Source organism: Leifsonia poae, from assembly GCF_050632195.1.
Lineage (GTDB): Bacteria > Actinomycetota > Actinomycetes > Actinomycetales > Microbacteriaceae > Leifsonia > Leifsonia poae_C.
Window position 1 is genome coordinate 2,257,203 of the sequence record NZ_CP192580.1, and the last position, 57,671, is coordinate 2,314,873.

At 66.8% G+C, this 57,671-nt stretch carries 47 protein-coding genes and 9 pseudogenes (2 of these 56 cut by a window edge); 14 read left to right on the forward strand and 42 right to left on the reverse strand.

From position 1 onward, the window contains the following. The 7 genes and pseudogenes from ACQ86A_RS11435 to dusB form a co-directional block, all read right to left on the reverse strand. Nucleotides 1-65 carry the 5' portion of an ABC transporter permease gene (locus ACQ86A_RS11435; protein ID WP_431277182.1) on the reverse strand. The gene continues 988 nt to the left of window position 1, outside the view, so only the first 65 of its 1,053 coding nucleotides appear in the window; its start codon is at nucleotides 63-65; the stop codon falls past the left edge of the window. Nucleotide 66: 1 nt separating this feature from the next. Next, a complete protein-coding gene (locus tag ACQ86A_RS11440) occupies nucleotides 67-1,164 on the reverse strand; it encodes an ABC transporter permease (RefSeq protein WP_431277183.1) in 1,098 nt (365 codons plus the stop codon). Between the two features lie 88 nt (nucleotides 1,165-1,252). Beyond that, a pseudogene (locus ACQ86A_RS11445) lies at nucleotides 1,253-2,883 on the reverse strand (ABC transporter substrate-binding protein). Nucleotides 2,884-3,083: 200 nt separating this feature from the next. Beyond that, the gene (dnaG, locus tag ACQ86A_RS11450) at nucleotides 3,084-4,952 is read right to left on the reverse strand and encodes a DNA primase (RefSeq protein WP_431277184.1); all 1,869 of its coding nucleotides are present in this window, start codon (nucleotides 4,950-4,952) and stop codon (nucleotides 3,084-3,086) included. A 20-nt stretch (nucleotides 4,953-4,972) separates the two neighbouring features. Next, nucleotides 4,973-6,097, reverse strand: a complete 1,125-nt coding sequence (locus tag ACQ86A_RS11455; protein ID WP_431277185.1) for a DUF4282 domain-containing protein — start codon at nucleotides 6,095-6,097, stop codon at nucleotides 4,973-4,975. A gap of 85 nt (nucleotides 6,098-6,182) precedes the next feature. Beyond that, nucleotides 6,183-7,442, reverse strand: a complete 1,260-nt coding sequence (locus tag ACQ86A_RS11460; RefSeq protein WP_431277186.1) for a deoxyguanosinetriphosphate triphosphohydrolase — start codon at nucleotides 7,440-7,442, stop codon at nucleotides 6,183-6,185. Continuing rightward, nucleotides 7,432-8,622: a tRNA dihydrouridine synthase DusB gene (gene dusB / locus ACQ86A_RS11465; RefSeq protein ID WP_431277187.1), complete on the reverse strand. Its 1,191-nt coding sequence runs from the start codon at nucleotides 8,620-8,622 to the stop codon at nucleotides 7,432-7,434. The genes ACQ86A_RS11460 and dusB overlap by 11 nt, the downstream gene beginning before the upstream one ends. Nucleotides 8,623-8,655: 33 nt before the next feature. Between dusB and ACQ86A_RS11470 the strand changes: the two genes are divergently transcribed. Further along, a complete protein-coding gene (locus tag ACQ86A_RS11470) occupies nucleotides 8,656-9,174 on the forward strand; it encodes an aminoacyl-tRNA deacylase (RefSeq protein WP_431277188.1) in 519 nt (172 codons plus the stop codon). Nucleotides 9,175-9,476: 302 nt separating this feature from the next. After that, nucleotides 9,477-10,283 carry a hypothetical protein gene (locus tag ACQ86A_RS11475; protein WP_431277189.1) on the forward strand — a complete coding sequence of 269 codons (807 nt, stop codon included), beginning with the start codon at nucleotides 9,477-9,479 and terminating at the stop codon, nucleotides 10,281-10,283. A gap of 30 nt (nucleotides 10,284-10,313) precedes the next feature. Here the strand turns inward: ACQ86A_RS11475 and ACQ86A_RS11480 are convergent, their stop codons facing one another. The 4 genes and pseudogenes from ACQ86A_RS11480 to recO form a co-directional block, all read right to left on the reverse strand. Then, nucleotides 10,314-10,526 (reverse strand): hypothetical protein, encoded by a 213-nt coding sequence (locus ACQ86A_RS11480; protein ID WP_431277190.1) that lies wholly within the window; start codon nucleotides 10,524-10,526, stop codon nucleotides 10,314-10,316. Beyond that, nucleotides 10,523-11,192, reverse strand: a pseudogene (locus ACQ86A_RS11485) (DsbA family oxidoreductase). The gene ACQ86A_RS11480 and the pseudogene ACQ86A_RS11485 overlap by 4 nt, the downstream one beginning before the upstream one ends. A gap of 21 nt (nucleotides 11,193-11,213) precedes the next feature. Beyond that, a complete protein-coding gene (locus ACQ86A_RS11490) occupies nucleotides 11,214-12,023 on the reverse strand; it encodes an isoprenyl transferase (protein WP_431277191.1) in 810 nt (269 codons plus the stop codon). Continuing rightward, the gene (gene recO / locus ACQ86A_RS11495; protein ID WP_431277192.1) at nucleotides 12,020-12,760 is read right to left on the reverse strand and encodes a DNA repair protein RecO; all 741 of its coding nucleotides are present in this window, start codon (nucleotides 12,758-12,760) and stop codon (nucleotides 12,020-12,022) included. Before recO ends, ACQ86A_RS11490 begins: the two co-directional genes overlap by 4 nt. A 60-nt stretch (nucleotides 12,761-12,820) precedes the next feature. Between recO and ACQ86A_RS11500 the strand changes: the two genes are divergently transcribed. Beyond that, nucleotides 12,821-13,561 (forward strand): trimeric intracellular cation channel family protein, encoded by a 741-nt coding sequence (locus tag ACQ86A_RS11500; protein ID WP_431277193.1) that lies wholly within the window; start codon nucleotides 12,821-12,823, stop codon nucleotides 13,559-13,561. 66 nt (nucleotides 13,562-13,627) lie between these two features. Here the strand turns inward: ACQ86A_RS11500 and leuA are convergent, their stop codons facing one another. From leuA to hrcA, 17 genes and pseudogenes are all read right to left on the reverse strand, one after another. Continuing rightward, on the reverse strand, nucleotides 13,628-15,424 hold the full coding sequence (leuA, locus tag ACQ86A_RS11505) for a 2-isopropylmalate synthase (RefSeq protein ID WP_431277194.1): 1,797 nt from the start codon (nucleotides 15,422-15,424) through the stop codon (nucleotides 13,628-13,630). Between the two features lie 156 nt (nucleotides 15,425-15,580). Further along, nucleotides 15,581-16,549: a bifunctional lysylphosphatidylglycerol flippase/synthetase MprF gene (locus tag ACQ86A_RS11510; protein WP_431277195.1), complete on the reverse strand. Its 969-nt coding sequence runs from the start codon at nucleotides 16,547-16,549 to the stop codon at nucleotides 15,581-15,583. A gap of 8 nt (nucleotides 16,550-16,557) precedes the next feature. Then, entirely contained in the window at nucleotides 16,558-18,063 is a 1,506-nt protein-coding gene (locus ACQ86A_RS11515) for a hypothetical protein (protein WP_431277196.1), read from the reverse strand. Next, a complete protein-coding gene (locus ACQ86A_RS11520; RefSeq protein WP_431277197.1) occupies nucleotides 18,060-19,337 on the reverse strand; it encodes an alpha/beta hydrolase-fold protein in 1,278 nt (425 codons plus the stop codon). Before ACQ86A_RS11520 ends, ACQ86A_RS11515 begins: the two co-directional genes overlap by 4 nt. A 152-nt stretch (nucleotides 19,338-19,489) precedes the next feature. Further along, nucleotides 19,490-20,428 (reverse strand): ABC transporter permease, encoded by a 939-nt coding sequence (locus ACQ86A_RS11525; RefSeq protein ID WP_431277198.1) that lies wholly within the window; start codon nucleotides 20,426-20,428, stop codon nucleotides 19,490-19,492. A gap of 14 nt (nucleotides 20,429-20,442) precedes the next feature. Next, nucleotides 20,443-20,934: pseudogene (locus tag ACQ86A_RS11530) on the reverse strand (FtsX-like permease family protein); the annotation flags it as partial. Continuing rightward, entirely contained in the window at nucleotides 20,931-21,728 is a 798-nt protein-coding gene (locus ACQ86A_RS11535) for an ABC transporter ATP-binding protein (protein ID WP_431277199.1), read from the reverse strand. The gene ACQ86A_RS11535 and the pseudogene ACQ86A_RS11530, both read right to left, overlap by 4 nt. Before the next feature lie 96 nt (nucleotides 21,729-21,824). After that, complete coding sequence (locus tag ACQ86A_RS11540) at nucleotides 21,825-22,514, reverse strand: response regulator (protein ID WP_431277200.1); 690 nt, start codon at nucleotides 22,512-22,514, stop codon at nucleotides 21,825-21,827. Then, on the reverse strand, nucleotides 22,511-24,346 hold the full coding sequence (locus ACQ86A_RS11545; RefSeq protein ID WP_431277201.1) for a sensor histidine kinase: 1,836 nt from the start codon (nucleotides 24,344-24,346) through the stop codon (nucleotides 22,511-22,513). The genes ACQ86A_RS11540 and ACQ86A_RS11545 overlap by 4 nt, the downstream gene beginning before the upstream one ends. A 131-nt stretch (nucleotides 24,347-24,477) precedes the next feature. Beyond that, nucleotides 24,478-25,371 (reverse strand): GTPase Era, encoded by an 894-nt coding sequence (era, locus tag ACQ86A_RS11550; RefSeq protein ID WP_431277202.1) that lies wholly within the window; start codon nucleotides 25,369-25,371, stop codon nucleotides 24,478-24,480. After that, nucleotides 25,368-26,666: a hemolysin family protein gene (locus tag ACQ86A_RS11555; protein ID WP_431277203.1), complete on the reverse strand. Its 1,299-nt coding sequence runs from the start codon at nucleotides 26,664-26,666 to the stop codon at nucleotides 25,368-25,370. Before ACQ86A_RS11555 ends, era begins: the two co-directional genes overlap by 4 nt. Nucleotides 26,667-26,675: 9 nt before the next feature. Then, the gene (gene ybeY / locus ACQ86A_RS11560) at nucleotides 26,676-27,137 is read right to left on the reverse strand and encodes an rRNA maturation RNase YbeY (protein ID WP_431277204.1); all 462 of its coding nucleotides are present in this window, start codon (nucleotides 27,135-27,137) and stop codon (nucleotides 26,676-26,678) included. Nucleotides 27,138-27,160: 23 nt separating this feature from the next. Next, a complete protein-coding gene (locus tag ACQ86A_RS11565) occupies nucleotides 27,161-28,171 on the reverse strand; it encodes a PhoH family protein (protein ID WP_431280432.1) in 1,011 nt (336 codons plus the stop codon). Nucleotides 28,172-28,235: 64 nt separating this feature from the next. Continuing rightward, a pseudogene (locus tag ACQ86A_RS11570) lies at nucleotides 28,236-28,603 on the reverse strand (histidine triad nucleotide-binding protein). A gap of 24 nt (nucleotides 28,604-28,627) precedes the next feature. Then, nucleotides 28,628-29,356 carry a 16S rRNA (uracil(1498)-N(3))-methyltransferase gene (locus ACQ86A_RS11575; RefSeq protein ID WP_431277205.1) on the reverse strand — a complete coding sequence of 243 codons (729 nt, stop codon included), beginning with the start codon at nucleotides 29,354-29,356 and terminating at the stop codon, nucleotides 28,628-28,630. Between the two features lie 7 nt (nucleotides 29,357-29,363). After that, nucleotides 29,364-30,470, reverse strand: a complete 1,107-nt coding sequence (dnaJ, locus tag ACQ86A_RS11580; protein WP_431277206.1) for a molecular chaperone DnaJ — start codon at nucleotides 30,468-30,470, stop codon at nucleotides 29,364-29,366. 27 nt (nucleotides 30,471-30,497) lie between these two features. Beyond that, complete coding sequence (hrcA, locus tag ACQ86A_RS11585; RefSeq protein WP_431280433.1) at nucleotides 30,498-31,517, reverse strand: heat-inducible transcriptional repressor HrcA; 1,020 nt, start codon at nucleotides 31,515-31,517, stop codon at nucleotides 30,498-30,500. A 231-nt stretch (nucleotides 31,518-31,748) separates the two neighbouring features. Between hrcA and ACQ86A_RS11590 the strand changes: the two genes are divergently transcribed. From ACQ86A_RS11590 to ACQ86A_RS11600, 3 genes are all read left to right on the forward strand, one after another. Then, nucleotides 31,749-32,300 (forward strand): DUF4870 domain-containing protein, encoded by a 552-nt coding sequence (locus ACQ86A_RS11590; protein WP_431277207.1) that lies wholly within the window; start codon nucleotides 31,749-31,751, stop codon nucleotides 32,298-32,300. Between the two features lie 101 nt (nucleotides 32,301-32,401). Further along, the gene (locus ACQ86A_RS11595; protein ID WP_431277208.1) at nucleotides 32,402-32,794 is read left to right on the forward strand and encodes a DUF4870 domain-containing protein; all 393 of its coding nucleotides are present in this window, start codon (nucleotides 32,402-32,404) and stop codon (nucleotides 32,792-32,794) included. 39 nt (nucleotides 32,795-32,833) lie between these two features. Then, entirely contained in the window at nucleotides 32,834-33,364 is a 531-nt protein-coding gene (locus ACQ86A_RS11600) for a dihydrofolate reductase family protein (RefSeq protein WP_431277209.1), read from the forward strand. On the opposite strand, the pseudogene hemW reads toward ACQ86A_RS11600, so the two are convergent. The 4 genes and pseudogenes from hemW to ACQ86A_RS11620 all read right to left on the reverse strand — a co-directional run bounded on the left by hemW (nucleotide 33,361) and on the right by ACQ86A_RS11620 (nucleotide 38,469). Further along, nucleotides 33,361-34,591: pseudogene (hemW, locus tag ACQ86A_RS11605) on the reverse strand (radical SAM family heme chaperone HemW). The gene ACQ86A_RS11600 and the pseudogene hemW sit on opposite strands and share 4 nt — an antisense overlap. Nucleotide 34,592: 1 nt before the next feature. Then, nucleotides 34,593-35,240, reverse strand: a complete 648-nt coding sequence (locus tag ACQ86A_RS11610) for a DUF1990 family protein (protein WP_431277210.1) — start codon at nucleotides 35,238-35,240, stop codon at nucleotides 34,593-34,595. A gap of 10 nt (nucleotides 35,241-35,250) precedes the next feature. Continuing rightward, nucleotides 35,251-37,100 (reverse strand): annotated as a pseudogene (gene lepA / locus ACQ86A_RS11615) (translation elongation factor 4). Nucleotides 37,101-37,242: 142 nt separating this feature from the next. After that, a complete protein-coding gene (locus tag ACQ86A_RS11620; protein ID WP_431277211.1) occupies nucleotides 37,243-38,469 on the reverse strand; it encodes an amidohydrolase in 1,227 nt (408 codons plus the stop codon). A gap of 163 nt (nucleotides 38,470-38,632) precedes the next feature. Here ACQ86A_RS11620 and ACQ86A_RS11625 point away from each other — a divergent pair, with 163 nt between their 5' ends. After that, nucleotides 38,633-39,433 carry an NAD-dependent epimerase/dehydratase family protein gene (locus tag ACQ86A_RS11625; protein WP_431277212.1) on the forward strand — a complete coding sequence of 267 codons (801 nt, stop codon included), beginning with the start codon at nucleotides 38,633-38,635 and terminating at the stop codon, nucleotides 39,431-39,433. A 140-nt stretch (nucleotides 39,434-39,573) separates the two neighbouring features. After that, entirely contained in the window at nucleotides 39,574-39,834 is a 261-nt protein-coding gene (rpsT, locus tag ACQ86A_RS11630; RefSeq protein WP_431277213.1) for a 30S ribosomal protein S20, read from the forward strand. Between the two features lie 99 nt (nucleotides 39,835-39,933). Here the strand turns inward: rpsT and holA are convergent. The 6 genes and pseudogenes from holA to ACQ86A_RS11660 form a co-directional block, all read right to left on the reverse strand. After that, nucleotides 39,934-40,973, reverse strand: a pseudogene (holA, locus tag ACQ86A_RS11635) (DNA polymerase III subunit delta). Nucleotides 40,974-41,662: 689 nt separating this feature from the next. After that, a pseudogene (locus ACQ86A_RS11640) lies at nucleotides 41,663-42,673 on the reverse strand (ComEC/Rec2 family competence protein); the annotation flags it as partial. 29 nt (nucleotides 42,674-42,702) lie between these two features. Further along, nucleotides 42,703-43,443, reverse strand: a complete 741-nt coding sequence (locus ACQ86A_RS11645) for a hypothetical protein (RefSeq protein ID WP_431277214.1) — start codon at nucleotides 43,441-43,443, stop codon at nucleotides 42,703-42,705. Then, nucleotides 43,440-43,889 (reverse strand): ComEA family DNA-binding protein, encoded by a 450-nt coding sequence (locus ACQ86A_RS11650; protein ID WP_431277215.1) that lies wholly within the window; start codon nucleotides 43,887-43,889, stop codon nucleotides 43,440-43,442. Before ACQ86A_RS11650 ends, ACQ86A_RS11645 begins: the two co-directional genes overlap by 4 nt. A 461-nt stretch (nucleotides 43,890-44,350) precedes the next feature. Further along, complete coding sequence (gene leuS / locus ACQ86A_RS11655; protein ID WP_431277216.1) at nucleotides 44,351-46,939, reverse strand: leucine--tRNA ligase; 2,589 nt, start codon at nucleotides 46,937-46,939, stop codon at nucleotides 44,351-44,353. 97 nt (nucleotides 46,940-47,036) lie between these two features. Then, on the reverse strand, nucleotides 47,037-48,521 hold the full coding sequence (locus ACQ86A_RS11660) for an anthranilate synthase component I family protein (RefSeq protein WP_431277217.1): 1,485 nt from the start codon (nucleotides 48,519-48,521) through the stop codon (nucleotides 47,037-47,039). A gap of 12 nt (nucleotides 48,522-48,533) precedes the next feature. On the opposite strand from ACQ86A_RS11660, the gene ACQ86A_RS11665 reads away from it, so the two are divergent. Continuing rightward, nucleotides 48,534-49,316 carry an aminotransferase class IV gene (locus ACQ86A_RS11665; protein WP_431277218.1) on the forward strand — a complete coding sequence of 261 codons (783 nt, stop codon included), beginning with the start codon at nucleotides 48,534-48,536 and terminating at the stop codon, nucleotides 49,314-49,316. 51 nt (nucleotides 49,317-49,367) lie between these two features. Here ACQ86A_RS11665 and cydC read toward each other — a convergent pair whose 3' ends face one another. The 4 genes and pseudogenes from cydC to ACQ86A_RS11685 all read right to left on the reverse strand — a co-directional run bounded on the left by cydC (nucleotide 49,368) and on the right by ACQ86A_RS11685 (nucleotide 55,137). After that, nucleotides 49,368-51,059 (reverse strand): thiol reductant ABC exporter subunit CydC, encoded by a 1,692-nt coding sequence (cydC, locus tag ACQ86A_RS11670; protein WP_431277219.1) that lies wholly within the window; start codon nucleotides 51,057-51,059, stop codon nucleotides 49,368-49,370. Continuing rightward, complete coding sequence (gene cydD, locus ACQ86A_RS11675) at nucleotides 51,049-52,695, reverse strand: thiol reductant ABC exporter subunit CydD (protein ID WP_431277220.1); 1,647 nt, start codon at nucleotides 52,693-52,695, stop codon at nucleotides 51,049-51,051. Before cydD ends, cydC begins: the two co-directional genes overlap by 11 nt. Nucleotide 52,696: 1 nt before the next feature. Continuing rightward, entirely contained in the window at nucleotides 52,697-53,716 is a 1,020-nt protein-coding gene (cydB, locus tag ACQ86A_RS11680) for a cytochrome d ubiquinol oxidase subunit II (protein WP_431277221.1), read from the reverse strand. 9 nt (nucleotides 53,717-53,725) lie between these two features. Continuing rightward, nucleotides 53,726-55,137: pseudogene (locus ACQ86A_RS11685) on the reverse strand (cytochrome ubiquinol oxidase subunit I). Nucleotides 55,138-55,231: 94 nt separating this feature from the next. Between ACQ86A_RS11685 and ACQ86A_RS11690 the strand changes: the two are divergent. The 5 genes from ACQ86A_RS11690 to ACQ86A_RS11710 form a co-directional block, all read left to right on the forward strand. Next, nucleotides 55,232-55,600 carry a BlaI/MecI/CopY family transcriptional regulator gene (locus ACQ86A_RS11690; protein ID WP_431277222.1) on the forward strand — a complete coding sequence of 123 codons (369 nt, stop codon included), beginning with the start codon at nucleotides 55,232-55,234 and terminating at the stop codon, nucleotides 55,598-55,600. Beyond that, nucleotides 55,601-55,900: a hypothetical protein gene (locus ACQ86A_RS11695; RefSeq protein WP_431277223.1), complete on the forward strand. Its 300-nt coding sequence runs from the start codon at nucleotides 55,601-55,603 to the stop codon at nucleotides 55,898-55,900. It abuts the gene before it with no gap. 20 nt (nucleotides 55,901-55,920) lie between these two features. After that, nucleotides 55,921-56,550: a M56 family metallopeptidase gene (locus tag ACQ86A_RS11700; protein WP_431277224.1), complete on the forward strand. Its 630-nt coding sequence runs from the start codon at nucleotides 55,921-55,923 to the stop codon at nucleotides 56,548-56,550. 66 nt (nucleotides 56,551-56,616) lie between these two features. Then, the gene (locus tag ACQ86A_RS11705) at nucleotides 56,617-57,201 is read left to right on the forward strand and encodes a TetR/AcrR family transcriptional regulator (RefSeq protein ID WP_431277225.1); all 585 of its coding nucleotides are present in this window, start codon (nucleotides 56,617-56,619) and stop codon (nucleotides 57,199-57,201) included. Continuing rightward, nucleotides 57,198-57,671, forward strand: the 5' portion of a protein-coding gene (locus ACQ86A_RS11710; protein ID WP_431277226.1) for a DedA family protein. 204 nt of this gene lie beyond the right edge of the window; only the first 474 of its 678 coding nucleotides appear in the window; it begins with the start codon at nucleotides 57,198-57,200; the stop codon falls past the right edge of the window. Before ACQ86A_RS11705 ends, ACQ86A_RS11710 begins: the two co-directional genes overlap by 4 nt.

Below are 57,671 nucleotides of genomic sequence, written 5' to 3' on the forward strand. Positions count from 1 at the left end.
CCGACGCTCTGCCGGAGCTGGTGGATGACCGGGAGACGGTCCCAGAGACTGCGTTTGGCGGCCATCTCAGTACCTCACTCTCGGGTCGATGATCGCCGCGATGATGTCGACGATGAAGTTGGTCAGGGCCACGACGACGGCGAGCAGGGCGACCATACCCTGCACGGCCACGAAGTCACGTGCCTGCAGATAGTGCGCCAGTTGGAACCCGAGGCCCTTCCACTCGAACGTCGTCTCTGTGAGCACAGCACCGCCGAGCAGCAAGGCGATCTGGAGGCCAATGACCGTGATGATCGGGATGAGGGCGGGACGGTACGCGTGCTTGCGAACCAACCTGTATTCGCTCACGCCTCGCGAGCGGGCGGAGTCGACATAGTCGGTGGAGAGCGTGCCGATCACGTTGGTGCGCACGAGACGCAAGAAGACACCGGCCGTCAGGAGCCCGAGAGCGATGGCCGGGAGGACGGCGTGCGCGAGCACATCCCAGACCACAGCGGGGTCGCCCGTCTGGAACGAGTCGATCAGATAGATACCCGTCTTGTTCGGAAGAAGTTCCATCTCCAATTCGGAGCTGGTGGATGCTCGACCCGCGACCGGGAGCCAGCCCAGCCAGATCGAGAACACGAGTTTCAAGAGCAGGCCGGCGAAGAAGACGGGTGTCGCGTAACAGAGGATCGCGAAGATGCGGAGGCTCGCATCCTGACCCTTGTCGCGGAAGTACGCCGCGATCAAGCCGAACGGGATACCGACGGCGAACGCCACGATCAGGGCGTAGAAGGCGAGCTCGAGGGTCGCAGCGCCGTAGTGCAGCAGCACCTGCGCGACGGGCTGGTTGTCGCTCAGCGTCGTGCCGAAGTTGCCCGTGAAGATCTGACCGAGGTACTCGAAGTACTGGACGATCAGCGGCCGGTCGAAACCTGCCTGGTGGATGCGCTCGGCGAGCTGGTCCGGCGTCAGCTTGCCGCCGAGTGCCGCCGAGATCGGGTCGCCCGTCGACCTCATGAGGAAGAAGACGAGGCTGACGAGGATGAAGATGGTCGGGATGATCAGGAGCGCGCGGATCAGGATGTAGCGACCGAGACCGCCCCCCGACCGTCGCTTCGTCCTGATCCGTTCTGGGCCGGGAGCCGCCGTGGCTTCCGGGCCCGTGACAGTTGCTGTCATGAGAGCCAATCGTGGTGTGGACCTGGTGCGGGGGCGCCCCGCCGAAGCGGGCCGCCCCCTGTGACTAGCGGACTAGCCGGTACTGTTCTCAGCCCTTCGCGAGCGCTCCGTAGCGGAACTTGAAGGAGCCGTCGAGCGTCTTGTCGGCGCCGGTCACCGTCTTGCCGGTGACCGCGACCTGAGCGCCCTGGAGCAGCGGCAGCGTCGGGACGTCCGCCGCGACCTTGGTCTGGATCTCCTCGATCAGCTTGGTACGCGCAGCGGGTCGGTCTCGCCGACCTGCTTCGTGATCAGGTCCTGTACCTCGGTGTTCTCGTAGTGGTTCACGAGGAAGTTGTCCTTCTGGAAGAACGGGGTGAGGTAGTTGTCGGCGTCCGAGTAGTCCGGGAACCAACCGAGCTGGTATGCCGGGTAGACGTCTGCGACGCGGTCCTTGTTGTACTGCACGTACTCGGTCGACTGCAGGGTCACCTTGAAGAGGCCGCCGTTCTCGAGCTGCTCCTTCACCTGGGCGTACTCGTCAGCCGACGAGGGTCCGTAGTGGTCGGTGTTGTACTGCAGGTTCAGCGCGATCGGCGTCGAGACGCCGGCTGCCTGAAGCGCGGCCTTGGCCTTCTCGAGGCTGGGCCCGCCGTTCCCGTCGCCGTACATGTCCTTGAACGGCGTGATAGCGCCGGTCAGGCCGTCCGGAACGAACGAGTAGAGCGGGGTGTACGTGTCCTTGTAGACCTGCTTCGCGATGGTCGCACGGTCGATGAGGTCGGCAGCGGCCTGGCGAACGGCGAGCGACTTGGCAGCGTCTGCATCCGGCGTGGTGGCACCGTACGGCATCGTGTTGAAGTTGAAGACGATGTAGCGGATCTCACCGCCGGGGCCGTCGACGACCTTGACGTTCTTGTCCTTGCGCAGGCTGTCGATGTCCGTGGGCGACAGGGACCGGAAGGCCACGTCGATCGAGCCCTTCTGGATGTCGAGCTTCATGTTCGACGCGTCGGCGTAGTACTTGACGTTGACCTTGTCGGTTGCCGGCTTGCCGAGGACACCCTGGTAGTCGGGGTTGGCCTTGTAGGCGACGAGGTTGTTGAAGTCGTAGCTCGTGATCGAGTACTGACCCGCCCACGGCTTGCCCTTGACGATGTCCGCGTCAGAGGTGACCTTGGTCGGCGAGAAGACCTGCTCGTCGACGATCGGACCGGCCGGGCTGGAGAGCACCTGCGCGAAGGTCTGGTCGTTGGCGGTCTTCAGCTTGAAGACGACCGTCGTCTTGTCGGGCGTCGAGATGCTGTCGAGGTTCGCCAGCAGGTACGAGGGGCCCTTCGGGTCGGCGATCTTCACCTGGCGGTCGAACGTGAACTTCACGTCGGAGGAGGTGAGGTCGTGTCCGTTCGCGAACTTCAGACCCGACTTGAGCTTGACCGTGTACTCGGTCGGCGAGGTGAACTCAGCGGACGTCGCGATGTCGGGCTTGACGTCGGCGGTGCCGTACGGCGAGTTCATCAAGAACGGGTAGACCTGGTTCATCACGGCGAACGAACCGTTATCGTACGAGCCGGCCGGGTCGATCGACGTGATCTTGTCGGTCGTTCCGACGGTCAGGGCGCCACCGCCGCTGCCGGAGCCGCTGTTGCTGCCGGAGCACCCGGCGAGCACCAAGGCCGTCGCCGCGAGTGCGGCGGACACGGCCAGCAGGCGCCTGCCGCTGATGTGTGCGGATTTCATATCCGAATACCTCTTCCTGGTGTGGGGTCACGTAGTCGGCGAGCACACGGTGCCGCAGTGCCGAATCGTGTAGCCATAGTCCTAACACGAAATGCAGGCGATGCATGAATCCGGATCGACTTTGTAGCGAGATCTTAACGTTCCACGCAATTTTTCGGCGCAGAAGGCCCGTCTGACGTCGCCGGGACGGACCAAAACGACTATTCTTCGCGCAGGGTTCGCCGTTCGCTCTCGATCTGCATCATCGCCCTGCCGAGGGTCCTCACCGTTTCGGGATCGTCAGCACGGCGCAGCCTGAGTTGCAGTTCGGCCTTCTCCCGCAGCAGATCCCGCTCGATCAGGGCACCTGCCACCGCTCTCGCGTAGCCGGTGAGGTTGCCGGACTCCGCTTGGGGAACGGATGCGACGCTCAACTCGTTCACGAGCGGCGCGAACGGAGCGGGCACCTCTGCGGTGATGCGGTCGACCCATCCGGGCTCGGTGAGGCTCGACAGTTGGCTGGCGATCGCATCCTTCACCACTCCGAGCGACGGATTCGCGAACGGCACCTGAACCACGCGCGCCGCTCGCTCCGCTCCGACCTCGACGGGGAGTTGGAGCAGCACCATCAAGGTCTCCCTCTCCGTGCGGGACACCGGGTCGTTGGGGATCTCCGCGAGGCCAGCGGCGGCGCGGACCTCGGGCTGAGGCGATTGCTGTCGCCCCTGCTGCGATTGCTGCCCGGGCCCGCTCTGGCTCGAGGAGCGCTCGCCACGGCGCGAGGCTTGAACCGCGCGCAACGTGTCCTGCAGGTCAGCTCCCGACAGGCGGGCCAGTTCGCGGGCGTAACCGTTCTGCGATGCGGGATCGCGGATGGTCGCGACGATCGGCGCTCCCCCGCGCATCGCCGCCGTTCGTCCCTCGACCGTGTCGAGGTCGTAGCGGTCGACCACCTGACGGATCATGAACTCGAACATCGGTTTTTTCGCGTCGATCATGCGGCGAACTGCGTCGTCGCCCTTCTGCAGGCGCAGATCACACGGATCCAGCCCATCCGGGCCGACAGCGACGTAAGTCTGCGCTGAGAAGCGCTGCTCCTCGCCGAACGCGCGAGCCGCGGCCTTCTGGCCCGCCGCATCCGGATCGAACGTGAAGATGACCGAGCCGGTGCTGTTGTCGTCGCCCATCACACGCCGGATCACCTTGATGTGGTCGATGCCGAAGGCCGTGCCACACGTCGCGACCGCGGTGGTGATGCCCGCCAGGTGGCAGGCCATCACGTCGGTGTAGCCCTCGACCACGACCACTTGGTCGAGGCGCGAGACGTCGCGCTTCGCGAGATCGAGCCCGTAGAGCACCTGCGCCTTCTTATAGACCGGAGTCTCGGGGGTGTTGAGGTACTTCGGGCCCTTGTCGTCGTCGAGCAGCCGTCGGGCGCCGAAACCGATCGTCTGACCGGTGAGGTCCCGGATCGGCCAGATGAGCCGGCCGCGGAAACGGTCGTAGACCCCGCGATCGCCCTGGGAGACGAGTCCGGCGGTCGACAGCTCTTCGACTGTGAATCCCTTGGCGCGCAGGTGGTTGGTGAGCTCATCCCAACTCTTCGGGGCGAACCCGACACCGAATTGGGCCGCGGCGTGCGAGTCAAACCCGCGCTCGCCGAGGAAGCGACGTCCGATCTCGGCTTCAGGCGAGCTGAGCTTGGAGCGGAAGAACTCCTCGGCGGCGCCGTTGGCGGCCAGGATGCGCGCACGATTGCCGTGCTCGGAGGGGCCGCCGCCGCCGTCTTCGTAGTGCAGCGTGAATCCCAGCCGCGCGGCGAGCCGCTCGACGGCCTCGGTGAAGGAGACGTGGTCGAGCTTCTGCAGGAACTCGTAGACGTCGCCGCCTTCGCCGCAACCGAAGCAGTGGTAGCGGCCGACACCGGGACGCACCTGGAAGCTCGGGCTCTTCTCGTCGTGGAAGGGGCACAGGCCCTTGAGCGCACCGACGCCGGCCGACTTGAGGCTGACGTAGTCGCCGACGATGTCGGCGATGTTGGTGCGAGCCTTGACCTCTTCGATGTCGTTCTGTCGAATCCGGCCGGCCATGCTTCGATTCTAGTGGCTGGCTAGCGACGCTCTTTCTTGCGTCCTCTGGTGTTCTGGGCGATCTCGATGATGGCGACAAAGACCTCGATCCCGACGCGCAGCAGCAGGACGGACAGAATCGCGCCGACGAGCGTGATGATCACACCGAACAAGAACACGAACGCTCCGAGGAACGAGTGCGTGCCGATCGCCAGCGTGAGGCTGTAGATGATCGAGAGAAGGGTACTGAGTCCGATCAGGACCAAGCCGACCACGTAGACCGGTCCGGCGAGCTTGCGTGTGACGTAGTTCGTGAAGGTGAAGTCGAAGAGCGACGAGAAGAACCGGGTGTCATCGAGCCGATCGGCGAAGTCGGTCACGCTGCGGTAGCCCGCGGGCGGCACGGTTCCGTCGGGTGCGGCGGTCGCTGACGGAGCCTCGGACTGCGGGATGGCGCCCTCTTGAGTCTGTGCGGCGTCCTCTGCAGTCTGTGCGGCATCCTCTGCCGCGACCGGTTCCGTGGGTGCTGTGGGCTCGGGAGTCTCCGGAGCCAATACCGCTGTCGCGTCGGGCGCTGGAACCGTCTCGGGAACACCCACCGGAATGACGGCCGGCGTTGTCGCTCCATCGTCCGTGGGCGGGGTCGCAACGGTCATGTCCGCTACTGCGGCAGCTTGGGCCTTTGTGGCGTCGGGTGCCGCCACGGGCTCGGCCGGACTGCTCTCGACGGCGTCCACGCTCGCGCGCACCGAGGCATTGTGTCCGGCGAGGGCCGTCTCGAGGATGCTGGGCACATCCCCCTGCTCATCGGGCTTCGGCGTCGCCGCAGGCTTCGTCGTGGTGGTTCGTCGCGTCGCGGGCTTGGTGGTCGCGGGCTTAGTAGTGGCTGGCTTCGCGTTGGCGGGGTTGGCGGTTGCTGGCTTCGCGGTGGCTGGCTTCGCGGTTGCGGGTTTGGCGGTTGCGGGCTTGGCGGCCGTCGCTTTTGCGCTCGCAGCAGCCACAGGCTTGTCGCCGGCTGCGGGGGTCGGAGCCTTGCGCACCCCTGTGACGGGCTTGCGCGCCGCTGACGGAGTCGATCGGCTGGGCGCGCGCTTCGCCGGTGCGGGCGTCGTGCCCTCTGCCGGCGTCTGATCGTCGCCGTTCACCGGTGGTTGTGGGGTGCTCATTGTTTCCTCTCGTGGACGCGACTCCCAGCGCCGCGTATCCCAGCATTCAGCTTCTGGTCCAGGGTTTCAAGCCCACTCGGTCAACTCAGTGCTGGACCAGACGTTCATACCAGCTGAGGGCGGACTGATCCGTCAGGCTGGCGACCTGGTCGACGATGACTCGCTTGCGCTCTGCGTCGGAGCTCGCATCGGCCCAATCCTCCGCGAATCCCGCATCCAGTTCGTCGGGACCTTTGGTGTGCAGGATGTCCGCGAGAGTTGTCAGGATCTGTCGCTGCTGCGCGTAGATCGGCTGCCGGGTGTTCTTCGACATCACGAAGGTCGCGACGATGCCCTTCAGCACGGCGATCTCGGCCTGGATGGTCGCAGGCACGACGACGTCGGCCCCGAAGCGAGCGAGGTGCTCTCCCGGTGCCGCCTCTCTGGTCGCCCGGATCGCAGCGCCCGCGAACCGACCGATCAGCTGGCTGGTCAGGTTCTTGAGCCTGGCCTGCGAGCGGCGGCTCCCGTCCCAGCCGTCCAGCCAGATGTCGAGGTTGTCGAGCCTGTCGAATGCGGCAATGAGCTCATCGTGGCTGAACTCCCCGCCGATCCATTCGTACATCGAGCGGACGAGATCGTCGTGGTCGACCCGGCTGCCGAGCGCCGCGACGTCGATGTAGCCGTTCACGACCGCATCCTCGAAGTCGTGCACGGAGTACGCGATGTCGTCGGACAGGTCCATCACCTGCGCCTCGATGCAGCGCACGCGCTCGGGCGCACCGGCGCGCATCCACTGGAACACGGGCGTGTCATCGGCGTAGAAGCCGAACTTCGCCCGCCCGCTCGGGTCTTCGACCGAAGACGTCGCCGGCCACGGATACTTGCAGCTCGCGTCGAGACTGGCGCGGGTCAGATTGAGTCCGTACGCCCGTCCATCCGGACCGAACACCTTGGGCTCGAGTCGGGCGAGAAGGCGGAGGGTCTGTGCGTTGCCTTCGAAGCCGCCGATGTCATCGGCCCAGCTGTTGAGCGCGCGCTCGCCGTTGTGCCCGAACGGAGGATGCCCGATGTCGTGCGCAAGGCACGCGGTATCGACGATGTCGGGGTCGAGGCCGAGGCTGGTCGCGAGTTCGCGCCCGACCTGGGCGACCTCGAGCGAGTGGGTGAGGCGGTTGCGGGCGAAGTCGAGGCCGGCCGTCGGGCTGAGCACCTGGGTCTTCGCCGCGAGCCGCCGCAGCGCGCTCGAGTGCAGGAGCCGGGCGCGGTCGCGCGCGAAGTCGCTTCGGCGACGGTTCGAGTGCTGCTCGGGAAGCCACCGCTCCCGGTCGTAGTCGCTGTACCCGCCCGCGCCGCTATCCGCCACTGTTGTGAACCTCCGCGTCGGCGATTTCGGAGCGCTGGTACCCGTCGAGGTCCCGGCTTGCGAGCCATCCGTCCGGTAACGCCGGCCGCTTGGGCGTTCCGGCCCGGCCGCGCTGACCTTCGGCCGCCTCGCCGGGATACTCCTGACTCCAGTCGAGCGTTGCGAGCAGGTCGTCGAGGTGGGCGAGCGTGTCGACGGTGGCGAGGCTCGCGCGGAGGTCGCCACCGACCGGGTAGCCCTTGAAGTACCAAGCGACGTGCTTGCGGATGTCACGGCAGCCGCGCTCCTCGCTGTCGAAGAACTCGACCAGCAGCTCTGCGTGGCGCCGGAACGTCGCGGCCACCTGCCCGAGCGACGGGTGCGCTTGCGCGAGTGCGGCATCCTGAGTGCTGATCTCGCCCGACCGGGCGCGGAATGCCGCCGCCAGGTCGCCGAACAGCCACGGCCGGCCCAGGCAGCCTCGACCGACGACGACCCCGTCGCAGCCGGTCTCGTCGACCATGCGGATTGCGTCGGCGGCCGACCAGATGTCGCCGTTGCCGAGCACCGGCGTGCCCGTGATCGTCTCTTTGAGCTTCGCGATGGCCGACCAGTCGGCGTGCCCCGAGTAGAACTCGGCGGCCGTGCGAGCGTGGAGAGCGATGGATGCGACGCCGGCGCCTTCCGCAGCCTTGGCGGCCTCGAGGTAGGTGAGGTGGTCGCTGTCGATGCCCTTGCGCATCTTGACCGTGAGCGGGATATCGCCCGCCGCCTGCACCGCGCCCTCGACGATCTCGCGGAAGAGGCCGAGCTTCCAGGGCAATGCCGCTCCGCCGCCCTTGCGTGTGACCTTGGGCACGGGGCAGCCGAAGTTGAGGTCGATGTGGTCGGCACGATCTTCAGCGACGAGCATCGTGACAGCCTCGGAGACGGTCTTGGGATCGACGCCATAGAGCTGAATCGAGCGCGGCGTCTCGGATTCGTGATGTGTGATGAGTCTGAGTGACTCCGGGGTGCGTTCCACGAGAGCGCGGGATGTGATCATCTCGCTCACGTAGAGGCCGGCACCGAACTCACGACAGAGTCGCCGGAACGCGGTGTTCGTGATCCCGGCCATCGGCGCCAGCACGACGGGTACGTCGAGTGCCAGCGGACCGATGGTCAGCTGGGGTGCGTGGCTTATCGTTGCTGTAGTAGACATCTCCCTCGATTCTCCCAGAAAGCGCGGTAGACCATGACCGAGAACCCGGATGCTGTGGAGACTCCGAGCAATAGCGAGGCTGTAGAGGAGGGTCGCGCCCGTGCGGAAGCCGACGCAGCAGCCCGCGGAGTGAGCATCCGGATCGCTGCACGACCCGCCGCGCGGAGCCTCGAGGAGGCTGCGTCGCTACTCGGAATCGAGCCCTCGGCCATCGTGAAGACCCTTGTCGTGAAGCGCAGCGACGGTACTTTCGTCTTCGCCCTGGTACCCGGTGGTCGCAAGATCTCGTGGCCGAAACTGCGCGCCGTGCTCTCCGTCAACAAGCTCCAGCTTCCGGATGCGCAGGTCGCGTTCGACGCGACCGGTTACGTTCGCGGCACCATCACCCCCTTCGGCAGCACGACGGCGTGGCCCGTGGTGGCGGACTCCACCATCGTCGGCCGCACGATCGCGCTGGGCGCGGGCGCACCCGGCTACTCCCTCTTCGCCGAGGCCGACGACGTCATCGCCGCCTTCACCGCCACTGTCGCCGACATCACCGACGCCGAGTAGCGGTACGCCGGTAGCGCGGCCGCTCATCACTCGCGCCGGCTCGCTCTCCAGCCCCGCCCACACTCGAGGGGTCACAACACGCCGTGTCGCGGCGCCCTCAGACGGCGTGTCGCGCCACCTCTTTGCGCGCCTGTGGATAACTTCTGCGCGGCCTCCACGCTTCGTGGCAGGGTGTCCCGATGCGAGCCGCACCACTCCCTGATGCCCTAGCCAACGGTGCGTTCACGACGTCGGATGCGCAGCGGGCCGGAGTATCCAGGTCGCGTCTGCGACGTGACGACTTGATTGCGCATTTTCGTGGTGTGCGTGTGGAGTGCTCGACGAACGGTGAGCCCACGATCATCGAGCGATGCCAGTCGTTCCGGCCGCTCATGGACGATGGCCACTTCTTCAGCCATGTCACCGCCGCGATCATCTACGGACTCCCCGTACCGCCCGAACACGAGGCGTCCAGACTCATCCACGTCTCGGTGATGATTCCGCGGAGGGCACCGCGTGGCGACGGCATCATCGGGCACAAGCTCCGAGTCGATCCGGACACTCTGAGGCTCTGGAACGGTTTGCGCGTGCCCCCTCCGATCGAGGTCTGGTGCGAGCTTGCGTCGATGATGTCGATAGACGACTTGATCGTCGCCGGCGATGCGATCGTCAGGAGAAGAGATCCGCTTGGCTCGACCGCCGACCTCGCGAGTGCGGCGGCTGACGCAGTCAACAGACCCGGCGTCAAACGTCTGCGTTCCGCGCTCGAGTCCATCCGAGCGCGCACAGACTCACCTATGGAGACCAGACTTCGGCTCGCGATCGCAAGAGCCGGACTACCCGAACCTGAGGTGAACTGGGCGGTCCTGGGCACGGACGGATCCTTCAAGGGCTTCGCAGATCTGGCCTTTCCGCAGTACCGGGTGATCGTCGAATACGACGGTGACCAGCACCGCTCCGATCCCGACCAATACTTCTCAGACGTGGATCGACTGTGGACGTTTCAAACCCTCGAATGGCGCATAGTCAGGGTGAACAAGTCACACACAGCAAACGGATGCGCGGAAGCCATTGACCGCATCCGCACCGCTCTCGCACAACAAAGGGTCGCAACACGCCGTCGAAGCTAATGCCGAGACGGCGTGTTGCGACCCTCGTTGTCAGGAAGCGGAGTCGACGGGCGTGGTGCCCGGGATGAGGCAGGCGTCGCCTTCGCAGGCGGCCGCGTCGGCGGAGCCGAAGGGGATCAGCGCGACAGGCGACGCGGTCCCACCGGCGGGACCAGCGGCACCAGCAACAGCGGCACCGGCCCCGCCAGCGGCACCGGCCCCACCGGCGGCACCAGCGGCGCCGGACTGCGTCGCACCACTCACGCGGTCACCTCGGCGCGCTCGGTCCAGACCTGCTCGAGCACCTGGGCGAACGTGGTCGGGTCCTGCGCGCCGGAGACACCGTAGCGGCCGTCGATCACGAAGAAGGGCACGCCCTGGATGCCGTACTCCTGCGCGAGGCTCTGGTCTGCCCGCACATCCGACAGGAACTCCTCCGAAGAGAGACGCGACCACGGCAGCCCTGTCCAGGCCGACCTCCGCTGCAAGGTCCGCGAGGTCCTCGACGCGACCGATGTGGCGCCCCTCCGTGAAGTAGGCCTTGAAGAGGCGCTCCGCCATCTCAAGCTGCTTGCCCTGCGCCTTCGCGAAGTGCATGAGCTCGTGCGCCTGGATGGTGTTGGTGTGCTTCAGGATGTCGTAGTCGTAATCGAGGCCGACCGACGAGGCGATCCCGGTGACGCGCTCCAGCATCGGACCGACCTGTTCGGGCGAGATGCCCTTGTGCCCGGCGAGGAAGTCGACCTCGCTCCCGTCGAAGTCGACCGGAGTGTCGGGCGACAGCTCGAACGAGTGGTACTCCACCTCGACGGCCCGCTCATCCCCGGCCTCGGAGAAGAGGCCGCTGCCCGTCTCGAACTTGCGCTTTCCGATGTAGCACCAGGGGCACGCGACGTCGGACCAAATGTCGATCTTGATAGGTTCACTCACGCAAAAATGCAACGGCGGAACTCAGCCGGGCATTCCCGGAGCGTCGATCGCCCCACCGAATCGACGGTTTCGGGATGCGTAGAGTTCGACCGCCTGCCACAGATCGGTCCGCGAGAAGTCGGGCCAGAGCGTGTCGAGAAAGACCATTTCGGCGTACGCGCTCTGCCAAAGCATGAAGTTGCTGGTGCGCTGCTCCCCCGAGCTGCGGACGAAGAGATCGACGTCTGGCAGGTCGGGCGTATAGAGGTGTCGCTGGATCGTCTTCTCGCTCACGGCGGACGGCTTGATGCGGCCCGCGGCGACCTCCTCGGCGATCGTGCGTACAGCATCCGCCACCTCGGTGCGACCGCCGTAGTTGACGCACATCGTGAGCGTGAGGGTGTCGTTCCCGGCGGTCAGTTTCTCGGCATACTGCAGTTCTTTGATCACCGATGACCAGAGCCGGGGCTTGCGTCCCGCCCAACGCACGCGCACGCCCCACTCGTTGAGTTGGTCGCGGCGGCGGTGCAGCACGTCGCGGTTGAAGCCCATCAGAAACCGCACCTCTTCGGGTGAGCGCTTCCAGTTCTCGGTCGAGAACGCGTAGACGCTCAGATGCTTCACCCCGATCTGGATGGCGCCCGCCACGACATCCAGCAATGCAGCTTCGCCCGCGCGGTGCCCTTCGATCCGCGTGAGCCCGCGCTTGTTCGCCCACCGACCGTTCCCGTCCATGACGACCGCCACATGATCCGGCACGACGGATGCGGGCAGCTGCGGCGGATACAGCCCTGTCCAGTCGAGGGGTCGGAACTCGACCGCATCCTTGTGCGTGTACGGCTTGGGACTCATGCCTCTGCTTTCCGGTCGTGCTGAACGTGCTGGAGCGAACGCAGGCCTCGCTCGAGGTGCCACTGGGTGTAGGCCGCGACCACGCCGCTCGCCTTCGATCGTGTCGCGTCGTTCGCCGCTTCCGCCGCATCCCAATCGCCGGTGAGCAGAGATGCGAGCAGCCCGATGGTCGCCGCGTCCAGCTTGGGTGCCCCCTGAGGCGCGCAGTCATCGCAGACCACACCGCCGAGCTGCACGACGAGCGACAGATGCGGACCGGGTGCGCCGCAGCGTGAGCAGTCGAGAAAGCTCGGCGCCCATCCTGCGAGAGACAGGGCCCTCAGCAGATACGAGTCGAGTGTGAGCATCGGGCCGTGTTCGTGCCGCGAAAGCGAACGCAGGGCGCCGACGAGCAGTAGATACTGCTGCAGCGACGACTCGGACTCGGTCAAACGGTCGGCCGTCTCGACCATGGCGTTCGCCGCTGTGTATGCCGCGTAATCGCCCGCGATCTCTGCCCCGTATGAGCCGAGCGATTCTGCCTGGGTGACGACGTCGAGGCTTCGCCCCTCGTAGAGCTGCACGTCGGCGACCATGAACGGTTCGAGCCGCGAGCCGAACTTGGAGGCGGTGCGTCGAACCCCTTTCGCGACGGCTCGCACTTTGCCGTGCTGGCGGGTGAGCAGCGTGACGATCCGGTCGGCCTCACCCAGCTTGTGGGTGCGCAGCACGACGGCTTCATCACGGTAAACGGGCACAGTCCAGTATCCCGCGTCGCGCCTAGAGTGCGGGTCAGCCGCGCATGGTACAAGTGACCTATGAGCACGACGGCCTTCACCATTCCCCTGTGGGCCGACCTCGTAGCCGTCGGCGTCGGAAGCCTGCAGGGCGCCATGTTCGCCTCCGGTTTTCGCGACCGTCGCCTCGACTGGCTCGGCGTGGCGATCATCGGTGTCGCCACCGGAGTGGGAGGTGGTCTCCTCCGCGATCTGCTGCTGGTGACGCAACCGGTCGCACTGCAATCGAACTGGTACCTGCCGATCACCGTCGTCGCGGCCCTGATCGGCATGCTGCTCGTGCGTCTGTTCCGCCGCCTCGACCCGATCATCACGTTTCTGGATGCGCTCACGATCGGTCTCTTCGGCGCGATCGGAACGACGAAGGCCCTCTCGCTCGGCCTGCCGGAGGTACCAGCGGTCTTCGTCGGCGTGGTCTCCGCCGTGGGAGGGTCGATCCTCCGTGACATCCTGCTCACCCTTCCCATCGCCGTGATGCACGTCGGATCGTTCTACGCGGTGGCGGCGGGTGCCGGAACGGTCGTGCTCGTCGTGCTTGTGGATCTCGGCGTGCCGCCGACGATCGGTGCGATCGTCTGCGTCGTCGTGACCCTCATCCTGCGCCTGCTGGCGGTGCAGTTCGGGTGGAGCCTCCCCGAGCAGCGGGAACTCAGTCTGAGCAGCTTCCGCCCTCGCTGGCCGCGCATCGCACGCAGACCCGCCGCGACCGAGCGCACCGACACGGGGGCGCTCCCCCGCTACAAGATCGACAAGCCCGAGTAGAGCGGCCCTGGACAGCGAAGCGCCCCCGACCGATTCGGCCGGGGGCGCTCATGTACTTCTGCGGAACTACGCCGAGACGAGCGACCCCGACTCGGTCGAGCTCGCCTGCGACTCGGCAGTCGACTCGGACGCACGCACTGCGCGGTTCACCGCGGAGACGACCGCCTTGAAGGATGCGGTGGTCGTGTCCGCATCGATCCCGACGCCCCACAACCGCTGACCTTCGACATCGAGTTCGACATAGGCCGCAGCCAATGCCGACTCGCTCGCCGCCAGAGTGTGCTGCGAGTAGTCGTACAGGTGCACGCTGATCCCGCGGTGGTTCAGGATGTCCAGGAACGCTGCGATCGGACCGTTGCCTCGTCCGGTGGCCTTCGCCACCGAGTCGCCGTCGCGCAGAGTCACGGTGAGCTCGACCTCGCCGCCGGTCTCGTTCGAGGTGCTGGTGCTGCCGAGTTCGAAGCGGCCCCATTTGCTGTCGGTCTCATCGGCGGGCGCCGGCAGGTACTCATCCTGGAAGATAGCCCAGATGTCATCGCTCGAGACCTCGCCGCCTTCTGCATCCGTCTTCGCCTGAACGACGCCCGAAAACTCGATCTGCAGTTTGCGCGGCAGGTCGATGGCGTGGTCGGTCTTCAGCAGATACGCAACGCCGCCCTTGCCCGACTGCGAGTTGACTCGGATGACGGCCTCGTAGCTGCGGCCCAGGTCCTTCGGGTCCACCGGCAGGTACGGCACGGCCCAGACCAGGTCGTCGACGCTCTTGCCCTGAGCGGCGGCGTCGGCGGCCATGGCCTCGAAGCCCTTCTTGATCGCATCCTGGTGCGAGCCGCTGAAGGCCGTGAAGACCAGGTCGCCGCCCCACGGACTGCGCTCGTGCACGGGCAGCTGGTTGCAGTGCTCGACGGTGCGCTTGATGGAGTCGACGTCGCTGAAGTCGATCTGCGGGTCGATGCCCTGAGTGAACAGGTTGATGCCGAGGGTCACCAGGTCGACGTTTCCGGTGCGCTCGCCGTTACCGAACAGGCAGCCTTCGATGCGGTCCGCGCCGGCCATGTACCCGAGCTCAGCGGCCGCGACGGCGGTGCCACGGTCGTTGTGGGGGTGCAGCGACAGGATGATGTTCTCGCGGTGGGCGAGGCGTCGCGACATCCACTCGATCGAGTCGGCGTAGACGTTCGGCGTCGCCATCTCGACGGTGGCGGGCAGGTTGATGATGACCTTGCGTTCGGGCGTCGGCTCGAAGACCTCGATCACCTGGTTGCAGATGTCGACGGCGAACTCGAGCTCCGTGCCGGTGTAGCTCTCGGGCGAGTACTCGTAGTAGATCGTGGTCCCCGGAACCATCGACTCCATCTGGCGACACAGCCGCGCACCGCTCAGGGCGATGTCGATGATGCCCTGCTTGTCGGTGCGGAACACGACGTCCCGCTGCAGCACGCTGGTCGAGTTGTAGAGGTGCACGATCGCCTGCTTGGCGCCGATCAGCGACTCGTAGGTGCGCTTGATGAGGTGTTCGCGCGCCTGCGTCAGCACCTGGATGGTGACGTCGTCAGGGATTGCATCCTCTTCGATCAGGCTGCGGACGAAGTCGAAGTCGGTCTGGCTCGCGCTCGGGAAGCCGACCTCGATCTCCTTGTAGCCCATCCGCACGAGCAGATCGAACATGATCCGCTTGCGCTCGGGGCTCATCGGGTCGATGAGCGCCTGGTTGCCGTCGCGCAGGTCGACCGCGCACCAGCGCGGTGCCTCGGTGATGCGCTTCGACGGCCAGGTGCGGTCGGGCAGGTCGACTCGGAACTGCTCGTGGAACGGCCGGTATTTATGAATCGGCATGGCGCTCGGCGCCTGGGTGTTCTTCATGGTCTGAAATCTCCTCGTGCGGTGTGGTGGAGAGCCGACGACGAACTCCGCGACGAGGGAGGCCCAGAACTAGGACTCGTCGCGGCAGCTAAGAAGGAGCAGACCGAACACAGAAACAAGCCTAACACGCGGCTCTGAAACGGTCACCCGCGCGGTTCAGCTTCTGCCGCGCGCAAGGGTCGCTGCCTGCCTCACGGAGAGTTGCGGCAGGTAGGCCCGCACCAGCGCGATCCCGATGGCGGGCAGCTGCACGGGGTCGGGATACGCCATGAGCAGTGGATGCAGTTCCGGCTGGAACTTGCGCTTGAACTTGAGCAGGGAGCGGAAGCCGTACACCGGCTCGAGCGACGCGCTAAGGAACCCCAGGATGCGGTCCATGCCCGTGAGGTCGCCTTCGCCAGACCCTGCGGTGTGGGCCAACGGAGCCGCGGACAGGCTCATGAACTCGATGCCGTCGTCGCGCATCCGGGTGGCCGATTCGGCGATCAGGAACTCCATGACTCCGTTGATGCTGTCGGGTCGGCGCCGCATGAAGTCGAGAGTCCAGCCGATCACGACACCGTCTCGGAAGCTCGGCAGCCAGCTCGTGACGCCCTCGACGCGACCGTTCTCGTCGACGGCGAGCATCAGCCTCACCGCGGGGTCGCGCAGTTCGTCGAGGCCGCCGAGCGTGAATCCCATCTCGGGCAGGTCTTTGTCGGCCACCCATTCCTCGGAGATGTCGGAGAGTTGCACACCGGTCGACAGCGGGAGGGCGGCGAAACTGGTCCATTGGGCTCTGATGCCCGCACGCTCGGCCCGGTTGATGGAGGTGCGCACGTCCTGCCACTTCTTCCCTGTCGTCGCCCACTGTTGGGGGCGGATCACGGTCTCCTCCGCGACGACGGTGGTCGACCATCCCATCTCGGCGAACAGGGGTTGGAGGGATCCGTCGACGCTGTAGAAGACGGGCACCCAGCCGTTGTCGTCGCAGAAGCGGGCGAACCGTTCGATCGAGCGGTCGTGCGGCGGAGGCGCCCCGAACGGTCCGCCGGTGGTGAGCGCGACACGTCCGACGACGCGGTAGGCGATTGCACGCCCATCCACCGGGTCGAACCAGTAGTCGTTTCCGGGCCAGGTCGCCATGAACGAGATCAGGTCTCCCCGCCACGCTGCAGAAGAGTCCTCACCCGAAGAGCGTCGGTGGCGCCGCTCCAGGATGCGCCTCCGCGCATGACGGGGATTGCCGCGAGTATCGCGACAAGCCAGAACACCGTACCGACGTTGTGATAGACGATCGTTCCCAGAGGATCGGTCGGCAGATAGTCGACGGGCTCACGACGAAGGAAGTTAACGGGGATGAATCGCTCGAGAACGTCGCCGAGCAGGTCCCACACGTTGACCACGCGGGTGAATCCTGTCTCGCGAAGCGCATATCCGACCGCGACGTAGACGGCCGCCAGCACGATCCCGGCGACCAGGACGGTGATCAGATAGCGCCGAACCGCTCGGGCACGAGGCCGTACGGGAAAGTGCCGACGCAGCGCGATCAGCGCGATGGCGATGACGAGCGGGAGCAGGGCGGAGAGCGTCAGCACGACCGTCACCTCCCAGTAGTGCGCCGAGAGATGCGGAGTGGACGTCAGACCCGCGAGAGGCAGCAGCCCGAAATAGAGGCCGGATAGCAGCGCGAGCAGCAGGTTCACCGAAACGGCGAGCCATACCGCGAAGCGGCTCCCCCGCAACAGTCCGTACGCAGCCACGAGGAGCACCAGCAGCGGCAGCACGGAGAGAAGGATCGGACCGAGACCGTTGATCCGCTCGATCGTGAGGTCCCGCACGCACTGCCTGGTCACCGCGAACGCCTGACAGCGGGCGAGCAGCGCGCCCTTCTCGGGCACCTCGTTTGTGAAGAGCAGTTTGATCGGTGACAGCAGCCCATTGCGCGATTGCGTCACGAGTCCGATCACCGGACCGATCGCCGTGATCGTGAGCGCGGACGCGAGGAGCACCCGGATCTCGTGATGCGAGCTGCGCACCCAGCTCGCGAGCTTCGCCGAAGGCCTGAGAAGAACGCCGAGCCCGAGCCCTGCCAGCACCGCCAAGAGCCGATAGAGGTCGCCCGGCAGCCCCGAGTAGAGCACCAGCACGACGGCGACGAGCGCGGTCAGCAGACGGATCCGGCGTCGCCACAGTGCGCCGGCGAACGCGCTCGCCGTCATGATCGCGCCGCCGACGGCGGTGAAGACGTCGAGCACGATGAGGGCGCGCACGTTCCGCGCCCACATCTCACCGCTTCCGGATGCGACGAGCTGAATGCCGACGCCGGCCAGGATCCCGACAGCGGAGGTCATGAAGTATGCGAGTGCTGTTCGCCAGGTGCCCATGAGGTGCTCGGCGACTCCGACGAGCACCACAGTCAGGATGAGCGCCAGAACCAGCTCGCCGAGGCTGTCGCAGAAGAGCACGGACGTGACGGGCGACCACCAGTGCCCCGCGCTGACCGGACCCGGCCCGGTGCTCAGCCAGACGTGGAGAGGGCGGCGCGGCCCGTGGATCGGACCGGTCACCAACGCCAGGATCAGAATCGTCAGCGTCAGCGCCGCAGTGAACGGATGCCCGGCGACAACGCCGACGAGCCGCCGGCCGACCCCCTTCACGAGCCGAGACCCATGTGAGCGGCGATAAGGGGGAATCCGACAGCGAGGGTGTGCTGCACTGTGTGCCAGTCGTGGGCAGTACCGGGTGAGCTGAACAAGTGCGTGGTGATCCCGGCCCGGGACGCATCTACGTAGAGCGCTTGGGCGAACGCGGTGTACTTGGCGTCGTTCTGGCCCACCCCCAGGATCAGAAGCGAGTCCTTGTACGGAGCGTGTGCGGCCATGAGGGCCGACGGCTGAGCGGCACGATAGGCGGCCGCAGAACCGCCGAATCCCTTCGCGATCGTGGTCTTCTCGCCGCCGAGCGTCGGACCGAGCTCACTGGAGGACGCCAAGGCCGACCCGAAGATTCCGGGGTGACCGGAAGCAAATTGCACAGCGCAGGTCGCACCCTGCGAGTAGCCGAAGACACCCCACGCGGCGGGATCGCTGCTCACACGGAAATGCGCCTTGATCCAGTTCGGAACGTCCGACAGGAGGTATGTGGCGGATCTGCCGAGCGCGGAATCGACGCACATGGGGTTGCGGTTCGGACCGCCCAGCTGGTCCGCAGCGACCACGATCGGGGCCAGCCCCTTGTGCTTTGCGGCGAACTCGTCCATCACCGCACCGATCCGGCCGGCGGTGAAGACGTCGGAGGGCGCGCCCGGCTGCCCGGAGAATGCGTACAGGATCGGGAGTACCGGTGGATTGGACGTGAGCGCCGCAGGTGGCAGGTAGACCACCGTGGTCCGCGCCGCGAATCCTGAAGCCGTCGCAGGGATGTGTACGGTGCCGATCTCGCCCTTCGCCGGTAAAGAAGAGGGAGCACGCCACGTCGCGGCGTCATCGATGCCGCTGTCGGCAACCTCGCCATGCTCGCTGTGGAGGTCGAGCGCGCCGAAAGGCACGACGCCGAGCGCGTCGTTCAGGTTGCGGTACTCGCCGAAGTCGACGTTGATCCCGGCGCCGGCGGCGATCAGGAACACCGGGATGCTCACGACGGCTACCAGCTTTCGCCACCACCGCGAGCCGAACAGGTTGACGATCGCCAGGGCGACTCCTGCCGATCCGATCGCCACCCACATCCGGCTCACCGGAGTCAGAGTCACGCCGAACACGTCGAGCACATCGCCGAGAAGCCAGGTCAGAAACAGCCCGATGAGACCACCGGCGACGAGTGCGCCGAACCCGACCAGGGTGCGCCGAAGAGTCGGGCGCACCAGGAGGTAGAGTCCGAGAACCGCGATCAGAACGTCCACCGTGATGAGGAAGGGCGGCTTATCGATCCTCACGGTCGTGATCCAGTTCAGCGTGGAGTCCTTTCAGAGCAGAGCAGGGCAGAGCCGTCGCCCATTATTCGACGCTCAGCCCGTGGAAAGCTGGGGTAATGCCAGCATTCAGACAACTCGTAGCCTCGGGCCCCTCTGCCTGAGAATTTCGCGGGCTATTCCACAGCTAAAGCGGCGACTGGGGCGACCGATGTCGCCCGCCTCGTCGGTGCGATCGACGCGACCACGGCCAGGAAACCAGCGGCGAGAACCACTAGTCCGAGGAAAGGCCACGGCAGCGTGGGCACCAGCAGTCCGCCTCCCGTGATGCCGCCGAGGAGAGCCTGCGCTCCGATCCAGCCGTACGCCGTGCCCAGCACGAGTCCGGTGACGATCGCGGCGATCGTCAACTGCGCGCTCTCAGCCAATATCATCCGGCGCACCTGCTTCGCACTGAAGCCGAGCGCTCTGAGAAGCCCGAGCTCGCGGCGGCGCTGAAGCACGCTGAGCGAGAGGCTGTTGACGACTCCCACTGCTGCGATGATCGCGGAGAAGCCGATCAATACGGTGAAGACCATCATGGTGACCGTGAGCACACTGTCGACCCCGGCGTACAGCTCGGGCTCGTTCTTCTGCGCCTCTTGGATCATCTGGAGATACGACTGCGACGCGACGACGAACATGGTGATGAGAGTGACCCCGATGACGAGTCCGATGGTCGTGCGGGAGCTCCGCTCGGGATTGCGCACCGCGTTCGCGGCAGCGAGCTTCGTCGCGGTTCCGCGCCCGAAGATGAGGCCGACGCCGCGCAGAATCGGTGGCATGAAGAGCGGCGCGGCCAGGATGATCCCGGTGAAGGAGAGCACGCCGCCCGGCAACGCGGTGAGCACACCGTAAGGCGTGAACGAGCCGATCGCGGTGGCGCGGAAGACGCCGAGGCCGAGGAGCAGACCGCCGACGAGCAGCGCAACGCCGAACAAGATGAGCGCGAACGCGACGATGTTGCGTGCGCGACTCCCCGGATCGCCGTGGCCGGGCGTTCCTCGGCCGCGCCGAGAGCCTGCACCGGAGTGACGGTCAGCACCCGGCGACTGCCGATCCAGGAGGCCAGCCACGTGGTCAGGACGACGATGATGAGCGGCGCGAGCAGCACCGGCGTTAGCACCGGATACGTCACATCCGGAAGGACGTTCGTGCTGACGAACACCCGCACGGCAACCAGAGCGAGCGTGGCTGCCACCGCGCCGCCGATCAGGGACCCGATGAGACCGACGGCGAGTCCTTCGCCCGCGACGGATCTGCGCTGCGCCCGCGCACTCGAACCGATCAGGCGCAGCAGCGCGATCGTGCGAGTGCGGCCGGCGATGATCGTCGCGAAGGTGTTCGTGGTGACGATCGCGCCGACATATACAGCGATGATGAAGAAGATGGCGGCGACCACGTTCAGGGCCACCAGGATGGAGCCGTGCTGGGCGGCGATGTCGTCGCCCGCGATGTAGGCCGCCAGCACACCGGTCGACGACAGCAACGCGACTCCGAATGCGGCGCTGAGAGCGGCGACGAGGATGCTCGCCCGGTGCTCTCTGGCGTTTGCCCGGAAGGCGGAGAAGGGCCGGCTCATGCGTGCCGCTCCATCGCGAGCATGTAGCTCGAGATCTCCTCGGGAGTCGACCGGTCGCGCTCGTCGACCACCGCGCCGTCGGCGAGGAAGACGATGCGGTCGGCGAAGCTCGCGGCGATCGGATCGTGCGTCACCATGGCGATGCTCTGCCCGTAGGTACGGCTCGCCTCGGCCAGCAGCGTCAGCACCTCCCGCCCTGTGCGCGAGTCGAGGTTGCCCGTCGGCTCGTCGGCGAAGATCAGGTCGGGCCGCGTGGCCAGTGCCCGCGCGATCGCGACGCGCTGCTGCTGGCCCCCGGAGAGTTCGTGCGGACGGTGCGTCAGCCGGTCCGTCAGGCCCAGCGAACCGACCAGGTGGTCGATCCACTCGCTCTGCGTGCGGGTCGGGCGGCGACCGTCCAATTCGAAGGGCAGACGGATGTTCGCAGCGACGTCGAGCGTCGGCACGAGGTTGAAGGACTGGAACACGAAGCCGACGCGACGACGGCGGAGGACCGTGAGTTCGGCATCCTGAAGCCGCGTGATCTCGGTGTCGCCGAGCCAGACCTCACCGCTCGTCACTGTGTCGAGGCCTGCCATCACGTGCATCAGGGTCGACTTGCCCGAGCCGCTCGGCCCCATGATCGCGGTGAACTGCCCGGCGGGGATACCGAGTGACGCGCCTTCGAGCGCGTTCACCCGGTTGGCCCCGGCTCCATACGACTTGGTGGCGTTCACCACCCGCGCTACGAGCTTGTCTGTGGGCTGCAGGATGGGAGCGGCGGTCGTGACCGTCGCATTGGTGACGTTGTCCATGCCATCAACGCTATGGATGCGCTGTGAAACACGAATCGGGCCAGCGGGCTATCCGGCATCAGCCCTGAGGATGATTCGCCCTGGCCGCAGCACGCGCTACTCGACCGCCGTCAGCCCGTGCTCGAATGCGTAGACGACCATCTGCACGCGGTCGCGCAGGCCGAGCTTGCTAAGGATGCGGCTGATGTGGGTCTTCACCGTCGCCTCGCTGAGGAACTCGGTCGAGGCAATCTCGGAGTTGCTGAGCCCGCGTGCCGCGAGCACGAAGATCTCACGTTCACGGGCGGTGAGGGTCTCGAACTCCGGAGGTTGCGGCTTGACGGGGTCGCCTGCCGAGAAGTACTGAAACAGCTCGCGCGTCGCCCCTGCGGCGATCACGGCGCTGCCGGCGTGCACCGTGCGGATGGCAGCGAGGAGGAACTCGGGTTCGGCGTCTTTGAGCACGAAGCCGCTGGCCCCACCGCGAATCGCGCGTGCCGCGGCCTCGTCGAGGTCGAAGGTCGTGAGCACGACGATCTTCGGCGCGTCTCTGCCCTCGCGTGCGGCGCTCTCGACGATCTCGGTCGTCGCCGCGATCCCGTCCATGACGGGCATTCGGATGTCCATGAGCACGACATCCGGTGAGGTCTCGCGGGCGAGGCGCACACCTTCCGCGCCGTTGGCGGCTTCTCCGGCGAACTCGAGATCCGCTTGCGAGCTGACGAGCATCCGGACCCCGGCACGGAACAGCGCCTGATCGTCGACCAGCAGCACGCGGATACGCGTCGAGGACTCGCCGCCGCTCATGCGGTGGCTCCCGCCGGGAGGAACGCCTTCACGACGAACCAGTCGCCGGTCGGCCCTGCGCTGAGCGAGCCTCCGGCCAACGTGGCGCGCTCGCGCATCCCGGGCAGGCCGTGCCCGATGCGGGGCAGCGCTCCCGTTCCGCCTGCGGGAGTGTCGATCGAGAGGGGCTTCATGGTGTTCCTCACAGTGATGGTGACGCCGGGGCCGGCGTTCTCGTCGGACGTTTCGGCGAGCACGACGGACGCCGAGGTGGCCGTGTCTCCGTGTCGGAGCGCGTTGGTCAGCGCCTCCTGAACGATGCGGTACGCGGCGATCTGCTGGGCGGACCCGAGCAGGCTGAGATCCCCGACGCGCTCGAACGAGACATCGAGGCCGGCGGCGCGGATCTGATCGATGGTGCGGTCCAGGTCCTCGAGCGACGGCTGCGGCCCCTCTGGCTGAGCGTGCCGGAGCTCCGCGAGCAGGACCCGCACATCCCCGAGCGCGGAGCGTGCCGTCGACGCGATGATCTTGAGAGCTTCATCCACAGAGCCGGGATCCGTGTGCCGCGCATAGCGCGCCCCGTCCGCCTGAGCGATGACGACGGCCAGCGAGTGCGCGACGACATCGTGCATGTCGCGGGCGATGCGCGTGCGCTCCTGCTCGACGACCACGTCCTCGACCGCTCGTGCGCGGTCGAGCTCTGCCTCGGCCTGGGCGCGACGCGACAGCCTGGCGGTGCGCCAGGTGCGCATGAGCAGGCCGAGGACCCAGGACAGCCCGAGCACGGTGATGCTGACGACGAAGAGGAAGGCGAACTGGAGCGCGAGCTGAGCGATGGCGCTCGACAGCACGTTGAGGTAGTTCTGGCTGAGGGCGGCCGTGAGCGTGAGGTAAAGCGCAGCGACGAAGGCACCGACCCCAGCCGAGATCAGGCCCGACCAGCGCACGATGCGATCGCCGTACGCGGCGGTCGCATAGAGCACGATCAGCACACCGATATCGCTGAACTGGATGCTGTGGCCGGTCGTCATCTGCAGGATCGCCGCGAGCCAGGCCAGCGCAAGAGCGACCGCCGGCGACACGCGCCGCACCGCGATCGCCAGAGCGAACGCGATCATCACGAGGAAGCCCGATCGCGGCCCGCCGTCGCTGCCGAAGCCGAAGATGCTGACCGCGTCGAGGATAAGACAGCTGAATGCGAAGGCGACAGCACCGGCCACATCGAACGCCAATTCGGTTCGTGTGAGCCGGCGCACCAGCCCGACGCTCTCGACCTCGGGATCGGTGACCCGGGTACCGCCGGACGACGCCAGCCAGACGAGCACCGAGCTGCCCTCCATCGACCCGGTCGCGCGCTGCCGCGCGACGAGGAATCCGACGAACCAGCAGGCCACGAAAGCGACCACCAGCAACAGGCTCATCAGCAGCAGCCCGACACCCTGCGATGTGTAGTACCCGCCGATCACCGGCCCGAAGAGCGGGAACTTGAGCTGCCCGCGCACGGTGAAGAGGTAGGCGACGGCCGGACCGAGCAGAATCGCCGCGACGAAGTCGAGCCAGCGCACGACCTTGCCCGAGTGCGCTGCCACGCCGAAGACTGTTATCAGAACCGCGACAAGCCCGATGAGCCGGAACGGCGTCTCGAGCGTGCTGGAACTCGCGACATCCAGGAGGACCGCCGCACTGATGAGCCCGAGCGCCACGCCTGGAAGCACCCGCGACAGGGAGACGGCCGCGCAGTAGAAGAGCAGAGTCAGCGCGGTCTCGATATCGAGAGCCAGTCCGGAGATCAGCCACACGCAGAACAGGATCAGTCCGAGGGCAGGCTCCAGTACCCAGCGGAACGGCACGAGCCGGTCCAGGGCACGGGTGGGGGCTGCATACTTCTACGGTACGGGGCGACGGGCGCCCACAAGCGCCGCTCCGGCGGATTTCATCCGCTGGATGTACGAGCGCGGAAGCGCCTGCGGCCCGAAGAGATCTAGAAGCCGAGGCGCCCGAGCTGCTTCGGGTCGCGCTGCCAATCCTTCGCGACCTTCACACGGATCGACAGGAACACCTGCTTGCCGATCAGTGCCTCGATCGGCACTCGAGCAGCGGCACCCACATCCCGGATGCGGCTCCCGCCCTTGCCGATGACGATCGCCTTCTGGCTGTCCCGCTCGACGAACAGGTTCGCATAGACCTCCACGAGATCCTTGTCGTCGCGCTCCACGATGTCGTCGATCGTGACCGCGAGCGAGTGGGGCAGCTCGTCCTCGACGCCCTCGAGCACCGCCTCCCGGATGTACTCCGCGATCCGATCTTCGAGACCCTCGTCGGTGACCGCGTCCGCCGGGTAAAGCGGAGCCGGCGACGTGGGCAGCAGGCGCATCAGCTCGGATGTCAGAGTGTCGAGCTGGATGTGGCTGGTCGCCGACAGCGGAACGATCGCCTCCCACTCGCGCAGTTCGGAGACGGCCAGCAGCTGCTCGGCGACGGCGGCCTTGCTCGCGACGTCGATCTTCGTGACGATCGCGACCTTCTTCGCACGGGGATACGCATCCAGCTGCTCGTTGATGAAGCGGTCGCCCGGGCCGATCTTCTCGTCCGCGGGCACGCAGAAGCCGATCACGTCGACGTCGCCGAGCGTCGACTGCACCAACGAGTTCAGTCGTTCGCCGAGCAACGTGCGCGGGCGGTGGATGCCAGGGGTGTCGACCAGGATCAGCTGGCCGTTCTTCTGGTGCACGATCCCCCGGATCGCGCGGCGGGTCGTCTGCGGCTTCGAGCTCGTGATGGCCACCTTCTCGCCGACGAGCGCGTTGGTGAGCGTCGACTTGCCGACGTTCGGCCGGCCGACGAACGAGACGAATCCGGCGTGGAAATCGGTCACGAGTGGTTCTCCTCAACCGACGCCTCGGGCGCCGAGATCAATGCGGTGTCGCGCTCGACGAGCACGGTGGTGACGTGTTTGCGGCGACCCTCAGTGCGGTCGACGGTGAAGAGCAGGCCGTACGCGGAGACGGTCGAACCGGTCTCCGGCAGCCTGCCGAGGAGCTTGGAGACGAGACCGCCGACGGTATCGACATCGTCGTCGTCCAACTCGAGCCCGAAGATCTCGCCGAGTTCGTCGATCGGCAACCGGGTGCTCACGCGGTAGCGACCTTCGCCGATCTCCTGCACGAGCTCGACCTCATGGTCGTACTCGTCGGAGATGTCGCCGACGAGCTCCTCGATCAAGTCCTCCATCGTGACCAGTCCAGCGATGCCGCCGTACTCGTCCACGACCATGGCGAGGTGGTTCGACTCGAGCTGCATCTGCCTCAGCAGTGCGTCCGCCTTCTGCGATTCCGGCACGAACAGCGCCGGGCGGGCGAGCTCGCCCATTGTCACTTCTTCGGCGCCGAGCGGCTTCTCGAAGCTCAGCTTGGCCACATCGCGCAGATACAGGATGCCCACGACGTTGTCGGGGTCACCGTCGATCACGGGCATCCGGGACACGCCCTTGCTGAGGAAGAGCCCCATGGCTGTGCCGAGGCCCGCGCTGCGATCGATCGTCACCATGTCGGTGCGGGGCAGCATGACCTCGCGTACCACGGTGTCGTTGAACTCGAAGATCGAGTGGATCAGCTCGCGATCGTCCTCTTCCAGCACGTCGAACTCGGTCGCCTCGTCGACGATGCTGAGGAGTTGCTCCTCGCTCGCGACCGGAGCGGACCGCGAGATCGAGGGTGTCACGCGATTACCGAGTGCCACCAGACCGTCAGCGATCGGCCCGAGCAGTACGCGGACGAAACGCACGAGCGGCGCCGTCTGCTGCAGCAGGAACGTCGAGTGCGCCCGTCCGACGCTTCGCGGACTCGCCCCCACCAGCACGAAAGAGACCCCGGTCATGATGAGTGCGGACAGAAGTAGTGAGAGCCACCACTGTTCGAAGATCATCTCGAACGCGAGCGTGACCAGCACCGCAGCGGTCGTCTCAGCCGTGATGCGGATGAAGTTGATGGCGTTGAAGTGCGCGCCAGGATCGGCAGCGATCGCGAGCAAAGACTTCTTCGCCCGTGACGTCTCGGCCAGCTCGCCGATGTCCGCGCGCGACTGAACCGAGATGGCGGAGTCGACAGCGGCCATCAGACCGCCGAAGGCGACGAGCAGGAAGGCGACGACGAAGAAGACCGTGACCAGCATCCGCGCTCCCTATCGCTGTCGGTCGTAGCGCGAGAATCCGATCAGGATGTCGCGCTGGATGCCGAACATCTCCCGCTCCTCGGCGGGCTCGGCGTGATCGAACCCGAGCAGGTGCAGGATGCCGTGCGTGGTGAGCAGCAGCAGCTCCTCCATCAAGCTGTGCCCGGCGGTCTCCGCCTGGGCCTGGGCGACCTGCGGGCAGAGTACGACATCGCCGAGCAGGCCGGCTGGCGACGGCTCGTCCTCGGTGCCCGGACGCAGCTCGTCCATGGGGAAGCTGAGCACGTCGGTGGGGCCGGGCTCGTCCATCCACTGCACGTGCAGCTGCTCCATCGCCGCTTCATCCACCAGGACGATCGCGAGCTCGGCATCCGGATGCACGTGCATGATGTCGAACGCATAGGTCGCGAGACGCTGCAGCGCCGCCTCGTCGACCGGGATGGCTGACTCGTTGTTGACTTCAATACTCACTGGTCAGCCCTATCGTTCTGTGCTCATCGTCGTTTCGGAAGGCGGTCGCGCGGGATCGACGAACGGCGCTCGGCGCGGTTGGCGAACTCGGCCGCCTGCTCGCGCTCGTAGTGCAGCGCCTGCTTCTGCGCGTCGTACTCGGTGTACGCATCCACGATGCGACCGACGAGGGTGTGACGCACGACGTCGTCGCTCGTCAGGCGCGCGAAGTAGATGTCGTCGACGTCCTTCAGCACGCGGGTCACGAGGCGCAGCCCACTCGCCGCGTTCGGGAGGTCGATCTGCGTGATGTCGCCGGTGACGACCATCCGGGAGCCGAAGCCCAGACGCGTCAGGAACATCTTCATCTGCTCGGGCGTGGTGTTCTGGGCCTCGTCGAGCACGATGAACGAGTCGTTGAGGGTACGACCGCGCATGTACGCGAGCGGCGCGACCTCGATCGTGCCCGCTGCGAGCAGCTTGGGGACGATCTCGGGGTCCATCATCTCGTTGAGCGCGTCGTACAGCGGGCGCAGATACGGGTCGATCTTGTCGGTGAGCGTGCCCGGCAGGTAGCCGAGACGTTCGCCGGCCTCCACCGCAGGGCGGGTCAGGATGATGCGGGTCACCTCTTTGCGCTGCAGCGCCTGCACGGCCTTCGCCATCGCGAGATACGTCTTACCGGTACCGGCGGGGCCGATGCCGAAAGTGATCGTGTTCTCGTCGATCGCGTCGATGTACTGCTTCTGGCCGAGCGTCTTGGCACGGATGCTCTTGCCCCGCACGGTCAGGATGGCCTGGCTCAGCACATCCGACGGGCTCAGGTTGAGACCCGTGTCGAGGATGCGAGCCGAACTCGTGACCTCGGTCGGGCTGAGCTCCTGGCCGTTGCGGACCATCTGCAGCAGTTCCTCGATCAGTCGCCGGGCGGCCTCGACCTGCGTCGCGTCGCCCGTGAGGGAGATCTCGTTTCCGCGCACGTGCACGTCGACTAGCGGATACTGCCTCTCCAGCGTGGTGAGCAACCTGTCCTGCGGCCCGAGCAGTCGCACCATCGCGACGCCGTCGACATCGAAACGGGCTTCTGCCTGCCCCTCGGTGTTCGGGGGCGTGAAATCGCTAGTCGGCAAGGCTTCCTTCCTCGAGGCTGGTTCCCTCTGAATTGGCGCTCAGGATGTGGGCGTGAACGTGGAACACGGTCTGGCCCGCCCCGGCACCGGTGTTGAAGATCAAGCGGAAATCTCCGTCGGAATATTCCTTGGCGAGGCGGTCGGCCGTGGCGACCAGTTCGGCGAGCAGCCCGGGGTCGCCCGCGGCCAGCTCGACGACGTCGCGGTACTGCTCCGTCTTCGGCACCACGAGCAGGTGCACCGGCGCCTTCGGCGCGATGTCGCGGAACGCGATGATGCGCCCGTCGTCGTAGACGATGTCTGCGGGGATCTCCCCGCGATGATGCGGGAGAAGATCGATCGCTGGTCGGTTTCCATAGTCCCCATCTTAAGGCCGGCACCTCACCAGCGGCCGAGGATTCCGTTGAGCACGGCCAGGGCAGCAGGGCCGGCGGTGGATGTGCGCAGCACGGTGTCGCCGAGCCGTACGAGTTCCGCACCGGCGGCAGAGAAGGCTGCGAGCTCTTCGGAGGCTATCCCGCCTTCCGGACCGACCACCAGAACGATCGGGCGACCATCGGGAACGATGGACGAGAGCGGCACCGTCGCATCCGGTTCGAGCACGAACACGCGGTTCTCACCCGCCAGCGCGGCGATCGATCTGGTGCTCGAGAGCTCGCCCACCTCGGGAACCCACGCGCGGATCGACTGCTTGGCCGCCTCCCGCACGATGGTCGCCCAACGGTCGCGCCCCTTCGCGACCTTCGGACCCTCCCACCGGGAGACCGAGCGAGCCGCCGACCACGGCACGACTGCATCCACACCCAGCTCAGTGGATGCCTGGATCGCGAGCTCGTCTCGGTCGCCCTTGGCGAGCGCCTGCACGAGTGTCAGGCTCGGTCTCGCGGGCTCGACGTGCTCGACCGCCTCGACATCGATCGTGAGTTCCGACGATGTCGACTCGATCACTTCGCCGGACACGACCAGGCCACGACCGTTGCCGATCATGACCGACTGGCCCGGCCTTGTCCGGTTGACCGTGGCCGCGTGCTTGGCCTCGGCGCCGACCAGAGACACCCGCGCACCGACTTCGGCGGTCACGAGGTCCTCCCGGAAGTAGAGCGAGCTCATGGTCGTCTCATACGTTGAGGAACCGGTCGCGCAGCTTCGCGAACAGCCCCTGCTGGAATCGGGCCAGCGAGGGCTCCTGCTGCTTGTGGCTCGCCGCGAACTGCTTGATCAGCTCGCGCTCTTTGTGGTCGAGCTTCACGGGAGTGACCACCTGGATGCCGACGCGCAGATCGCCGCGTCCGCTCCCCCGCAGGTGGGTGATGCCACGATCCTTGATCGTCATGATGTCGGCGCTCTGCACGCCGGGCTTCAGCTCCAGCTTGATGTCGCCATCGAGGGCGTTGACGGTGGCGGTCGTGCCGAGGATCGCATCCGTCATTGAGACCTCGAGGGTGCACAGGAGGTCGTCGCCGTCACGGCTGAACACGTCGTGGTGCTTGACCTTGATCTCGAGGTACAGGTCTCCGTTCGGGCCGCCAGCGGGGCCTGCCTCGCCGCTGCCCGGCATCTGCAGGCGCAGGCCGGTGTCGACGCCGGCGGGGATGTCGACGGGAACGGTGCGGCGCGCACGCACGCGACCCTGTCCCTGGCAGGTGACGCACGGCGTTGCGATGACCGTTCCGTATCCACGGCAGGTGCCGCAAGGGCTGGAGGTCATGACGTTGCCGAGGAGCGAGCGCACCGAGCGCTGGATGCTCCCCGTTCCGTGGCAGATGTCGCAGGTGACGGGTGCGGTACCGGGTTGGCAGCAGGACCCGTTGCAGGTCTCGCAGACGATGGCCGTGTCGACCTCGAGGTCGCGGTGCGTCCCGAAGATGACCTCGTCGAGATCCACCTCGACACGTAGCAGCGCGTCTTGGCCCCGTTCGCGCCGGGACTTCGGCCCGCGGCTGGTGCCGCCACCGCCGAAGAACGTCTCGAAGATGTCGCCGAACCCGCCGAAGTCGGCTCCGCCGCCGCCGAAACCGGGCTGCGGTCCGATGTCGTATTGCTGACGCTGCTGCGGGTCGCTCAACACGTCGTATGCGTGGGTGACCAGCTTGAACCGTTCGGCCGCGTCGGCACTCGGGTTCACATCCGGGTGCAGCTCACGTGCCAGGCGTCGGTACGCCTTCTTGATCTCGTCGGGGGTGGCGGTGCGGTCAACACCGAGGACTTCGTAATGGTCGGCCACGTACGGCTTTTCCTTCTCGTTCGGTTCTTATTCGCCCAGCAGGCGGGAGAGGTAGCGGGCCACCGCGCGAACGGCGGCCATGTTGTTGGAGTAGTCCATTCGCAGGGGGCCGAGCACGCCCAGCCGGGCGACGTCGGATCCTGAGGCGGAGTATCCGCTCGACAACACGGAGGTCTCGGCCAGACCGAAGGCGGCGTTCTCACGCCCGATGCTCACGGCGACACCGTGCTGATCGGTCGCCATCTCGCCGAACAGCTTCAGCAGAGTCACCTGCTCCTCGATGGCCTCGAGCACCGGGTAGATGCTGCCCGTGAAGTCGTGCTCGGTGCGCACCAGGTTCGCGGTGCCCGCCATCACCAGCTTCTCCTGCCGATTGGCGGCGATCTGATCGATGAGGGCGTTCGCGACGGGAGCCACATGAGTGCGGGTACGTTCGGTGAGTGCGTCGGGCAGATCGCGGAGGCGCGCGGTCGCATCGAACAGGGAGAGCCCTGCGGCCGCCCCGTTGATGACGCCGCGGATCTCGGCCACCTCTTCATCGGTGGGGTCTGCGCTCAGCTCGACGACTCGCTGCTCGACGGCGCCGGTGTCGGTGATGAGCACGCAGAGCAGTCGCCCGGGCGAGAGAGTGACGAGCTCGATGTGACGGATGCGCGACCGCGACACAGACGGGTACTGCACGAGTGCCACCTGGTTGGTCAACTGCGAGAGCAGACGCACTGTGCGAGCGAGCACATCGTCGAGGTCGACCGACTGGCCGAGGAAGGTCTCGATCGCCTGGCGCTGGGCAGAAGTCAGCGGGCGCACGTCCGACAGGTGGTCGACGAACAACCGGTACCCCTTGTCGGTCGGCACGCGGCCTGACGACGTGTGCGGCGCGACGATCAACTCTTCCTCTTCGAGGGCGGCCATGTCGTTCCGGATGGTCGCGGCCGAGACGCCGAAAGCGTGGCGCTCGACGATGCTCTTCGATCCCACGGGCTCACGCGAGGCGACGTAGTCCTGAACGATGACTCGCAATACCTCGAGGCTCCGGTCGGACACCATCCGTCTCGCCTCCTGACTGCGTTCGCCCATCGTGCCATCCGGCTGGATTAGCACTCACTCATCCTGAGTGCTAATCATATCGTGTCGACACGCGACTCATTGATTGCACCCGCTTGAATGCTGGCATTACCTTATGTGTGCGGTCTCACAAAAGGGTGAGTTGCACTGATCGGCAGGTTCCGGCTTTGCCGAGAGTTTCGTTTCCCCGGATCCGAACGAAAGGCCCCGATCATGACCGACCCGAATCAGCCTCCGGCAGACCCGAACGGTGGCGTGCCGCCCCAGCAGCCGCAGCAGCCTTACGGCGGCGTGCCGCCCCAGCAGCCGCAGCAGCCTTACGGAAGCGTTCCGCCGCAGCAACCCCAGCAGCCTTACGGAAACGTTCCGCCGCAGCAACCCCAGCAGCCTTACGGCGGTCAGGCAGCTCCCCTCGACCAGGCCCAGGACAAGCAGTGGGCCTCGTTCGCGCACCTCGGCGGCATCCTGTGGTTCCTGCCGTCGCTCATCATCTTCCTGGTCTTCAAAGATCGCGGCGCACTGACAGCTCAGGAGTCGAAGGAAGCCCTCAACTGGCAGATCACGTGGATTCTGACCTGGATCGCCTCGCAAATCATCGGGGGCATCCTGGGCGGCGTCGGCGTTCCCGCCGCGTGGCTCATCTTCGGACTGCTCATCCCCTGGGCGCTCTATGTGCTGAACCTGGTGTTCTCGATCCTCGGATTCGTCAGGGTCAACGGAGGCGGCGCCTATCGATACCCGTACAACTTCCGCTTCATCAAGTAACCGAAACCTCTCGGCTACTTCCCAGTTTCGAGCCGCTTGCCATAGGGTTGGGGCGACAATCCCCCAACCCGCCCGACCGGGCGGCAGCCTAGGAGAACATCATGTCCGCAACACCTCCTCCGCCTCCCCCGCCCCCGCCCGGTGCGCCGTACGGCGGCGGTTCGCAGCAGCTCAGCCCGGCCGACGAGAAGCTCTGGGCGACGCTCATCCACGTCGGCGGAATCCTCTTCGGATTCCTCCCGTCGCTGATCGGCTACCTCGTGCTCAAGGATCGCGGTCCGTTCGTGCGCCAGCACACGGCGACGGCCCTGAACTTCCAGATCACGCTCGCGATCGCCTACGTCGTCGGCTGGATCCTGACCATCGTGCTGGTGGGCTTCATCATCCTCGCCGCCGTCTGGGCCGTGAACATAATCTTCAGCATCATCGCTGCGGTGAAGGCGAACCAGGGCCAGTACTACACGTACCCGCTCGCCATCAAGTTCGTCAGCTAGGCAGTCCGGCCTCCCCGCCGCCCCATCAGAATCTGCGACATGCGACCGCTCCGCTACTCCATCAACATCACGGTGGACGGCTGTTGCGATCATCGCGCGATGTCGGCGGATGAGGAACTGCATCGCCGCGCGGCCGAGACCCTCGCCCGCGCCGATGCCCTCATCTTCGGCAGAGTGACGTACGAGATGATGGAGGCGGCGTGGCGGGCGCCGACGGATCCCACCGATCCGTTCGCCCGCGCGGTCGGGCCGGCCAAGAAGTACGTCGTGTCCAGCAGCCTCGATAGCGTCGACTGGAACGCAGAGCTGCTGCGCGGCGATCTGGAGCAGGCGATCCGGCAGCTCAAGAGCGAGGCCGGGAAGGGGCTCTACGTCGGAGGCGTGCAGCTCCCGCTGGCCCTCGCCGCGATGGGGCTGATCGACGAGTACGAGTTCGTCGTGCATCCCCGTGTCGCCGGCCACGGGCCCACCCTGTTCGCGGGGCTTCCCGACTGCCTCGACCTGAAGCTCGTCGAGAAGGTCGACTACGACTCCGGAGCCGTCGCGTTGCGGTACGTGCCGGCCGCTTAGCCGTCGGCAAGCAGACGACGCACGACGGCATCCGCCAGGAGCCGCCCGCGCAGCGTGAGCTCGATCGATCCGTGTATCGCAGCTTCCGCGTCGACCAGCCCATCCGCGATCAGTCCGGCGACCGCGGTTCTGCCCGCCCCATCTAGCTCGGCGATCCCCAGGCCGTCCCGGATGCGCGTCAGCAGCAGCACGCGCTCGACGCGCTGTGTCTCGGCATCGAGCGTCTCCCGTCCGGCAGCCGGTGACTCGTCTGCGAGTACCCGCCCGGCGTAGGCGGCCGGATGCTTCACATTCCACCAACGCACTCCGCCGACATGGCTGTGAGGCGCCCGGTCCGACGCCCCACCAGTCGTGCCCCTGCCAGTACGACAGGTTGTGCCTGGAGCGATGAGCGTCGTCCTTCGCCCAGTTGCTGACCTCGTACCAGGCGTAACCGGCAGCGGTCATCCGCGCATCCGCCAACTCGTACATGTCGGCCTGGAGGTCTTCGTCGGGCTGGCCGACCGCGCCGGACTTGATCTGCCGGGCGAGCTTCGTGCCCGTCTCAACGATCAGCGAGTACGCAGAGAGATGGTCGGGCTCGCACGCCAGCGCGGAGTCAAGGGATCGGCTCCAGTCGTCGAGCGACTCCCCCGGCGTGCCGTAGATGAGGTCGAGGCTCACCTGCAGACCAGCCGCACGCGCCCACTCGACGACGAGTGGCACCCGCTCCGGGTCGTGCGTGCGTTCGAGCGTGGCGAGCACGTGAGGCACTGCCGACTGCATCCCGAACGACACCCGGGTGAAGCCCGCAGCGGCCAGGTGCTCGAGGTAGGCAGCGTCGACCGAGTCGGGATTCGCCTCCGTCGTGACCTCGGCGCCCTCGGCGAGGCCCCAGGCGTCGCGAACAGCTCCGAGCATCCCAGCCAGATCACTGGCGGGAAGCATGGTCGGGGTGCCGCCGCCGAAGAATACGGTCGACACCGGGCGCGCCTCGATGCCGCTGCCTTCGAGGGCTCGGGATGCGAATCCCACCTCACGGATCGCGTGTCCGGCGTACTCGCTCTGCGACACACCCCGCAACTCGGTCGCCGTGTACGTGTTGAAGTCGCAGTACCCGCACCGCACCCGGCAGAAGGGGACGTGCAGATAGACGCCGAAGTTGCGGCCGTCCGAGTTGATCGCCGCGGAGGCGGGCGGCAATCCGTCTGCCGGAGCGGGGTCGCCCAGCGGAAGCGCGCTCGGCACCCTAGACCGACCGAACGGGCAGGAGCGAGCGGAGGTACTTAGCCGTGTAGTGGCGCTGGACGAGCCAGAGGACCGGGGCGGTGATGCGGTAGAACGTGTTCGCCGGCTGCGAGAAGGCGCGCAGCACGAACCACACCGATCCGTCGTCGCGCATTTCCACCAGAAATGCTTCCTCGCCGCTCACGGGATGCCCGTGCATGGTTCCGTAGGCGAATCCGGCCCGGTTCTGCTCGTCGATCACGTAGACGACCCGGATCGGCGCGGAGACGTGGACCGGCCAGAACGGGATCTTCAGCACCGCTGTCATCCCGTTGGCGATGTATGGCGAGCCGTCGTCGGCAAACACGGCCTCGCTCGACCGGTGTTCCTGCAACTTCGACGGAGAGCCGTCAGGGTTGAAGATGATGCCCTCGTACTGCACGCCCGTGCCCTCATGCGCCTCGGTGACCTTGATCCCGCTGCCCCGCTGGACACCCCACGTCATCAGAGCGGTGACGGCCGTCGCGAAACGATCCTCGCCGCTGCCGAGACGTGCCTCGCGCTGCAGGGGTCGGTAGCCCTTCGGCGGGTAGTACATGAGATCGGGCGCCTGCGTACCGCCCACGGCACCGTATGTCACGGGCTGGTCGGTGAACGTCGAGCGTCGCATCGTGCCTGGCCTACTTCTTGTCTTTTTTCTCCGTGTCGCCGGAGAGCGCGGCGATGAACGCCTCCTGCGGAACCTCGACGCGGCCCACCATCTTCATGCGCTTCTTGCCCTCCTTCTGCTTCTCGAGGAGCTTGCGCTTGCGGGTGATGTCACCGCCGTAACACTTGGCCAGCACATCCTTGCGCATGGCACGGATGCTCTCGCGGGCGATGATGCGGGCGCCGATGGCAGCCTGGATGGGCACCTCGAACTGCTGACGCGGGATGAGCTCGCGCAGGCGGCCGGTCATGAGCACGCCGTACGCGTATGCCTTGTCGCGGTGGACGATCGCGCTGAACGCATCCACCTGCTCGCCCTGGAGGAGGATGTCGACCTTCACCAGGTCGGCCTCCTGCTCGCCCGTGGGCTCGTAGTCGAGCGACGCGTAGCCGGCGGTGCGGCTCTTCAGCTGGTCGAAGAAGTCGAAGACGATCTCGCCGAGGGCATCGTGTAGCGGATCTCCACGCGGTCCTCGCCGAGGTACTCCATGCCGAGCAGAGAGCCGCGGCGGCTCTGGCAGAGCTCCATGATCACGCCGACGTAGTCCTTGGGAGCGAGGATCGCGGCCTTGACCATCGGCTCCTCGACCTTGGCGATCTTGCCGCCGGGGAACTCGCTCGGGTTGGTGACGGTGATCACCTTCTTGTCCTCAGTGGTCACCTCGTAGATCACGCTCGGAGCAGTGGTGATGAGGTCGAGGCCGAACTCGCGCTCGAGGCGTTCCGTGACGATCTCGAGGTGCAGCAGCCCGAGGAAGCCACAACGGAAGCCGAACCCGAGCGCGACCGATGTCTCCGGTTCGTAGACGAGTGCCGCATCCGACAGCTTCAGTTTGTCGAGCGCTTCGCGGAGTTCCGGATAGTCGCTGCCGTCGATCGGGTACAGTCCCGAGAAGACCATCGGCTTGGGCTCGGTGTACCCGGCCAGAGCCTGGGTCGCCGGCTTGGCCGCGGTGGTGATCGTGTCACCGACCTTGGACTGGCGCACGTCCTTCACGCCCGTGATCAGGTAGCCGACCTCGCCGACGCCGAGGCCCTTCGAGGGGGTCGGCTCGGGCGAGCTCACGCCGATCTCGAGGATCTCGTGGGTGGCCTTTGTCGACATCATCTGGATGCGTTCGCGGGGCGAGAGCTTGCCATCGATCATCCTGACGTAGGTGATCACGCCGCGGTAGCTGTCGTAGACGGAGTCGAAGATCATCGCCCGCGCAGGAGCGTCCTTGTCGCCGACCGGGGCCGGGATCTGCTCGACGACCCGGTTGAGCAGGTCTTCGACGCCCATGCCTGTCTTGCCAGAGACGCGCAACACGTCCTCCGGCTTGCCGCCGATCAGCGACGCGAGCTCTGCCGCGTACTTGTCGGGGTCGGCAGCCGGTAGGTCGATCTTGTTCAGCACCGGGATGATCGTCAGATCGTTCTCGAGCGCGAGATAGAGGTTTGCGAGCGTCTGGGCCTCGATGCCCTGGGCAGCATCGACGAGCAGGATCGCGCCCTCACAGGCGGCGAGCGACCGTGACACCTCGTAGGTGAAGTCGACGTGCCCGGGGGTGTCGATCATGTTGAGGGCGAAGCTCTGGCCATCGATCTCCCAGGGCATGCGCACGGCCTGGCTCTTGATGGTGATGCCGCGCTCGCGCTCGATGTCCATGCGGTCGAGATACTGGGCGCGCATGTCGCGATCGGAGACGACGCCGGTGATCTGCAGCATCCGGTCGGCCAGGGTGGATTTGCCGTGGTCGATGTGGGCGATGATGCAGAAATTACGGATGAACGCCGGATCGGTCGCGGCGGGCTCGAGGGCCTTCAGAGCTCGTGGTGACATTGTGGTTCGATTCTCCCACGAGCCGGGGCCGCAACCCTATTCGTGCCCCCCACGGCGTCGAATCGTGCGAAAGGTGCGATTCGGGAGTACCGAACCGCACCTTTCGCACGACTGCACAGGGTCAGTTGTCCACAAGGGGCTTCTAGCCGGCGGTCGAGAAGCGCTCGGAGCGCTCGACCACATGCCCGTGGTCGCCCTCCCAGCGGTAGACCTCGGATCCGTCGATGAAGACGACCTCGGCGCGTGAATTCACGTCGAGGGGGTCGCCCGACCAGATCACAACGTCACCGTCGAGACCGGGCGTGAGCGAACCCACGCGCTCATCCAGCTTGAGGAAGGATGCAGGATTCACGGTGAGCGCCTCGATTGCCGTGTCGCGGGGCAGTCCCTCCTTGACAGCGAGCGAAGCCTGGTGCACGAGGAAGTTGATCGGCACGACGGGGTGGTCGGTCGTGATCGCAACGCGGACGCCTGCGGCGGCGAGTTTGCCCAGGTTCGCAATCGCACGATCCTTCAGCTCGACCTTCGACCGGGCGGTGAAGAGCGGTCCGAAGATGACCGGGATGTCGCGCTCGGCGAGCACATCGGCGAGCTTGTGCCCCTCGGTGCCATGGTTGATCACGAGGCGGTAGCCGAACTCGTCGGCGAGACGGATGGCCGTGGCGATGTCGTCGTGACGGTGCGTGTGCTGGTCCCAGGCGAGTTCGCCGTCGAGCACCCGCACGAGCGTCTCCTTGCCGAGATCTCGCGCGAAGGGCTTGCCCTCCTTCTGTGCATCGTCGCGCTGCGCGCGGTAGTTCTGCGCCTCGACGAACGCCTCGCGGATGATCATCGCGACGCCCAGGCGGGTGCTCGGCGTGACGTTCTTCGCACCGTAGACGCGCTTCGGGTTCTCCCCGAGCGCCGATTTGACGCTCACCGCCTCACGGATGACCTGCTCGTCGATCGTGCGACCGCCCCAGGACTTGATGGCGACGGTCTGGCCGCCGATCGGGTTGCCCGAGCCGGGCTTCACGACGATCGATGTCACACCGCCGGAGAGCGCATCCCGGAATCCCTCGTCGTCGATGTTGATCGCGTCGATCGCGCGCACCGCGGCAGTGTTCGGGGTCGTCATCTCATTCGTGTCGTCGCCCGCGGGGCCGTTGGCCTCTTCGTGGATGCCCACGTGACCGTGCGACTCGATGAAGCCGGGAAGCACCCACTTGCCTGCCGCGTCGATCGTGCGCACCCCATCCGGAACCGTCACGTCGAGCCCCACAGCGGAGATCTTGCCGTTCTCGACGAGGACCGTGCCCCCGTCGATCGGGTCACCGGCGACCGGGACGACATAGGCGTTGACGATGGCGATGGATGCGTTCTGAGTCATGGATTCGAGCCTACGCCCGCGAAACCGGACAGCCCGGCGGGAATGCGACGAGGGCTGTCGCGTTGGCCTTCAGCATGAGTATTCTCCTCACCGGCGCGACCGGCTTCATCGGATCATCCGTTCTCCCCTCCTGATCGAAGAGGGTCACTCCGTCACGGCGCTCGTGCGCGACGAGGCGAAGGCGGCGGTCGTCGAAGCGGCCGGCGCGACGGCGATCATCGGAGACGCGACGGATGCGGACCTGGTCACGAGCGCTGCGCGCGACAGCGACGGAGTGATTCACCTGGCGTCGGCGAAGGATGTCGACCCGGTCTTCATCGAAGCTGTGCTGCGCGGTCTCGAAGGAAGCGGCAAGCCGTTCGTGCACACGGGCGGGATCTGGTCGTTCGGCTCGAATGCCGACATCGCGGAAGACTCGCCTCTCGACCCACCCGCGTTAACGGCGTGGCGCGGGGCGAACGAGACGCGTGTGCTGTCTGCTGCGGGCATCCGGACCGCCGTCGTCGTTCCGTCGATCGTTTACGGGCACGGGAAGGGACTGGCGAACGTGATCGTCGACGCGCCGCGTGGCTCGGGCGGCGTCCCTGCATTGCGACTCATCGGCGACGGGTCGCAGCACTGGGCGACCGTGCACGTCGACGACTTGGCCGCACTCTATGTGCTCGCGTTCGAACGCGGAGATGCCGGAGCCGTCTATGTCGGCGCCAGCGGAATCAACCCAACGGTTCGGGAGCTCGCTGAGGTCGCATCCGTCACGGCCGGGCTTGATGGACGGGTCGAGGCCGAGTCCGTGTCCGAGTCGCGGTCGCGACTCGGCGAAGGACTCGCGGATGCGCTGCTGCTCGACCAGCAGGCCCGTGGCGGTCGCGCACGCATCGACCTGGGCTGGGAGCCGAACGGTGTCTCGCTGGTCGAGGAGATCGCTTCGGGTACGTACGCCCCGGCCGACACGGCTCGCGCGTAGCAGCGCTTTTGGTTCTGAGGGCGGGCGCTGGTAAAGTTGTTTGTTGGCTTGCGTGTGGGTTCGTCCGCACGACTGCCGCAAGGCGCCCTCTCTCGCTGAGCGGCTCATCCGTAACTCACTTCAAACGAAAGTAACCACACGTGGCAAACATCAAGTCGCAGATCAAGCGCATCGGCACCAACAAGAAGGCGACCGATCGCAACAAGGCCGTCAAGAGCGAGGTCAAGACCGCCGTTCGCGCGACCCGCGAGGCCGTCGTCTCCGGTGACAAGGACAAGGCCGTCTCCGCGCTGAAGGTCGCCAACAAGAAGCTCGACAAGGCCGCCAGCAAGGGCGTCATCCACAAGAACCAGGCAGCGAACCGCAAGTCGGCCATCGCCAAGCAGGTCGCGAGCCTCTAAGTCAGACATCCGCGGATCCGTCCGCGCAGCGAAGAGCCCCCGTCATGACGACGGGGGCTCTTCGCGTTTGCGCGCCTTCTTCTGCCGCTTGGGCCGCGCCTAGTCTCGTCCGCGGGCGCTGACGATGCGGATCATCCGCTCCAGCGCGAAAACGGGGTCTCGGCCGCCGCCCTTCACGTTCGCGTCGGTCTCGGCGAGCACTTCGATGCACCGCCCGAGGCCGTCTTCCGTCCAGCCTTGAGGTCGCGCTTGGCGCGGTCGACCTGCCAGGGGGCGAGGCCGAACTGCTGCGCCAGCTGGCCGGAGCCGCCTCTGGCTCCCGACAGCTTGGCCATCGTGCGGATCTTGCTCGCGAATGCTGCGACCATGGGCACGGGATCTGCGCCCGACGCCAGCGCGTGCCGCATCGTGACGAGGGCCTCGCCGTGCCGGCCCGCGATGGCAGCGTCGGCGACCTGGAAAGCGTTGGTCTCCATCCGGCCGCCGTAGTACTTGTCGACGGTCGCCTCCGTGATCTCCGCCGCAGTGTCGGCGATGAGCTGCTGGCAGGCGGCCGCCAACTCGGCGAGGTCGTCGGAGAAGGCGGAGGTGACGGCTCGGAGCGCAGCCGGTGCGATCTTCTTGCCGGCCGCCTTGAACTCCGCCTGGGCGAAATCGTATTTGTCAGAGTCCCGCTTGAGCTCGGTGCAGACGACCTCGACGCCGCCGCCCGTGCCGGAGCGGATGGCGTCGAGGAGCTTCTTGCCCCGAACGCCTCCTCCATGGCGCAGAACGACGACGGTGCCGTCTGCCGGGGACTCGAGGTACTCGAGCATCTCGGTCAGGAACACGTCGTTGGTCTTCTCGACCCCCTCGACGCGGATCAGTCGTGGCTCGCCGAACAGCGAGGGGCTGGCGAGCGTCAGCAGTTCGCCGGGCGCGTAGTCGTTGGCGGCGATGTCGCTGATCTCGAGGCTCGGATCCTCCGCCTTGAGGCTGTCGCGCAATGCCCTGATCGAACGGTCGGCGAGAAAGCCTTCCGTGCCGGAGACGAGCACCACCGGCGCCGATCGGATCTGATTCCACGCGAGCTGCGGGATGGCGACGGCTGCGGTGCGCCCCTTGCTTGCGCTTGCCTTGCTGCTGGCTCGTACCGCCACGTTCCTCCTCGGTCCTCTCCAGCATACGGTGGACGGCCGTCATCGCTCGGCCCGTCGACAGCACCGGGCTCGGCCTCCGACGAGCGCTCGCTCCACACCCTGACACCGCCGGCCGTCTCCCCGGGTGAGATCAGGATGAGGCCCTGCCTGTCCGTGCGCTCGACGGCCGTGCCACTGTGTTTCAGGATCTGCAGTGCCCGCGCAGTCGGGTGGCCGTAACCGTTGTCCACTCCGACCGACACCAGCCCGACCGTCGCGCGCAGACGCTCGTAGAGCGCCTCGCTCTGGTCGGCCGACCCGTGGTGAGCGACCTTGACCACATCCACCGGCCCCACCCTTTCCGTTGCGAGAAGATCTTTCTGCGCGTCTTCGCCGAGGTCGCCCAGGAACACCGATCGCAGACCTCGGCCCTCCACCTCGACCGCCACGCTTCCGGCGTTCCCACTCGCTGCGGGCACACCGGCAGGTGGTCTCTGCGGCCACAGGATGCGCCACGCGAGACCGCCGATGGCGCCCCGCATCCCTTCGTACCCCTGAGTGATCTCGACACCGGACCGCCGCAGTTGGGTTACGACGCGTTCGTCGGCCACTCTGCCGGTCTGGCCGACGATCGCCGACTCCGTCATTCCGACGACCCCGGCGAGGCCCCCGATGTGGTCGGCGTCGTAGTGGGTGAGAACCAGGAGCTCGATCCTGCTGACCCCCAGTCGCTCGAGACAGGCTTTCGCCGGCCCCGGCTCGCGCCCGACATCGATCATCGCAACACTGTCGCCGTCGCGGATCAGGAGCCCATCGCCCTGACCGACGTCACAGGCAGCGATCTGCCAGTCGGGCGGTATCGACAGCGTCCGACCGAGTGCACCTCCACCGAGGCTCCCCGAATACAGCCCGACACCAGCGACCAGGGCTACGCCTGCGATGGTGGCCGCGAATCCCCTGCTCGGTCCTGCCCGTGACAACGCGATCACCGCGATCGCGACGACGATACCGACTGCGAGCAGGACGCCCATCGGTCCGTCGATCCAGGGAAGACTGCTCGCTGGAAGGGAACTCGCCGTGTGCGCGACCTGCGCGATCCACGCTGCCGGAAGCCACGCGAGCCAGACCATCGCCTGCCCCAGCACGGGGGCAAGCGGAAGAACGAGGCAGGCAGCCAGGCCGAGAACCGTCGCGAGCGGCGCAGCGGGCTCGGCCAGCAGATTGGCGCCAATGCCATAGAGCGGGAGAGTGGGCGCGAGCAGGACGAGCACCGGCTGACACATCACCTGTGCGGCCACCGGGATCGAGACGACGACCGCAAGGGCACGCGGCATCCACCTGGTCAGGATGCGCGCCAGCGGCCCGGCGAGAACGAGCAGCCCCGTCGTCGCGAGCACCGAGAGCGCAAAACCGTAGTCGCGGGAGAGCCACGGGTCGTGGAGCAGCAGCACGATGACTGCAAGAGCCAGCACGGGCAGGCCCTGGGCAGGTCGACCGCGGGCGACAGCGATGAGCACGACCACGGCCATCGCGGCTGCACGGATGACGCTCGCGCCGGGTGTCACCAGGACGACGAATGCGGCCAATGCCAGCAGCGCGACGACGACCCGGGTTCTCCGGCCCAGCCCGGCTAATGCGCAACCGAAGAAGACGAGCCCTGTGACGAGAGCACAGTTCGCGCCGGACACAGCGGTCAGATGGCTCAGCGAGCTCGCCTTCATCGCGTCATCAAGGTCAGGACCGACAGCCCTCACGTCTCCGATCGAGAGACCGGGAAGGAGTGCGCCACCATCACCAGGGTGCGTGCCGCCCCGGCAGCCAGCCCCTGGCGAAGCTGCGCCGTCCACGCCGACCAGAAGGGCGGATCGGCGCCCAGCCGAGGAGCATCGCGAGCGACCGCGATGAAGCTCGTGGACTCGCCCGGTTCCGCCGGGCGCAGTGTGCCGGCTACAACGGCGACACCACCGAAGATCACCCTGCCAACCTCCTGGGCTGAAGCGGTTGCGATGATCGAGACGGGCGCGTCGAGGTCGAAGCGACGGTCGCCGATCGTCGCAGAGAGCGCGGTGCCTCGCCACATCCATCGAGACCGCCCGTCGAAGGCCGAACTGATCGACTGGGGCGAGCTGTCCGTGCGCACCGCCAGCGTGACGCCCGCACCAGTCGCGGCGGCTGCTCTGAGCGCGTCCGGCGCCCGTCGTGGAACATCCGTGGCGATCGCCCCCAGGGCCGAAGCCGCACCGATGACCGACAGCGAGGCCGCCATCCACCCGATTCTCAGAGCCAGACCCGCGCGACCCGCTACAGACCGATCGTGCGGGGCCCGCACATGGCGCCGGCGCCCGGCCATCACAGCGCCGATGGCGACCGCGCCGGCGAGAGCCCACGCCACGGCCGCCAACAACCACGCCTGTTCCGGCAGCCCTACGACCACACCGCAGACAGACCAGATGACAGCAGCCGGGACGACCAGCCTGAGGTCGACGGTCATACGGCGAGCCGATCCTTGAGGCCCTCGAAGAGTTTCTGCCCGATGCCGGTCACCTTCATCAGGTCAGCGACCGCCTTGAAGCGGCCGTTGGCTTTGCGATAATCCAGGATGCGTTGAGCCAGTGCCGGACCGATGCGCGGCAGCGTCTCCAACTCGGCTTGACCTGCCGTGTTGAGGTTGACCATGGCTTCGGACGCTCCTGCCCCACTAGCTCCGCCACCAGCGCCTGCGCCGGCGCCGGCGCCGGCGGCAGGCGCCAGCACCTCGCCGACGTGCGGCACGACGAGCTGTTCGCCGTCTGCGAGCACACGCGCGAGGTTGACTCCCGCCACCTCGGCGTCGTCGGTCAGGCCGCCTGCTGCGGCCACCGCGTCCACGACCCGCGCTCCCGTTGTCAGCGACACGAGGCCCGGCTTCTTCACCGCGCCCAGCACATGGACGAGCACGGGCGCCGTTGCCGACTCGCTGTCGCCTGACGCCGCCTGAGCTCCAAGGCCCGACGAACGAGTGTCGGACGAGGCACTAGAGTCCGAACCATTCGCCGATCCCGCTGCAACCTCGCCCGCGCTCCCCGCTGCGCGATAGCACTGACTAGTACCGCTCCGAGGAGGGCCGCGATGAGGATCACGACGCCCGCGCCCACTCCGATCCGCACCCGCGCGGAGCGGACTCCGCTCAGGGATCCCGCATTCTGCGCCCCACCCGCGATCACGACCGAAGAATCGAACGAGGCGTCGACCGAGCCGTCGCGCCTGTCCTCGCCGTCCGTCCCCGCTCGATGTCGCATCCGACCACACTAGGAACCCGCGCGACCCACCGGTCGTCTCACAGCACACCCGTGGAAGCCAGCGGCGGCCCTCACTGTGGAGGACCGCCGCAAAGCAACGCTCACGAAAAGAGCGCGGTGTTACGAACGCGGCCTGGTCGCGATATTCACCAGCCGGGGCGCACGAACGATCACGTTCACGACCTCCCGCTCGCCCACCGAGCGCTTGACGGTCTCAGAGCCACGCGCCAGAGCCTCGAGCTCATCGGCCGAGATCTTGGGCGACACCTCGACCCTGTCCCGCACCTTGCCGTCGACCTGGATGACCGCGGTGACCGACTCCTCGATCAGGAGGGTCGCGTCCGGCTTGCGCCACTGGGCCAGCGCCACCGACGGCTCGTAGCCCAGCTTCGACCACATGTCTTCTGCCGTGTACGGCGCGAACAGGTTCAGCGCCATGGCGGTGACCTCAGCGGCCTCGCGTACAGCGGGATCGCCCGCGCCGGCACCGCTATCGATGGTCTTGCGCGTGGCGTTGACCAGCTCCATCAGGCGTGCGACGACGACGTTGAACTTGAATGCCTCGATCAGACCCGGGGCGTCCGCGAGGAAGCGGTGGGTGACCCGGCGCAGAGCCTGGTCGCCGTTCTTCCAGACAGCATCCGGCGAGCTGGTCACGTCGTGGGCGACGCGCCAGGCGCGGGCCAGGAACTTGGCGCTTCCGGCGGGAGACACATCCGCCCAGTCGATGTCGTCTTCCGGAGGACCGGCGAACGCCATGGTCAGGCGAACCGCGTCGACGCCGTGCTCGTCCAACTGATCGGACAGCTTCACCAGGTTGCCGCGCGACTTGCTCATCGCGGAACCGTCCATCAGCACCAGCCCCTGGTTCAGCAGCGCCGTGAACGGCTCGGTGAAGCTCAGGTAGCCCAGGTCGAACAGAACCTTGGCGATGAATCGCGAATACAGCAGGTGCAGGATGGCGTGGGTCACGCCGCCGACGTACTGGTCGACCGGCGCCCACTTCTCGGCCTCGGCCGGGTCGAACGCCTGGGTCGAGTCACGCGGGGACAGGTAACGCAGGAAGTACCACGAGCTGTCGACGAACGTGTCCATCGTGTCGGTGTCGCGCTTGGCCGGGCCGCCGCACGTGGGGCAGGTGACGTTGACCCAGTCGGAGGCCGCGCCCAGCGGGCTCGTGCCCTTCGGCTGCAGGTCCAGGCCCTCGGCCGGCGGCAGCAGCAGCGGCAGCTCGGAATCGGGCACCGGCACCTCGCCGCACTGCTCGCAGTGGATGATCGGGATGGGCGTGCCCCAGTAGCGCTGCCGGGAGATCAGCCAGTCGCGCAGACGGAAGTTCTTCGACGGCGTGCCCAGCGATCCGGCCTGCAGTGCCTCGGTGACCCGACGAATGGCGTTCGACTTGCTCAGACCGTCGAACGGACCCGAGTTGATCAGGCGGCCCTCGCCGGTCAGCGCGGTGCCGGTCTCGAGCGGATTCTGCGGCGGCAGGTCGTCCGGCAGGATCGGCTCGCCGGTCTCCGGGTCGGTGTGGATGACCGGGATCGCGCCGGTGACGGGCTGATTCGTGTCGACCACCACGCGCACAGGCAGATCGAACGCACGCGCGAAGTCCAGGTCGCGCTGGTCGTGCGCGGGCACGGCCATGATCGCGCCGTGACCGTAATCGCTCAGCACGTAGTCCGCGGCCCAGATTGGCAGCCTCTCGCCGGTCAGCGGGTTGATCGCGTGGCGCTCCAGGAAGACGCCCGTCTTCTCGCGGTCCGAGCTCAGACGGTCCATCTCGGTGGTGCCGCGAACCTGTTCCAGGTACGCGTCGAAGCGCGCCTTCACCTCGGGTCGCGCATCCTGAACCAGCTCAGCGGCCAGGTCGGAGTCGGGAGCGACCACCATGAAGGTCACGCCGTACAGCGTGTCGGGGCGCGTGGTGTACACCGTGACGGGCTCGTCGCGGCCCTCGATCGTGAACCGCACGTCGGCGCCCGTCGAGCGGCCGATCCAGTTGCGCTGCATGCTGATGACCTTGGACGGCCAGGCGCCCTCCAGCTGGTTCAGGTCATCCAGCAGACGGTCGCCGTAATCGGTGATGCGGAAGTACCACTGCGTCAGCTTCTTCTTGGTGACCAGGTTGTCGCAGCGCTCGCAGCGCCCGTTGACGACCTGCTCGTTGGCCAGAACGGTCTGGTCGAACGGACACCAGTTGACCGAGCTGGCCTTGCGGTACGCCAGACCCTTCTCGTACAGCTTCAGGAACAGCCACTGGTTCCAGCGGTAGAACTCGGGGTCGCTCGTCTGCAGCACGCGGTCCCAGTCGAAGCTGGGCGCGTAGCGGCGCATGCTCGCCTTCTGCTGCGCGATGTTGTCGTTGGTCCAACCGTTCGGGTCGAGTCCGCGCTTGATGGCGGCGTTCTCGGCGGGCAGGCCGAACGAGTCCCAGCCGATCGGGTGCAGCACGTTGAAGCCCTGCTGGCGCCAGTAGCGCGCGATGACGTCGCCCAGCGCGTAGGCCTCGGCGTGACCCATGTGCAGGTCGCCCGAGGGGTAGGGGAACATGTCGAGCACGTACTTGCGCGGGCGATTGTCAGACGGGTCGCTCGTCGCGAACGGCTTCAGCTCATCCCAGATCGGCATCCAGTGGTTCTGGATGGCGGCGAAGTCGTACTGCGCGCCCTCGACCGGCGCGGTAGCTGAATCGTGCTCGTGTGCCACGTGACTCTCATTCGTTGTGATTCGTGCGGCGGACGCTCGCCGGACGGAAGAGGAGGGATCTGCGTTCGTTTCGAACACATTTCGTCATCCAACAGTACTAAACGTTCGAGCCGCGCGATCCGTTCCCGATGCCATGCTCGCCTCGGTCGATGCTCAGCCCGGCAGCAGCAAACAACGCCCGCGCCTTGACCGCCACTTCGTCGAGCTCTTCCTCGGGGACCGAGAGCGCGGTGATCCCGCCCCCGGCCCCGATGGTCACCCGCCCGGGCCGGATCGCAATGCTTCTGATGACCATCGCGAGGTCGGCGGCGCCATCGAGGCCGAAGTACCCGAAACATCCCGAGTACACGCCGCGCGGGCCGCCCTCGAGAGAGTTCAGGATGCGCATCGCGCTGAGCTTGGGAGCCCCGGTCATCGACCCCGCGGGAAAGCACGCCGCGACAGCATCCACGGCAGTCAGGCCCGGCAGCAGCCGGCCCTCGACAGTGCTGACGAGCTGGTGCACCTGCGGGTAGCTCTCGACGGCGAGCAGGTGGTGAACCTCGACCGAGCCCACTTCGCTGACCCGCCCGAGGTCGTTGCGCATGAGGTCGACGATCATCACGTTCTCGGCGCGCTCCTTCTCGCTCGCCTCCAGCTCGGCCCTGAGTTCGAGGTCGCGGGCCAGGGTGGCGCCGCGCGGCCTCGTTCCCTTGATCGGCTTGGTCCGCACCCGTCCGGCCGGTGTCACAGCGAGGAACTGCTCCGGAGACGAACTCACAAGCTCAGTGCCCGCGATTCGAAGCAGACCGCCGTGATGGGCGGGGCTGGAGGCACGCAGTCGCAGGTGTACAGCGAGGGCGTCGCGGTCGGCGTCGGAGATCGCGGTGTTCGTGAGGCAGAGCTGGTAAGCGTCGCCACGCCGAATGGCGTCCTGGCAGGCCGCGATGAGCGCCAGGTATTCGCCGTCGCTGTGGCGCCAGGTGGCGGGCGCCGTGGTCGTGCGGCTCTCGTGACGAAGTGCATAGTCCGCGGCGGCTCCGGATGCTGTGGCAACCGCGGCGCGCACCCGCGCGACCCAGCCATCCACGTCAGCACCTTCAGCGCCTTGAGCGCCGTCGAGCACGAGCAGTTCGATCGTCTGCCGCTCGTGGTCGATCTCGATCGCTCGGTCGACGAACAGCATCGCCGCATCCGGACCCGTTGTCGGCGCGACGGGAATCCCGCTCAGCGAGACGCCGCTCTCGTAGCCGAGCCACCCCACCCAGCCGAGCGCGAACGACGGCTCACCCGAGTCACCCGTCGCCGCGTGCGGCTCTCCCGGCGCGTCTGCCCGGCGCGCCAGGTCGTCGCGCAGGAAGTGGAGCATCGTGCCCTCGAAAGCCCGAATGCCTTCCTGCGATCGGACGACGACGTTCCCGTCGGCGAGTGCGAAGGTCGCGGTGAGGTCGCCACTCGCCAGGTAGCTGCGGGCCGTGCTCGCGCCGGCCCCCGCATCCAGCCACACCGCATCCGGCGAGTCGCTGTACAGCGCCACGAAGAGGTCGGCGGGGTCGGCCCAGCCGTCGACCGGGAGCCTGCGAAGACGGGGAACCACCTGCATTAGCCTAGGCGAATGGACGCGAGCAGCACCCTCTTCGATTGGCGCGGAGGCGAACTCCTCGCCGTGGACGACTGCGATGTTGCGGAGACCGCGCTCGAAGCCGCGGATTCCTTTCTCGTGTCCGACGGCTCCGCTCTCGCGATCGGTCTCCACCGCGCCCGCTTCGCCGACACCGCGTTCGAGCAAGGGTTCCGCGATCGCGACGACCTCGACGCCTTCTGGACGACCTCCCTGGCCGGCATACCGCGCGAGGGTCAGTGGTTTCCCCGGTTCGAACTGGTGACGGTTCGGGATGCGCAGCGCCTGCGTTTCCGCCTCCGCACCGCGCCGCCGCTCACCGAGACAGTCGTGCTCGCCACTGCAAAGGGTGATCCACGCACGACACCCCTTCTGAAGGGCCCTGACCTCGACGCAATGAGCCGGCTGCGGCAAGAGGCGCAGCGGGTCGGCGCGCAGGAGGCCGTCATCCTCGATGGTGGACACGTCTCCGACGGCTCGTCGACGGCGCTGCTGTGGTGGCGCGACGGAACGCTTGTCACCCCTCCCTTGAGCCTGCCCCGCGTCGACAGTGTCGCTGCCCGCACGGTTCGAGGTGTGGCCGCCGCTCTCGGAGTCCCGGTCGACGAGGAGGGCGTATCCCCCGCCGAGCTGGAGGGCTGCGTGGTGTGGGCGGTGAACGCGCTGCATGGCATCCGGTCGGTGCCTGCTTGGGTCAATGGACCGAGGTTGGCTCAGGATGCGCCCCGCACCGCCGCCTGGCGCGCCCGACTGAACGCCCTCGCCCGCTCGCTGTAGGGCTGCCAAGAGGACGCCCCATAGGTCGACGCGCCCGGTCTGGCCTCGCCGCTATCCGACCAGCCGACCGTCCTCCATCCGGATCCGTCGGGTGATCAGCTCGTCGGGAATGGGCGTATGCGAGATCAGGAGCACCGTCCGACCGTCCTCGGCCGCTGTCGTCAGGATGTCGCGCACGACCTGGTCGCCGACGCCCGGGTCGAGGTTCGCCGTCGGCTCGTCGACGATGAGCACCGGGAAATCGGCCAGGATCGACCGCGCCAGCGCGATCCGCTGAGCCTGCCCGCCCGAGACCAGCGCCCCGCGTTCGCCGACCCTCAGACCTAATCCGCCACGCTCTGCCGCCCACTCGCCGAGCCCCACTCGATCGAGTACGGCGATCAGTTCCTCGTCAGTCGCCGTGTCGCGGGCGAAGAGCAGGTTCTGGCGAAGATCCGAATCGAACAGATACGGCTGCTGCTCACTCAATCCGATCACGCGCCGCACGTCGTCCTGCCGTGCCGTCCGCGCCTCCACCCCGGCGATGGAGAAGTGCCCGTCGTAATCGAGGAATCGCGTCAGCACGTGCGCGAGGGCGGTCTTGCCCGCTCCGGTCGGGCCCGTCAGCAGGACCCGTTCCCCGGGCTCGAGCCGCAGGGTCGTTCCAGTCAGCACCGCATCGCGCGCGCCCGGCCAGCGTGCGCTCACACCGCCCAACTCGATCAATGGAGCACGGTCGAGATCGAGAGCGACCGCATCAACGACGTCGACAGGGATGCCCGCCGGCGGCTTGTCCGGCGCAGCTGCCGCCAGCCGCTCGGCACTGGCCCGAACCTGGCGGCGCGCACCCAAGGCGAGTGGAACCATCCCGAAGACCTCGAAAACCGCGAGCGGCAGGAGGGCGACGACCGCGAGCGTCGGCGCATCGAGCCGGCCAGCTGCCAGGGCGGGAATCCCGAATGCAAGAGCCAAGGCTGTCGCGCAACCAGCGAGCACTGACACGATCGCGCCGGTCATCCCGACGCCCGCCGCTCGTGACCGCAGCGCCCTGGTGAGTCGTACACTGGCCTCGGCAACTCGCCGCTGAGCGGTCGGCAGTGCGCCGAACGCGGTCAGCACGTCGAGATTGGTGACCAGGTCCAGGATGCTGTCGTTCAGCTGACCGCGCAGCGGCGCGATCCCCCGTTCCGCACGACCCGACAGCCACCGGTTGACGAGCGTGCCGACGAAGAAGGCCAGCACAAGGGTCAGCAGCAGGGCGATCCCGGCCTCGGGCAACAGGATGAAGACGCCCACGACGCTCACAAGCGCGACGACTCCCGCGGTGACGAGCGGCTGCACCACTCGTAACGACTGGTTCTGCAGCTCGTCGACATCGTCGGCCAGGCTCGTCAGCAGGTCGCCGCGCCTGGTGTCCCCCAAGCCGTCGGGAGCGACGGGCACGAGCCGCGCGAACAGCTCGGACCGGATAACCGCAAGCTGACGAAACGCGGCGTCGTGTCCGGCCAACCGCTCCAGATAGCGGAAGAACGCCCGACCCAGCGCGAACGCGCGAACACCGACGACGGCCATGGAGATGTAGATCAGCGATGGCTGCTCCGACGCGCGGGTGATGAGCCAAGCGGATACCGCGAGCAGCGCGACGGCACAACCCGCGCTCAACGCACCGAAGGCGACGCCCACCCACAGTCGACGGGTCGGCGGCAGAGCCAGCCTCAGGATGCGCCGGGTCGACGCCGCCCGGGTGGCGGTCTCAACTGACATGCGTCAGCACCTCCAGGGTCAGCACAGCGTCGGCGGCCGCGACGACCGCCTCGCGGTGGCTGGCGACGAGGACGGCAGTTCCCTCGTCGGCGATTTCCCGCAGTGTGGCGAGTAGCCGGGCCTCCGTCGCATCGTCGAGCGCCGAGGTCGGCTCATCGAGGATCAGCACGGAGCATCTGAGGGCGTGCATCCGGTACAGGGCCCGGGCGACGGCGACTCGCTGGGCCTGGCCTCCTGAGAGCCCGGCTCCCCCGGCCCCGAGCACCAGATCGGGAGACACCTCCTCGGCGGCGGCGCGGCGAAGGGATTCGCGCACCAGCGGCAGGTCGGGCTCGGCCGAGCCAAGCGCTACGTTCGAGGCGACCGTTCCGGCGATCAGCGCTGGTCGCTGGCCGGCCCAGGCGATCTCGGCGCGGCGACCGAGCGCATCCGTCGCCCCACCTGCCTCAATCGTGCCGTCGAAGGGGATGAAGCCGAGCGCGCCCGCGATGAGGCTCGACTTGCCCGCGCCGCTCGGGGCGCTCAAGACGGTGAGAGCGCCGGCCGGAGCGCTCCCGGTGAAGCGGTCGACCGCGATTCGGGCGTCGTAGCGAACGCTGACGCCCTCGAACACCAGCCCGTCGCCCACGCCCGGCTCGGCGGGTGCAGGATGCGGCATTCCACCGGCAGCGACGGCCGCAGCCCGGTCCGCATCCAGGATCTCGAACGCGCTCTGCGACGCCTCGATCCCCTCCGTCGCCGCGTGATAGCTCGCGCCCACATTTCGCAGGGGCAGAAATGCCTCGGGCGCCAGCAGCAGCACGAACAACCCGACCGAGAGATCGAGTTGCCCGTTGAGCAGCCGCAGACCGATGGCGACAGCGACGAGCGCCACCGACAGGCTCGCCGCCAGTTCGAGCACGAAACCCGAGAGGAACGACATCCGCAGCACCTTCATGGTGTGCACGCGATAATCGTCGCTCACAGCCTGGATGCGCGCGGACTGCCGGTGCTGACGTCCGAAGAGCTTCAGCGTCGACAGTCCGTTGACCACGTCGAGGAACCCGCGCAGCAGCGACGACAGTGCCGCCCACTGGCGCTTCTGAGCGGCCTGAGTCGCCCAGCCGACGAGCACCATGAACATCGGGATGATCGGCAACGTGACGAGCACGATGATCCCACTCGTCACGTCCTGCCAGAAGATCACCCCGAGCAGCAGCGGTGTCGCCAGCGCGGTCAGGATGAGCTGGGGCAGGTACTTCGTGAAGTAGCCGTCGAGCGCATCCAGCCCTCGCCCGACCGTCAGCGTGACCTCGGCCGTGTTCCTGCCGCTCAGCCACGAGGGTCCGAGGCGCCCGAGCGCCGACGTGAGAGACTCACGCAGCTGTCCGATCACGGCCGATCCGCCTCGCGCGGCATTCGTGTCCGACAGCCAGAGCACCGCACCGCGCAGCAGGATGACGACGACGAGTCCCGCAAAGAGCCCGCTGAGCTCAGCCAGGTCGGCACCGGCGACGGCGCGCACGATCACCTGCGTCGTCAGCCACGCGAACGCGACCACCAGGCAGGTCTGCAGCACGGCGAGCAGGCCGCCGGCGGCGAGCATGCCGCGCACCGCCGAGGCGTAGCGGAGAAGTCGCGGGTCGAAGGGTCGCATGTCAGGCGGCGACGGGCGCCGGCTCCTCCTCGGGAATGTGCGCACGCGTGACGCGCTTGCGGAATATCCAGTACGTCCAGCCCTGGTAGAGCACGATCAGCGGCAGGAAGATGACCGCGACCCACGTCATCACGGTGAGCGTTGTGTCCGTGCTCGAGGCGTTCGCGATCGTGAGGCTGTTCTCCGGATTCGGCGACGAGGGCATCACATCCGGGAACAGGGCCGCGAACAGCGAGACGACGGCCAAAGCGATCGTGACGGCCATGAAACCGAACGACCAGCCCTCCTTGCCGCGGATGTTCGCGATCCAGGATGCGATCAGAGCGACCGCCGCCAACGCCGCCAGAAAGACGAACAGCACCGAGAAGTTGGCGATCGCGGTCCAGAGCAGGAAGGCTGCAGCCACGACGATCGCGGCGGCACCCGACCTGATCGCCAGCTTGCGTGCCCGCTGCCGGATCTCGCCGTCGGTCTTCAGAGAAACGAAAACGACGCCGTGCGTGAAGAACAGGAGCAGTGTTGTGAGGCCGCCGAGCAGGGCGTAGCCGTTGAGCAGGTCGAAGAGCGATCCCGTGTAATTGTGGCCGGCATCCAGAGCCACGCCCTGCACCATGTTCGCGAACGCGACGCCCCACAGCAGGGCGGGAACCGTGGAGCCGACGATGATCATCCCGTCGAACCACTTCTTCCAGCGCGAATCGGGGCGCTGGTGCCGGTACTCGAACGACACCCCGCGAACGATCAGAGCGAGCAGGATCAGCAGCAGAGCCAGGTAGAAGCCGCTGAACAGTGTGGCGTACCACTCGGGGAACGCCGCGAAGAGCGCGGCGCCCGCCACGATCAGCCAGGTCTCGTTCAAGTCCCAGACCGGACCGATCGTGTTGATCATCACGCGGCGGTCGACGTCGTCCTTGCCGAGGAACGGCAACGCCATCCCCACTCCGAAGTCGAAGCCGTCGAGCACGAAGTAGCCGACGAAGAAGAAGGCGATGATGCCGAACCAGAGAATTGCCAGATCCATCAGATGCTCCTAGTAGACCGTCGCCACGGGCACGTGCTGGCCCTCTTCGTCGAGATGCTCCTCGACCGGTGCGGGACCCTTCTGCGCCGCCCGCTTGATCAGCGAGAACTCGACCACTGCGAGCGTTCCGTACACCGCGGTGAACGCGATCAGCGAGATCAGAACGGTCAGACCGGTCACTCCCGGCGAGACGCCGTCGGTCGTCTTCATGAGGCTGAACACGATCCAGGGCTGGCGACCCATCTCGGTGAAGATCCAGCCCACTGTCATCGCCAGCAGCGAGAGCGGGAAGGCCCAGATCGCGGCCTTCCAGACCCACGGGTTGTTCGGCATCCGTCCCTTGCGGGTGAGCCAGAGGCCGACGACGGCGACCAGGACGTGCAGCAGGCCGAGCCCGATCATCCAGCGGAACGCCCAGTAGGTCACCCAGATGACCGGGGTGTAGTCGCCCGGACCGTAGAGCTGCTGGTACTGCGCCTGCAGGTCGTTGATGCCCTCGACGGTGCCGTTGAGCGTGTGCGTCGAGAGGAACGAGAGCAGATACGGGATTCGGATCGAGAACAGCTCGTGCACGCCGTCAGGGGTGCCGAGCGTGAAGATCGAGAACGACGCATCCGCCCCCGTCGACGTCTTGTAGAGCGCCTCGGCCGCGGCCATCTTCATGGGCTGCGTCTCCACCATCGCGAGACCCAGCTGGTCGCCGCTCAACACGGTGAGCATGCCAGCGCCGACCATCGCCCAGAGACCGAACTTGAGCGCCGGACGCATGGTGTCGAGGTTCTGCTTGCGGGAGAGATGCCACGCGGCGACCGAGATGATCAGACCGGCCGAGACCATGAAACAGGCGAAGATCGTGGCGGGAAGGCCGCTAGCGCGACCTTGTTGCTGAGCACCGCCCAGATGTCGGTGAGTTCTGCTCGGCCGCGCGCCTCGTTGAGCTTGTAGCCGACCGGGTTCTGCATGAACGCGTTCGCGGCGATGATGAAATACGCCGACAGGATGCTGCCGACGGTCACGATCCAGATCGTCGCCAGATGCAGTCCCCGCGGCAGTTTGTCCCAGCCGAAGATCCACAGCCCGATGAAGGTCGCCTCGAGGAAGAACGCGAGCAGCCCTTCGAGGGCCAGCGGTGCGCCGAAGACGTCGCCGACGAATCTCGAGTAGTTGGACCAGTTCATCCCGAATTGGAACTCCTGAACGATGCCCGTAACTACGCCCATGGCGAAGTTGATCAGGAAGATCTTGCCGAAGAAGTGGGTCAGCTGCAGGTAGTGCACCTTGCCGGTGCGATACCAAGCCGTCTGGAAGATCGCCACTGACAGCGCGATGCCGATCGTGAGCGGAACGAACAAGAAGTGATAGATCGTCGTCAACCCGAATTGCCACCGCGACAGCAGTAGCGGGTCCAGCCATTCGTTCACTGCTTCCTCCACATCAGCGACTTCTACGCTTCGTAGAACTTCAACTTCTACCGAGTGTAGAACATTCTCAGCGAACTCGCGCTAGCCTTGCTGTGTGGCGAATCTCGGAGAACTGGAACGAGCGGTGATGAACGCTCTGTGGAGCGCTGATGTCCCGACATCCGCCAATGAACTACGCGACAAGCTAGCGGCTGGCCGAACCGACGGCAAGACACCGGCACTCACCACCGTGCTCACCGTTCTCTCCCGACTCGAGCACAAGGGATTCGTCGGGCGGGATCGCGATGCGCGCCCGCATCTTTACACGGCCGCCCTGTCCCGAGAGAGTCATGTGGCTGATTTGATGCACGAGGTGCTTGAGAGTTCATCGGATCGCAACGCAGCTCTGGCGCACTTCGTCGGATCGGTCGACGAGTCGGAGGCCGAGACACTGCGCCGCCTCCTCGCTGCGCGCGTCTCGTAGATGGTGCTCAGCCCGGTCAGCGGCCTCGCCGTCGCGTTGGGAGTTCTGGCGCTCGCCCTGGCCTGGCCGGTGCCTGTGCTACTCGCTCGCGCGAAGTGGCCAGCGGCGGCTCCCGGCCTCGCGCTGACGCTGTGGCAGTCGATCGCCCTGGCCGGTGGGATCTCGATGATCGGCTCGCTCCTCCTCTTCGGTCTCGAACCGTTCGGCGACGACCTCTGGGCCCGCATATCCGCTGCGCTCGGAAACCTCTTCTCTGGTCCGCTCCCCCGTCCGCCTCACTCGCCACGACGTTCGCGCTGAGCGCCGCCGTTCTGTTGACCGTGCACCTCGTTCTGAATCTCGCGCTCACCTCCGCACGCAGCCGCCGCCAGCGCCACCGGCACCGCGAACTGCTCAGCCTGCTCAGCTCCCCGCTTCCGGATGCGCCGAGCACGCGGATCATCGACCACCCGGCCCCAGCGGCCTACTGCCTCCCCGGTGCGCGCAGCGTCACCGTGCTGTCCGAGGGCATGATCGAACTCCTCAGTGCGGAGCAGCTTGAGGCGGTCATCGCGCACGAGCGCGCGCATCTGAAGCAGAAGCACCACCTGCTGCTCGACGCCTTCCGCTCCTGGAAGCGCGCACTCCCCTGGTTCCCGATCGCGACCCGGGCTCAGGATGCGGTCGCCCTCCTCGTCGAGATGCTCGCCGACGATTACGCGCGACGCATCGTAGGGGACTCTGTGCTCGCCGAGGCGATCGAGCTCGTCGACGGGACCAGCACATCCGGAGCCGCCCTCGGTGCCCCCAAGGACCGGCGGACTCCCGAGCAGCGCCGCACGGACATCTCGGCACGCGTCGAGCGACTGACATCGCCACCGCGCTCGGTCCCTCCGGCCGCACGCCTGGTGGTGGCGATCGTTGCGGCGGCACTGGTGATCGTTCCACCCGTGCTCGTGCTGACCAGCTGACGCGCCCCGGGCGCGACTCAGCATTCCCGGGCGGAAGCTCAGCCGGCGCCCACTAGCATTTCAACCATGCCGAAGAAGGGTTCATACGCCAAGGGGATCGCCAAGCGCGAAGAGATCCTGACAACCGCCCTCGACGTCTTCGCCCAGAAGGGCTACCGCCGCGCCTCCCTCCGGGAGATCGCGGAGTCGGTCGGTTTGAGCCAGGCGGGACTCCTGCACCACTTCTCGTCCAAGGAAGAGCTCTTCTCCGAGGTCCTCCGCAAGCGCGACGAGGTCGATGTGACTGCGAGCCCGACGGAGACGGCTGACATCGGAGCTCTCGTCGGGATCGTCAGGCACAACGCCGAGGTGCCCGGCCTCGTGCAGTTGTACGCCACGATCTCGGCCGAGGCCGCGGATGAGGACCACCCCGGACACACCTACTTCGTCGACCGCTACCGGTCCATCATCGGACAACTCGCCGACCACGTGCGGGTAGAGCAGGCGGCCGGGCGACTCGATGCGAGCCTCGATCCGCTGCAGATCGCTCGCCTCGCCATCGCCGTCGCCGACGGAATGCAGGTGCAGTGGATGCTCGACGACAGTGCCGACATGGCCGAGACCCTCGAATACTTCTGGGCGACGCTGCAGCGCCTCGGTGGCACGCCGTGAACGAAGCGCTCACGTGGATTCTCGATCTCGTTCAGAACGTGGATCCGGTGCTGCGCACGGCACTCTCCGGAGTGGGGATGCTGTTCGAGACGTCGATCCTGGTCGGCCTCATTGTGCCCGGGGACACGATCGTGCTGGTGGCCAGCACCGCTGTGGCGAACCCCGTCGAGTACTTCGCGCTCGTCCTCGTCGTGATCGTCGGCGCGCTCGCGGGTGAGAGCATCGGCTTCAGTCTCGGCCGATTCTTCGGACCGAAGATTCGGGCCGGACGGCTGGGCCGTCGCATCGGGACCGCGAATTGGGATCGCGCCGAGGCCTACTTGGCCAAGCGTGGCGGCATCGCGGTCTTCATCTCGCGCTTCCTGCCCGTGCTGCACTCGCTCATCCCCCTCACCGTCGGCATGAGCCCGATGCGCTACCGCACGTTCATCGCCTGGACGGCGCCCGCCTGCGTGATCTGGGCCTTCGCC

Excerpts from the sequence above, each read along its gene's own strand:
- ACQ86A_RS11455 (WP_431277185.1), bottom strand. The coding sequence starts at position 6,097 with ATGAGCACCCCACAACCACCGGTGAACGGCGACGATCAGACGCCGGCA.
- ACQ86A_RS11660 (WP_431277217.1), bottom strand. The coding sequence starts at position 48,521 with ATGCAGGTGGTTCCCCGTCTTCGCAGGCTCCCGGTCGACGGCTGGGCC.
- ACQ86A_RS11600 (WP_431277209.1), top strand. The coding sequence starts at position 32,834 with ATGCGACCGCTCCGCTACTCCATCAACATCACGGTGGACGGCTGTTGC.
- cydC (WP_431277219.1), bottom strand. The coding sequence starts at position 51,059 with ATGTCAGTTGAGACCGCCACCCGGGCGGCGTCGACCCGGCGCATCCTG.
- ACQ86A_RS11565 (WP_431280432.1), bottom strand. The coding sequence starts at position 28,171 with ATGGTGCGACTGCTCGGGCCGCAGGACAGGTTGCTCACCACGCTGGAG.
- ACQ86A_RS11555 (WP_431277203.1), bottom strand. The coding sequence starts at position 26,666 with ATGCTGGTCACGGTCTTCTTCGTCGTCGCCTTCCTGCTCGTCGCCTTC.
- ACQ86A_RS11470 (WP_431277188.1), top strand. The coding sequence starts at position 8,656 with ATGACCGAGAACCCGGATGCTGTGGAGACTCCGAGCAATAGCGAGGCT.
- ACQ86A_RS11610 (WP_431277210.1), bottom strand. The coding sequence starts at position 35,240 with ATGCGACGCTCGACGTTCACCGACCAGCCCGTGACATACGGTGCCGTG.
- ACQ86A_RS11590 (WP_431277207.1), top strand. The coding sequence starts at position 31,749 with ATGACCGACCCGAATCAGCCTCCGGCAGACCCGAACGGTGGCGTGCCG.
- cydB (WP_431277221.1), bottom strand. The coding sequence starts at position 53,716 with ATGGATCTGGCAATTCTCTGGTTCGGCATCATCGCCTTCTTCTTCGTC.
- ACQ86A_RS11705 (WP_431277225.1), top strand. The coding sequence starts at position 56,617 with ATGCCGAAGAAGGGTTCATACGCCAAGGGGATCGCCAAGCGCGAAGAG.
- cydD (WP_431277220.1), bottom strand. The coding sequence starts at position 52,695 with ATGCGACCCTTCGACCCGCGACTTCTCCGCTACGCCTCGGCGGTGCGC.
- ACQ86A_RS11540 (WP_431277200.1), bottom strand. The coding sequence starts at position 22,514 with ATGAGCGGCGGCGAGTCCTCGACGCGTATCCGCGTGCTGCTGGTCGAC.
- dusB (WP_431277187.1), bottom strand. The coding sequence starts at position 8,622 with ATGTCTACTACAGCAACGATAAGCCACGCACCCCAGCTGACCATCGGT.
- hrcA (WP_431280433.1), bottom strand. The coding sequence starts at position 31,517 with ATGGTGTCCGACCGGAGCCTCGAGGTATTGCGAGTCATCGTTCAGGAC.
- ACQ86A_RS11595 (WP_431277208.1), top strand. The coding sequence starts at position 32,402 with ATGTCCGCAACACCTCCTCCGCCTCCCCCGCCCCCGCCCGGTGCGCCG.
- ACQ86A_RS11695 (WP_431277223.1), top strand. The coding sequence starts at position 55,601 with ATGGTGCTCAGCCCGGTCAGCGGCCTCGCCGTCGCGTTGGGAGTTCTG.
- leuA (WP_431277194.1), bottom strand. The coding sequence starts at position 15,424 with ATGAAGAACACCCAGGCGCCGAGCGCCATGCCGATTCATAAATACCGG.
- ACQ86A_RS11440 (WP_431277183.1), bottom strand. The coding sequence starts at position 1,164 with ATGACAGCAACTGTCACGGGCCCGGAAGCCACGGCGGCTCCCGGCCCA.
- ACQ86A_RS11620 (WP_431277211.1), bottom strand. The coding sequence starts at position 38,469 with ATGACTCAGAACGCATCCATCGCCATCGTCAACGCCTATGTCGTCCCG.
- ACQ86A_RS11490 (WP_431277191.1), bottom strand. The coding sequence starts at position 12,023 with ATGAGTCCCAAGCCGTACACGCACAAGGATGCGGTCGAGTTCCGACCC.
- ACQ86A_RS11575 (WP_431277205.1), bottom strand. The coding sequence starts at position 29,356 with ATGAGCTCGCTCTACTTCCGGGAGGACCTCGTGACCGCCGAAGTCGGT.
- ACQ86A_RS11500 (WP_431277193.1), top strand. The coding sequence starts at position 12,821 with ATGAGCACGACGGCCTTCACCATTCCCCTGTGGGCCGACCTCGTAGCC.
- dnaG (WP_431277184.1), bottom strand. The coding sequence starts at position 4,952 with ATGGCCGGCCGGATTCGACAGAACGACATCGAAGAGGTCAAGGCTCGC.
- ACQ86A_RS11665 (WP_431277218.1), top strand. The coding sequence starts at position 48,534 with ATGGACGCGAGCAGCACCCTCTTCGATTGGCGCGGAGGCGAACTCCTC.
- ACQ86A_RS11535 (WP_431277199.1), bottom strand. The coding sequence starts at position 21,728 with ATGGACAACGTCACCAATGCGACGGTCACGACCGCCGCTCCCATCCTG.
- ACQ86A_RS11510 (WP_431277195.1), bottom strand. The coding sequence starts at position 16,549 with ATGGCGACCTGGCCCGGAAACGACTACTGGTTCGACCCGGTGGATGGG.
- ACQ86A_RS11645 (WP_431277214.1), bottom strand. The coding sequence starts at position 43,443 with ATGACCGTCGACCTCAGGCTGGTCGTCCCGGCTGCTGTCATCTGGTCT.